This is a genomic window from Enterobacter sp. MGH 37 (genome assembly GCF_000534515.1).
GTDB classification, from domain to species: Bacteria; Pseudomonadota; Gammaproteobacteria; order Enterobacterales; family Enterobacteriaceae; genus Enterobacter; species Enterobacter kobei.
In genome coordinates, this window is record NZ_KI973206.1 from 1866496 (window position 1) to 1923003 (window position 56508).

A 56508-nucleotide genomic window follows, 5' to 3' on the forward strand; every position below is an offset into this window, starting at 1 on the left:
GTGCTTCCGGCGTCTCGGCCTCAATGAGGCTTTACGCGAGGTAGCATGTTAAACGTTCCTCTATTCATTGAAGGCATGCTGGGTATGGGTGACAACATCTACCAGCGCGCTTTCGTTAAGCAGTTGCCCGCCGGTAGTTATATCCGGACTGCCTGGCCTGAACTGTATGAAGATTTACCCGTTCTGCCCGTTCGCAGTTTTACAACGCTCCGGACGCAGCGCAAAAACGAATACCGGACGCAGGCCGCTTTTCACCTGCCGCCAGATATGCGCCAGACAAAACGAATTTTCTACGGTCCGGATCATCTACGGCGCGGTTCAATATTTGACGCGATGCGCCAGCAGTTTGGCACCGAGCCGTCAGAACTTGATTTGCCGTCTTACGGACCCGCTGAATTTACGTCGGAAAAGCCGATCGCGGTAATTCGTCCGGCAACTGTTCGCAGCGAGTGGCGCAGTGACTCCCGTAATCCTGATCCGGATTACCTGCTGCAGGCATCCCGGCTACTGAGAAAGCATTTCTGCGTAATCAGTGTGGCTGACCTGCAGGAGGGGGAGGAGTGGGCCGTCGGTGAACTTCCCGAAGCAGATCTGCGCATGCACTCCGGCCAGCTCAACTTCAAATCGCTGATGCGCCTGATTGAGCATGCCGCCGTGGTGGTTACGCCGGTGGGCTGGGCACTTCCTGCTGCAATTGCCTATAAAACGCCGGTGTACGTTGTCGCTGGTGGGCGAGGTGGTCACAACGCCCCAGAAATCGTAACCGATCGGGCGATGGACCTTTCTCGTGTTGGCTGGGCAATTCCCGACAATTACTGCCGCTGTGAAGCATGGGATCACCACTGCGACAAGCGGATTTCAAATTTCTCCGATAAATTCGAGGCCTGGCTCCATGAAGTCGTTTTATCAGGAACTGGAAAACGGGCTGGTATTTTTACCGGAGCTGGGGATCGGACGTTACCCGGTTCCGTTATCACGCCCGTATGACGAGCAGTATTTCGAGAAGTATCAGCAGCTGGCCGACACCGAAACGGGCAGAGCTTTAACGCAATCCCGTATTGAGCTGGTGGAGCGCCATTTTCACGGCCCTGTTCTCGACGTTGGTATCGGTGCCGGTCAGTTCGTCTCTACCCGACCGGGAACGCTTGGGTATGACGTTAATCCGGCTGGTATTGCCTGGCTGAACGAGCGGGGCGCATTCGCAGATCTCTACGCCAATAAGTGGCGAGCACTGACGATGTGGGATGTACTGGAACACATCGACGAGCCGGAGCTGGCGGTACAGCAGGCCAGTGAATACGTGTTCGTGTCGATCCCGATTTTCACTGATGCCGGAGACATTCTCCGATCCCATCATTTCAGAAAGAACGAGCACATCTGGTATTTCACTGATGAAGGTATCAGGCGCTGGTTTGCAGAGCAGGGCTTCACCTGCGCAGAGCAAAACACAATCGAATGTCAGTTAGGGCGTAAAGGCGTAGCCTCGTACGCTTTCCGTAGAATTTAACTTTTTCCCTTCACACACAGCACCCCGAGTCCGGAGGTGTGGAATGCACAGAACTATGCCTGACAAAATCGCATCGATAGCGGGGTACTGTACATCCGGCGGCCTCATTTGCTGGGGTGGCATAGCAAAATGGATACATGACCTTGACTGGAACCTTGTCGCAGTCGTCGGCGGCTTCGTTATTGGCTTGCTGACTTTCTTTGTTAACTTTTACTTCAAACGCCGTCAGACAAAAGCCTATGAGGCAGCGCTGGCGCGTGGCTATGTTACCCCTCCACCGCAGGACAACTAATCATGGCATCAATGAAAAGCAAGCTCAGCGCGGCCATGCTTGGGCTATTGGCTGCTGGTGCCACTGCGCCGGTGCTCATGAGTCAGTTTCAGGATGAAAAAGAAGGCACCAGCCTGGTTGCTTATCCTGATGCTGGTGGCATGTGGACGATTTGCGGCGGTGTGACTCGCGTTGACGGCAAACCCGTGGTTAAGGGTATGCAGCTGACGCGCCAGCAATGCGACAAAATCGACAAGGCAGAACAGGCAAAAGCTTTGGCCTGGGTGGAAAAAAACGTTCGAGTTCCGCTGACCGAGCCACAAAAAGTCGGTATAGCGTCCTTCTGCCCCTGGAACATCGGCCCCGGAAAATGCCTGCCGTCAACGTTCTGGAAAAAGCTCAATGCTGGTGATCGGTCCGGTGCATGCGCAGAGATAAAACGATGGACCTATGACGGAGGTCGCGATTGTCGTATCCGCTCGAACAATTGTTACGGGCAGGTTCTACGCCGTGACCAGGAGTCCGAACTGGCGTGCTGGGGGCTTGATAAATGACCCTGAAAACTTGGTTGCTTCTTGGCGTTGAGTTGCTGCTGTCAGGAATCATTATTTTTGTGCTGCTGGGGCAGGTTAGCGAACAGCGTGGCAGGGCAGAAAAAGCAGAGCAAGAGGTCGATGGTCAGCGGCAGGTGATAGCCACTCAGGCTTTTAACATCAATCGTTTCAATCAGATTGCCGACTATACCAACCGGAACAATTCACTGATTGATGCCAGCTCCGATAACACGGTTATCGAATACCGGGAGATCCTCCGCCGTGAAAAAACTTGTGATCTGCCTGTTCCTGCTAATGTCGCTGGTGGGCTGCTCGAATACACGCACCGTCTACGTGCCAGCGCAATGCACACCGATTCCGGGGACGCTGACGCAGCCGGTGATAGCGCCACTACCCCCAGCACGCTGACGTATTGCCAGGCTGTTCTCTGGATCAAGCCGCTGCTGGCCGCTATCGAAAAAGCGAATAACCAGCTGGCGGGCATTCGCCAAATCGAGCATGACCGGCAGTGATGTTTATTCCCTTATGCGGATAAGTAACCATATATCCCTTTAAGGGGATAAAGAGATTAATATGATGAAAAAAATAACTGTCACGGTATCGGGTATTTCTCCATTTGTAATGGAAGTGGACTATCGCCCGGAAAAAAGTGAACTAGGTAATATTCTACGCGCTCTTTCATGCGCAACTGAAATTGTTTCAAGAGAGGCGGTGAAAATCGGCGAGGAAATACCAGTGGATATACTTCGTGAAACTGAATCATCCTTTCATTTAACAGATTGTGAACCTGCCGAAACCGGGAAAACCGTTTATGAGGCAGTTTTTGAACTGAATGATGGTAAAAAAATACTCGGCTATTCGGATCAAGACCAACCAGTGGCGAACGGAGATTATTATCACTGTGCAGCTACCAAAGACATGAAAGGGCGAGTTATCGTAGTGGCTAAATATGTCACTAATTTCCGTTTTACTCCTCTTTAAAGCTGATATTACAGAAGCCCTTCACTGAGGGGCTTCGATAATGTTTTTTGAGTGAGGATTGTTCAGCATGGCTTCGATAAAAGAATCCACTGATGCCAATGGACAATCAAAATATTACGTCCACTGGAAGGATGAAAAATCCGGTCATGGACGCCGCCGCATTTTTAAGAATATTGATGATGCCGCACATCTTTTCTGGCAAAAACAGAATATCGAGCTGGATTGTCGAACTGCCAGCTGGACCGGAATAGACCATTCCTGGACTTTCCGAAAGTTAATTCTGTTTTATCTGGGGTATCAGGCCGGCAAGTTGGAAAAAAATATCATACGGCTGTCGTCATATACGAAATGCCGTCATGATCTTCTCGCTGTAGACGGGCCGATACTGGAAAAAAATATTCTCCATATCAGCCATCGTGATATCGGTGATTCGGTTCGCACCGGCTGCCATCGCTGGATTCGTTCGGCTTTCTTCCTGCTGGTGGAAAAACGGCTCATCACTTTTAACCCTGTTGACCGTCCCGCGCGCCGGAAGCGTCGACCCATCACCATACCGCCATCATCATCGGTCAGGGAGCTACTGAATAACGCGCCAGTTCGTGAGCGTATCGCGTGCTGGCTCGGGATTTGTGGCCTGCGAATCGGTGAGGCTCTGGCGGTTACGTATAACGACGTGTCAGCCGACTGGATCGACATCCGGGGGCATGTTGTTGACGGCGTTATACATGAGGGGCTGAAAAGAGGAGTGGAGCGCCGGGTACGGATGCCGCGTGAGCTTTTCGCGTTGCTGGATAAAAGTAAACTCGGTACCTCTGAGCCTCTTATCTGCAACCAGTTTACCGGCGCATGCCTCGCTACCAGCTACGGCACTCAGGGGGTTCTCGTCAGAACCCTGAACGACTATGGCATTAAGCGATTCCATCATCTTCGCCACTTTGCTGTATCTCGCCTGGCAAACAAAGGCGTCGATATTCTGAAGGTTTCCCGACTGATTGGGCATTCGAACATCAAAACCACAATGGACGTTTACGGCCACCTGTTCGGTGAAGTGGTGGAGATGGATTTGGATTGAGTTATCCACATAGTGGAAATATTAGGGCGATCCACTATCTCCCCATTCTGCGCGGCCTCCGGGCATCAAATCGCAGTTTTTACGGAAAATGGATAACTCCGCATTTTTTGACGTTTTTAATTCCGCACTTAAACCCAGCAGGCTTGCGGCCCCGGAGCAGATTTTTTCTCAGAATTATTCCGCACGCAAAATGCGGAAAAATAATTTTGAACAAAATATAAACAGCACTCGATTTCAGGTAAGCGTATGGCCCGTAAAAATAGCTTTAAGAAGGCCTACGTCGGTATCGTTATTGATATGGCTCTGGCCCGTAACAAGATCTCAAACCGTATGGTTGCCCAGCGACTGCAAATTGACGAGGCGACTATCCGCAACTGGCGCAAGGAACATGCCGACTTTAATCGTGCCTTTACCGAGGCTCGCGAAGTTCTTATGGAAAAGATCAACAGCGTTGCAGGTAAAAGCCTGGACGTTCGTAAGCGAAAGATTGTCACTAAATCCTCGGATGGGCTGAAAACAACCGTCGAGGATGTTTTGCCCACCCACAATGATGTTGCGGTGTTTGCCAAAGCTCTTGGCCTCGGCCGCAGTGTTTATGGGGAAGAAGACCGTCAGCGTGATGTGCTTCGTGAGGTGATGAAGCATAAGGTAGACGGTAAATACACCGCACTGCAGGCGGCGCAGCTGCTTGAGGCTGAGGGGATAAAAGTTCCGGCAACCCTGCTTATGGAGCTGGGAGCACCGAAAATTTTCGAATCGTTCAACAATATGGACGAGGCAGCCAAAGCCGACGCGGCGAACCTGACCCCGCAGGAAGCAGCAGATATCTACAAAAAATACCTGGGCTGAAAATTGCAAAAACAGGCGTTTTGAACCGTAAAAACGCTATGCATTTTTTGACCCGTTTTATGCACGTTTTATTCATCCCGATTTGACCACTTTTCTGTTCAAAACAGAGGCTTCACGCCGTTTGCGTGATGGGTGCTGTTGCGCCAGTGCGGGTAACGACCATTATGTTAAATCGGGGCGTTTTTGAGGAATTTTTCTGTGCCGATCCCGTTCCCCTTTGACTTCCGCAAACCGGACTATACCGCCGTGTTTGAGTGGAGAATGGAGAGGCTGGAGCGGATCAGGAAAGCGCCTGAAATGCTTCCGGCACTCCGTGAGTTTTACCGCACTAACCCGGCCCAGTTCATCATCGACTGGGGCATGACGACAGACCCGCGTAACCTCGATTATGGCCTGCCTGCGACCATCCCGTTTTTGCTGTTCCCCCGCCAGGAGGAATGGATTAACTGGATCATGGACAGGCGCGGAAATCGTGAAAACGGGCTCACAGAGAAAAGCCGTGAAATGGGGCTGAGCTGGACCTCTGTCGGCCTTGCATGCTCCCTGTGTCTGTTTAACAAAGATATGGTGATTGGTTTTGGTAGCCGTAAAGAGATGTACGTGGATTCCACGAGCGACCCAAAATCACTTTTCTGGAAAGCAAGAAAATTTATTGAACTGCTCCCGGTAGAGTTTCGCGGTGGCTGGAATGAAAAAAAACACTCCAGATTCATGGAGGTGGAATTTCCGGAATCAGGGGCGATCATCAAGGGAGAGGCTGGCGATAACATTGGTCGTGGTGACCGTACCACGCTTTATTTCGTGGATGAGTCGGCATTCCTCAAACGGCCATTACTCATCGATGCTGCGCTCTCTCAGACGACCCGCTGCCGTATAGACCTCTCATCCGTCAACGGCATGAATAACCCGTTTGCCCGTAAGCGCCACAGCGGAAATATCCCTGTGTTTACGTTCCACTGGCGCAGCGACCCGCGCAAGGATGATGAGTGGTACCGCAACGAATGTCTGAAAATTGATGATCCGATTATCGTTGCTCAGGAACTGGACCTGAACTACAGCGCTTCCACAGAGGGGATTCTCATTCCTTCTGAATGGGTGCAGGCTGCCGTCGACGCGCATATCAAACTGGGTATTCAGCCCAGCGGCCAGCGCCTCGGTGCAATGGATATCGCAGACGAGGGGAAAGACAAAAACGGCTTTTCTTGCCGCTATGGCTTCCTTCTGCAGAACGTTCACGAATGGTCTGGCATTGGCAGCGACATATACGCTTCTGTCGTTAAATCGTTTGGGTACTGTGACGATTACGGTCTGGATGAGTTCCGTTTCGATGAGGACGGTCTGGGTGCTGGTGCACGTGGCGATGCTCGCGTGATAAACGAGCTCAGGCAGGCTGAAGGCCGGGGAACAATCACAGCTACGCCTTTCCGTGGTAGCGGTAGCGTATTCGATCCAGAAGATGAAGCCGTTCCTGGTGATAACGGTAAAGCGGCGCGCCTGAATAAAGACTTCTTCGCGAACGCGAAAGCACAGAGCTGGTGGCATCTTCGCAAGCTGTTTCGTAACACCTTCCGCGCGCTGAACGGGATGGACTACAACCCCGACGAAATAATTTCGATAAGCAGCGAGATAGAAAATATTGACCGCCTGCTGATGGAGCTTTCACAGCCTACGTGGTCGAAAAACGCCGTCGGTAAAATCCTCGTGGATAAACAGCCGGAAGGTACAAAATCGCCGAACCTCGCCGACGCCGTGATGATTAACTACGCGCCGATGGATTCCTCTCTTGATAATTGGGCCAAACTGGCCGGAGCGTGACATGTCCCGTAAGAAACGCCAGAACGGCGCACAAAAGCCCGTTGCGACAGCTGACGGGTACAACAATTTCACGGCCAAACTTGGCAGCGACACCAGAAACATACAGACGGGCGGAATGTACATGCCCGGGTACATCAGCCGTAACAGGGTGATGCTGGAGTTTGCGTATCGTTCATCGTTCCTCGTTGGTGCCGGTGTGGATGCGATGGCCGATGATATGACCCGCAAGGGGATTAACATCAGCTCAAAGCTGAAACCCGGACAAAAGGGCAAGCTCGAAACCTTCTGGGATGAGCTCGCTATATGGGATGGGCTTAACGATAACCTCAAATGGTCACGGTTGTACGGTGGCGCAGTGCTGGTGGTCCTGCTTGAAGGGCAGGATATGTCCTCCCCGCTGAAACTTGATCGCATCAAAGAGGGGCAGTTTAAGGGCGTGATGAGCCTTGACCGCTGGATGGTTAACCCGAGTTATTACGATCTCGTTACCGATTACGGTCCCGATTTTGGGAAACCGAAATATTACAAGGTAATCACGAACCAGCAGGGGATTCCCCCCTGGAAGATCCACCATAGCCGCGTTATCCGCATGGAGGGCGATACGCTACCTTTCCAGCAGGCCCAGACGGAAAACGGCTGGGGGATGTCTGTTGTGGAGCGTATTTTCGAGCGTATCGAGGCGTTTGATACTGCGACGGTCGGCACCACACAGCTGATCCACAAAGCGCATCTGCGAACATACAGCATTGACGACCTGCGCAAGATTCTTGCTGCAGGAGGCGACCTTGAAAAGGCGCTGATGAAGCACCTGGACATGATACGTCAGTTCCAGACCATCGAAGGCATGACCATCATGGATGGTAAGGATAAGTTCGAAACCCACAGCTATACATTTGCGGGTATCGCTGATGTCCTTCTGCGCTTTGCTGAGCAGGTTTCCGGCGCGACGGGAATTCCTCTCGTCCGTCTGTTCGGGCAGTCCCCTGCAGGTTTCAACACCGGCGACGGCGATCTGGAAAACTACTACAGCCGGGTTAACTCGCTGCAGGAGAGACGCTTACGCCGACATATCCGCTGGCTGCTCGATATCTCCTGGCGCTCTCTGTTCGGTGAACCACTGCCTGACGATTTTACATTCGAGTTTAACAAGCTCTGGGAGATGTCAGACGTGGACCGCGCAACGATGGCGAACAATGTGGTTACTGCACTCGGTACCGCCGTTCGTGACCTCGGAATGCCTCCGGCAGCCGCGCTTAACGACCTCAGGAACATTTCTGATGTGATTGGGATCGGTGGTTCTATCACTGACGAGGACATAGAAGATGCGAAGGCCCAGTGGGAGGAGGATGAACCTAAAACCATCCCTCCGCCGTCGTTCGGAGATCCAGTATCGAAAAAGCCTGTTGGCGATAGCAAACCAGATAGGGCAGATCGTCGATGGTACCTACGATGGTTCACAGGCTAGCGCTGACAGCATTTCGAAAACGCTGGTGGACTATTCCGAGGTAATCAGCGACTGGGCAGAGCAGGTCGGGAGAAGGATGTTTGCCCAGGTCGAGCAGGAGGAATGGAATCAGTGGAAATCGGTATCAGAGGAAATCGGCGCTGGCCTGCGCGATGTGGTGGGTAATACCCCCGTTGGGCAGGTGGCGCAGGATATCGTGTACCGCCAGATTCAGCTGATGAAGTCCCTGCCGCTGGAAGCAGCCGATCGCGTGATGGACATACAACAGCGCGCAATGCAGGCGGTTATCACTGGTGAACGTCCGGACGAGCTCTACGAGATGATCATGGCCTCCGGTGACGTGGCCGCCAGCAGGGCGCAGCTGATTGCCCGTACAGAGATTGGACGAGCTACCGGCGCGCTGACGCAGGCCAGAGCCCTTTCGGTTGGATCAGAGGGCTACTGGTGGCGTATCGAGGGGGCCGGAACGCGCGATTCTCACCGCAAGATGAAAGATAAATTTGTACGCTGGGATAACCCGCCGACGCTGGACGGTATGACCGGACACGCCGGATGTTTGCCGAACTGCAAATGCTGGCCTGAAGTACAGATTCCTGCACCGAGAAAATGAAAAATACGGCTTTGAGCATTCATTTCATGCGAACTGCAATACCCGCGAAATGTTATGAAAATGTTGTATTCGAAAAGGCCGATTTTCAGCCCAGTTAATCGCTACTTTTACGGCTTAAAGGGGACATTTTAATCGAGTCCATTTTCGTCGGTGCGGGTAAGAACCCTTATGTTAAATAGCCCGTTATATTGAACATTTATCCCACTCCACAAGGTCGCTCATGAGCGGCCTTTTTTGTTGCCCGAAGAGGTGAAAATGAAAAAGGTTTGTATCGATGCTAAGCGAGCTGGCGACCGCCGGGTTATCGAAATGTCTATAGGCAGCGTCACCGCTGTTTATCGTTGTGTCGGTGAACTGTCTCAACTGAAGGCTACCGGTCGGGGAAATGTCCGTCAGATAAAGGCGCTTCTCCGCGAGTTCGTACGTAACTCAGACCCCGCGATTATTTAGCGAGGCACCATGAAATATTTCTTCACCACACGCCTGGGCGAAACGCGCTATCTGCAGGCGGACGGCTCGCTGCTGTGTAAAGACGTGCCGATCGCACGCACAGGGACGCAGGTCTATTTGCCCGAGGAAATCGACCTCGAACCGGACGGCACCGGCACGGTGACCGTCTGGCGAACTGAAGACGAGGTGTTTTCCCCGGAGACGATGGCGAGCTTTGAGGGCGTAGCCGTCACGCTGGGGCATCCTGAGGACAGCCTGGGCAACATCGTTTTCGTGAACCCTTCTAACTTTGCAGAGCTGGCGCACGGACACATTCAGAACGTCCGGCGCGGCACCGGCGATAAATCGGATCTGCTCATTGCTGACGTGCTGATTAAACGGCAGGAAGCAATCGACGCGGTTAATTCTGGCCTGACCGATGTCAGCTGTGGCTATGACGCGCAGTACAAGCAGCTGGCACCCGGAAAAGGCAAGCAATACCAAATCACAGGTAACCACCTCGCAGTCGGCATTGACCGGGGGCGTGCTGGTGGCCGCTGTGCAATCGGGGATTCCATCCCATCAACAACAAAGGAGAAGCCTGTAATGTCATGGCTTAAAAAACTGGCTCAGGCCATTAAGACGAAAGATGAGGATGCGCTGGCAAAACTCATCGACGAAGCGCCGGATATGCCGTCTGATGGCATGCCTTCAATCCCCGGTTCCTCTATCACCATCAACATTCCTTCACAGGCCACCGCCTTGCCTGAAGGCAATCGCACCACTACGGACGAAGGCGATCCGAACAAAGACAAAACCGGCACGGGCGATGAAGAAATTCCGGCCTGGGCGAAAGCGTTGCTGGTTCGTCTGGAAAAGCTGGAGGGTAAAACCACCGACGGCGAGCCGGACCCGGGCAACATGACCACCGACGAAGACGAAGAAGAAAACCGCAAAGTGACGGGTGATGCAGCCTTTAAGCGCAACCTGATTGCCGATGCGGAAATTATCTGCCCTGGCTTCCAGCCTGCAGGTGATAAAAGCCTGAAACGTCAGGTGCTGAATCACGCAATGCGCACCGGTGACAGCCTGAAATCGTTCGGCGTGGATGATTTCTACAAAGCGCCAAAGGCTACGGTTGACGCGGTGTTTACTGCCGCTGTGGCGTTGCATAAGGCAAAAAACCAGCTGATCCCGCTGAACAACTTTTCACGCACCACAGACAGCGCAATCAGCACTAAGCACCTTTCCCCGGCAGAACTGAACAAGGTCAACGCCGAATTCTGGGCAAAAAACAAATAAGGTAAATCATCATGGCAGGTACTGCATATTTAACGCGCATGCCCCTGGGCATTGCCGGGGGCGTTACCCGTCCTCGTGATCTCACCATCGAGCCGGTAAACCTGGACCATTCAAAGCTGTTCGCGTCCTACGGTCTGGCGGGTAAATACGTGAACGATAAATTCGTTCCGCTGGAGTCTGGCGACACCATCAGCAAAGTGAAAGGGATTCTGGTTCGTCCGTTCCCGATTACCTCCGCTCTTGATCTGGCTTATATCGGTGTGACCGCCAATCAGGTCGGCGACAACCTTAAACGCGGTTATATCTGCGTGTTGGCGACCGCCGGCAATGCGACGACCGCCAAGAAAGGCGATCCGGTTTACGTTCGCGTGGCTGGTGGCACCACCCAAAGCCCGATTGGCTCCTTTGTGCTGTCTCCGGACTCCACCGCATCAAATACACCTCAGCTGCCAAATGCAGAGGTCATGGGGCCGGGTGAAGCCGACGGCCGTATTGAAATCGCGTATAACATCTGAGGGAATAATTAATGTTTACATTTGACAGAGCGACCATCGACTCCACCGGCGCGTTTCTCATCGGCGAACTGGAGCGTATGGATCAGTCGCTGAACATGCCTCTGGTTTCTTACAAATGGTCACGCGACATGCCGCTGCGCAGCGACGTTTCTATCGCTGATGAAGTGTCATCCTTCACGAATACCAATTTCGTCGGTGTTGGCGGTCCGAACCCTAACGGTAAAAATTGGATCGGTAAAAAGGCCACCGCCATACCTGGTATCGAACTCGACATTCAGCCTACCCGTAACAATCTCACCCTGTGGGGACAGGAAATCAGCTGGACGGTACCGGAGCTTATTTCTGCCCAGAAACTGGGCCGCCCGGTTGATGTCCAGAAATACGAAGGCATGAAGCTTAAATGGAACATGGACACCGACGAACAGGTTTATATCGGTGATAGCGAGCTCGGCGTTGCTGGCCTGCTGAACCTGCCGGATGTAACTCCTGTTGCTGCAGCTGCAGCGTGGACCGCAACTACCGATCCGGATGTGATTGTTCAGGATATCAACCTGGTGCTGTCTGATGGCTGGGTTCGTTCTGGTTATGCGGTCTGCCCGGCGAAAATCGGCCTGGCTCCGGAGTTGTTCGGCCTGCTGGCGAGCAAAAAGGTTTCCTCTGCAGGGAATATCTCTGTGCTGGAATACGTGAAGATTAACACTATCGCGTTCCAGGAAAACGGCACGCCACTGGAGATCGTATCCATCAAGTGGGCCTCCAAGCGTGGCGCTGGTGGCGCGCATCGTATCGTTGCTTACACCCAGGACGAAAAATACGTTCGCTTCCCAATGGTTCCTCTGCTGAACACGCCACTGGAGTATCGCGGCCTGCAGCAGTTGACCACTTACTACGGCAAGCTGGGCCAGGTGGAAACCCCGTATTCCAATACGATCTCTTATCTGGACGTTCCGGCGTCTTAACCTGAAACAGGCGGGGAAACCCGCCTTTTTTATGGAGCAAAAACATGAAATACGTTGTTTCCGGTGGCGCGACTCTCAGCTTTGCCGACGGTTCTAAATTTGAGCTGTCTCAGGGCATCCACGACAGTTCTTCTTTCCCGAAAGAAGTTAAGGACCACTGGGCCTTTAAAGCCTATGCGCGCCCGATTGACGAAGCCGACCTGGCGAACGAGCAGAGCACTGAAGACCTTACCGCGAGCCTTGTTCTCCTGGCCGAGGAAAATAACACCCTGAAAGCGCAGCTGGCTGAGCATGAAAAAACCATCACCACGCTGGGGAATGAAAACACAGACCTGAAAGCGCAGCTGGCAGCCGCTCAGGCACCAGCAGGCGGTAAACCTGCCGACAGCACGGACAAAACCGATAACACCGGCGGGGACGCGAAAAATGCCAAAAAACAGCAGGCTTCCGACTAACGAGCAGTTCCGCACCGACTTTCCCGAGTTCGCCGATAAAACCCGCTACCCTGACCCCTCAGTGAATTTCTATCTGGGGCAGGCCGATTCGCTTCTGAATCAGGACGTACAGGGCGATCAGTTCGTCTACCTGGCCGAACTATTCACGGCTCACTATACGGAGCTGCGCGGCCGCACGCTGGCCGCCGCTGCCGCTGGTGGTGTGAACAGCAACGGCGCGGCAGGTGTCGTGTCCTCTAAGTCAGTGGATAAGGTTTCAGTGAGCTATGACGTGTCCGGGGTAATCAATCCGGATGCCGGTTTCTGGAACAGCACCGCCTACGGGCGCGAGTTCTACTGGTGGTGGTCGATGTTCGGCGCTGGTGGCAGGCAGCTGCTATGAAAAGCGGGTTAACGGTTCGTGCTGATAACGCCGTGGCTGTTCTGGAATCCCTCCGCCAGCTATCCGGAATGGATGTGCTGGTGGGAATACCTGAGGACAAGGCGGGGCGTGAGGATGGCTCTCCGATTAATAACGCGGAACTGGGCTACCTCCACTCGACGGGCGCAACGGTGGAAATCGACGGTACAACGGTCACGCTCCCCCCGCGTCCTTTTCTGGATATGGGGATCGAGGATTCAAAACCCAGAACCACTGCACACCTCAAGGCAGCGGCAACCGCCGCGCTGGAGGGGCAAGCTGAAGCGGCAATGCGTGAGCTGGAAAGCGCCGGGCAGATTGCCCGTGACGCTGCAAAAGCCGTTATCGGTGCTGGCGACCGGCTGCACCCGCTTTCTGAGAAAACCCTCGAACGCAGAAGGGCCGAGGGCATTCCCGGCGATAAGCCGCTGTATGCACATGGTTACCTGCTGCGCTCAATTAACTACGTCGTGAGGAAAAAATAATGCCTCTTCTCGATGTGAGCGATGTTCTTCTCGATCCCGACTTCATGGACACCAGCCTGGTGTGTCACCGTCAGGTTCAGACGGCGGATGAGGACAATTTCACGAAAAACACCGCTCAGGATATCCCGTTCTCTGGCGTGGTGACGGTTGACCGCTCTCTGGAAGCCAGGCGAATGGAGGCAGGCCAGAACATCAGCGGCGCGATCCTCATCGTGACACAGTTCAGATTAACCCAGGGCCAGCCCGGTTCAGACAGATCCCCGCGTCTGGATGCCGATATCGTCACCTACAGCGGCCGCGACTACCGCGTGACGTTCGTTGACCCGTACACCCGTTACGGTGCTGGATTCGTCCAGGCACATTGTGAGCTGGTGGACTTTAACGGAGGGACGCCAGTTGAGTAACGACAGCACCGCGCGCGGTTATCTTACGCCTGTCGGGGCTCTCCCCCAGTATGACGAGGCGCTGGAGCGTGAAATCAGTCGGTGGATTCGTGGTGTTTCTGGCTTGCCGGCTGCGCTTGTTTTTCCCCGATGGACTGACCCGCAGCCGCAGATCCCCAACAACGGGGTGACGTGGTGCGGCTTCGGTATTACTACCGTTCCCCAGCCGTTAAGCCAGTCCGATGTTCAGGTTTCGGAAGAACAGTCCGAGCAATGGACATGGGAACAAGTGACGGTAATTTGCTGCTTCTATGGCCCTCAGGGGGCCAACACGGCATCAACTTTCCGCGCGGGGATATTCGTCGAGCAAAACAACGCTGAGCTGAACCGCTCGGGGCTTTCGCTGGTGGATGCCGGGACTATCTACAACCTGCCAGAGCTCATTAACAAACAGTGGGTGAGGCGATACGACCTCACCATTACTCTTTCCCGCAAGAACATTCGTACCTACAACGTCCGGACGCTGCAAGATGCGCCCGTCTCATTTTTCGGAGACTAAATTATGCCGCAGGGATTACCTGTATCAAACGTCGTCAATGTCGACGTGATCATTGGGCCGCGTGCGGCTACTGGTCGAAACTTCGGTTCGCTGCTCATTCTCGGGAGCTCAACGGTTATCCCGGTCACTGAGCGCCTTCGCCTTTATTCTTCTGTAGAGGATATCGGCTCTGATTTCGGCGTGGATAGCCCGGAATATGAAGCTGCTACCGTGTATTTCTCGCAATCACCGAAACCTCAGCAGGTCTATGTCGGCCGCTGGGCGAAAACGCTGGCATCGGCTGAAAGCGGTTCGACGGAAACGCTGCTGCAGGCCGTGAACGCCGTACTGAATTACACGAGCTGGTACGGTCTGGCCGTAGCCGATGATGAAGGCATCGACGATGCCGACTGGCTGAGCGTGGCCGCCGCGATCGAGGCTTCCAGCCTCAGTCGTATTCTGGCGATTACCATCCAGGACCCGGAAGCGGTTAACACGACCTCCACAACCGATCTGGCCTATAAGCTGAAGACGGCAAAATATAGCCGCACCTTCGTGCAGTATTCCACCAGCAGCAAGTACGCCGCGCTGTCTGCGTTTTGCCGCGCGTTTACGGTGAATTTCAACGGCAGCAATACCACCATTACCCTGAAATTCAAGCAGGAGCCGGGGATCACGTATGAAACCCTGACCACCAATCAGGCGGCGGCGCTGGATGCCAAAAACTGTAACGTCTACGTGTATTACGAGAACGATACGGCAATCCTTCAGCAGGGCGTCATGTCCAGCGGCGATTTCTTCGATGAGCGCCACGGGCTCGACTGGCTGCAGAACTACGTACAGACCAACCTGTATAACCTGCTCTACACCAGCACAACCAAAGTCCCACAGACTGATGCGGGTGTGACGCGCCTCCTTTCCAATGTTGAGAAATCAATGGATCAGTCGGTAACGAACGGGCTGGTGGCGGCTGGTGTCTGGAACGGTGGCCCTATCGGACAGCTGGATTCCGGCGATACGCTGACAAAAGGCTATTACGTCTACGCGCAGCCGATTTCCGAGCAGGCGCAGGCAGATCGTGAAGCACGTAAGGCACCGGTTATTCAGGTGGCCTGTAAGCTGGCTGGCGCGGTTCATTTCGCTGATGTTCAGATCAACGTCGTTCGCTAAGGAGAACATGAATGGCTACTTATTCTTTTATGGACGTCACGGCGTCCCTCTCCGGTCCTACCGGCGAGATTGATCTGGGCTACGGTTCCGCCAGTTCAGAGGAAGGGATCACCGTTGCAATGGGCGGCCCCAAAAACACCATGACCATCGGTGCTGACGGCGAAGTGATGCACAGCCTGCACGCGGACAAAAGCGGCACGGTGACCATCAACCTGCTGAAAACCTCACCGACGAACAAAAAGCTGTCGCTGGCGTACAACGCCCAGAGTCAGTCCTCAGGCACCTGGGGGAACAACGTCATTGTGATCCGTAACAAGGTGAGCGGTGACATCATCACGGCGCGCAGCGTGGCGTTCCAGAAACAGCCGGATAACGCCAACGCTAAAACCGGTAATACGATGCCCTGGGTGTTTGACTGCGGCAAAATCGACCAGGTTCTCGGAGAGTTTTAACAGATGGAATGCTCAATCAAAGGCCACGATTACCGCGTGGCAAAACTCAGCGTTTTTGACCAGCTGAAAGTGACCCGCAAACTGCTGCCGGTGCTGGCGGGCATGATGTCAGATTTCGGGAGCATTCGCTCCCTTCTGCCTGCTGATGGCAAAATCGACAACGTGAAATTCGATAAACTACAACCGGTGTTTGAAACCCTGCTGCCGTGTATCGCTGAAAAACTGTCTTCCCTGACCGAAGAAGACACCAACGCGATTATTCATCCGTGCCTGGCCGTGGTATCACGCAAGCACATGGACGGATGGACGCCGGTATTCAACAGCGGTCAGCTGATGTTCGATGATATCGACCTGCTGACCATGCTGCAGCTGGTGGCGCGGGTGGTCGCCGATTCACTGGGAAATTTTTTGCCCGTGAGCCCTACCAGCGCGACGCCGGGCCAGCCTCAGGGTTAACCCTCAACAGCCTGCCTGACGGGCTGTCTTATCTCCTTGACCCGGTTGACGCCGGGTTAATCCCTTATTACGCGCTGAAGGATGGATCAGTTGATCTGTGCGATATCGCGCTGATGAATGACCACCTGGCCGTTAAGGCTGACAACCAGCGCCGTATAGAGAAATGGAGAGAGGATAATGAACGCTGAGACTATTAAAGATTTCCTCGTCTCGCTCGGTTTCGATATCGACGAAGCAGGCGCGGAAAAGTTCGATTCAGTCCTCGCCGGCACGACCGCAAACGCCATCAAAATGGGGTTGGCCGTCGAAGGTGCCGCGCTTACCGTGGTGGCCTTTACGGCTAAGATCGCCTCCGGTCTGGATAATCTCTACTGGGCGTCACAGCGCACCGGCGCGACGGTTCAGGGGATTCAGTCTATTGGCTATGCGGTTTCGCAGGTGGGCGGCAGCGTGGACGCGGCGCGCTCCTCTCTGGAAAGCCTCTCCCGGTTTGTTCGTAACAATCCCGGTGCGGAAGGCTTCCTGAATCGCCTGGGCGTTCAGACCCGTGACGCCAGCGGTAACATGCGCGACATGGCCGCTATCTTTACGGGCGTCGGCCAGAAGCTCAGCAGCATGCCGTACTACCGGGCTAACCAGTATGCGCAGATGCTGGGCATTGACGAAAATACCCTCATGGCGATGCGCCGGGGTGTTGGCGGTTTCTCCGGGCAGTACAGCGCAATGGCGAAGGCTATCGGCTTCAATGCTGACGAGGCCGCCAGAAGCTCCAACAAATTCATGACCTCCCTGCGCGAGTTCGGCGCGATGGCAGGCATGGCCCGTGACAAAATCGGCTCTAATCTTGCTGGTGGTCTGGCGGGTTCGCTGGACACGCTGCGCCGCCACATCCTCGATAACTTCCCGCGCATCGAGCAGACCCTGACTAAAGCCATAAAGGGCATTCTGGCGCTCGGTGACATCATCGGGCGGCTTTTCTTCAGGCTTATTGAGGGAACATCCAGCCTTATCACCTGGTGGCAATCGCTGGATAAGCAAACTCGGGAGCTGATCTCGCTGTTTGGCGCGCTGACGATTGCGCTGCGTATTCTGAACAGTACGTTCTGGATGTCGCCGATTGGCCTCATTACCGCGCTGGCAGCGGGGATTGCCCTTCTGTGGGAGGACTATCAGACCTGGAAGGAGGGCGGCGACAGCCTTATCGACTGGGGCAAGTGGAAACCGGAAGTCGACGCCGCGCTGAAGATGGTTCGTGACCTTAAAACGACCGTTAACGACCTTGCGAAAGCGCTGGCGAAACTGCTCAATATTGACCCCAAATCATGGTCCCTGAAGTGGGATTTCAGCAACTTCATCGACCAGATGGGCGAGTTCAGCAAAATGCTGAATATGATCGCCGACCTGCTCAACGCCATTAAAGATGGCCGCTGGGCTGATGCCGCCAGCATCGGCAAACAGATGCTCAATCAGGGCAGTGAAAATCCGCCAGCGATGCCGATGGTAACAGACAGCGCCAACGGTACCGCCGACTGGATTAAAGAGCACTGGGGATTCGATCCTCGCAGTGTGGGCCGAACGGTGCGCGGCTGGTTTGGTTATGGTGAGCCTGAACAGCTCGGCCAGTCAGTCAAGCGGCCACAGCCAACCGAAGCGGGCTCTGAGCTGCTGGGATGGATGCAGCCCATGCTAACCAACCTGGAGCAGCTCTATCGGCTTCCGGAAGGTTTGCTGCGCAGTGTGGCCATAACGGAATCGGGCGGTAATCAGTTTGCTGTTTCAGGTGCTGGCGCTAAAGGGCTGTTTCAGTTTATGGACGGTACCGCGCGTGATATGGGACTGCGCGGGAACGACGTATTCAATCCTGAAAAGGCCGCTCAGGCAGCCGCTAAATATCTCTCACAGCTGCTGAAAGCTAACGGTGGTGACCTGAGCAAGGCGCTGGCCTCATACAACTGGGGGATCGGGAACGTGCAGAAGCACGGAATGGCCCTGATGCCGCAGGAAACCCGCAACTACATTCCTAAGGTCTTGAGTAACATGCCCGGGAAGGGGGCGCAGGTACAGCAGCAGAACACCTATCACATTTACGGTGGTGGTGATCCGCACTCAGTGGGGAATCAGGTAGAACGCCGACAGCAGTCTGCAAATGCTCAGCTCATGCGCAGCAATCAAACGAAGGTGGGCTAATGGATTTTCTCTCAACGCTCTTTCAACAGCAGACCCGAAAAATCGGGATGATCGTCCCCAGCGTGGTGGTTTCTGAGAAGCATACCGATACGCTGGAGATAACTGAGCACCCTGTCGAGGTCGGGGCCGCCAGCGCCGACCATGCCTACAAAAAACCGTCTGAAGTGGTGATGGAGGTCGGTTTCGCTGGTGGCGGATCGTTGCTGGATTTTGCCAGTAACCTGACGGCCACCAGTCTGCTCGGGCTGAGTCCCCAGCAGACGTATCAGGAAATACTTGACCTGCAGGCGAGCCGTATTCCTTTCGATGTGGTGACCGGCAAACGGCTGTACAGCAACATGCTGATCCGCGCGCTGGAAGTGACGACAGATAAGACAACCGAAAACGTCCTGTCCGCCGTTCTCACCCTGAGGGAGGTTCTTATCTCGCAGACGCAGCAGATCACCGTCGCGGATAAAACCAACATGAAGGACGGGGCCAGCACGTCGGCGGTACTGAATACCGGCACCAAAACCACAAAGCCGCCAAATACCTCGCTGCTAAAAAGCATCAAGGGTAACGCGGCGTCATTACTGGGGCTCGGCTAATGGCAATTCAGGAAATCCCGCTGACAGCGGATAACCAGCAATTCAGCATCATCCTGGCAGGCACCACCTGGCGGATTAGCATCACCTGGCGCGCTCTGTACTGGATTATGGACCTGCAGAATGACAGAGGGGAGCCGGTAATCTCCGGCATTCCTCTCGTCACGGGGGCTGACCTGCTGGCGCAGTACGGCTATATGGGGCTCGGCTTTAAGCTGGTGGTGGTCTGTGACGACAGCACACAGGATTATCCGACGAAAACCGACCTGGGCGGCCGCAGTCATTTACTGGTATCAACGGAGTAAGCATGTCGCAGAACTGGATGAGACATTTCGAGCTACAGCTCGTGGACGAGAACGGGCAGGGTATTGAGCTCAGCGATTTTAAAGTGACCTTCACGATCGACTGGTTCAACATCAGCAGCGCGTCCCGGGTAGGGACCATCAAAATTTATAACCTGTCTGCTGATACCTCCAACCGGATCACCGGTAAAGAGTTTTCGAAAGTGCGGCTGATTGCCGGTTACGACGGAATCGCGCCGGAGGTGTCGGCAAGCGACGTCGGGACCGTGCGGGAAGTTGACGCGGCGGACGTGGGCCAGAGTGATGGCCGCAACTACGGTCTGATTTTTAGCGGCGAAATTCGCTACTCGGTCACAGGAAAAGACAGCCCCATTGATTCCTACGTCCTGATTCAGGCAGCCGATACAGATCTGGCCTTTGCCACCAGCATAACCTCGCAGACGCTGGCAGCCGGTTACACGGTCGCAGACGTGAACCGCGCGCTGATGAAAGACTTCGAGGCCAAAGGCGCGACCGAAGGACTGACGCCTGAAATGCCTGCTACAGTATTCCCCCGGGGCCGGGTGCTGTTCGGCATGACACGGCATCTTATGGATAACGTGGCCGGACAATGTGGCGCAACATGGCAGTTCGTGGACGGCCAGCGGCAGATGGTGGCGAATAACGAGTATGTTCACGACGCGATTGTGCTCAACAGCGCCACCGGACTTATTGGTATGCCGCAGCAGACCATCGGCAACGGCGTAAACGTCCGCGCGCTGATAAACCCGAATATCCGGGTTAACGGGCTCATTCAACTGGATCAGGCTTCCGTTTATCGCACCGCGCTGTCGAACAACGATATCGCGATGGCTGGTGGCCGCATCACCGACCAGAATACAGACGGCAATATCACGCTCAGCGGTACCACCGCGCAGCCTGCCAGCATCGCAACGGATGGCGTTTATATTGTGCGCGGGATTATGTACACTGGCGACACAAGGGGCCAGGCGTGGTACATGGATATGATGTGCGAAGCGCGTGGCGCGGCGGATCTTGTTTCCTCATCAGCGAGGGAAAGAGGGCTTTAATGAAACGGTTCTGTTTGGCGTTAGTTATGATGGTTACTGCTCCGGCGATGGCTGCAATTCAGTGCGGTAATTACACAATGACCGGTGACGGAATGACTGTTATTAACGGTGAAACGGTCACATCACAGAAGATAAAATTTCTGGGAAAAGATGGTGACTACTCAAACATGAAAATGGACATGGGCCTGATGCCTTCCCGAGATGGTAACAATTACGGCTTTGAGTTTGTGAAGCGTAACGGAAAAGCTTTCCTGAATGTCCAACTGCTGCAGAACAGCATGGACGCGCCGAGAATCATCGGATCTTTCCCGTGTAAAAAAGTAGCCGGCTAAACCTAAAGCCATTCATATAGACCCGCCGCCCGGCGGGTTTTTGCTTTCTGGAGCCTACAAAATGGCAGTATCTGACCAGACCCGCAGCGGCGACCTTGCCGAAACATTCAAATCTGAGCGGGAAACCACAAAGAACCAGATCCGCGTCGCTTTGCCTGGCATCGTTCAGTCGTTCGATCCCGGCGCGGTGACGGCGGTTGTGCAGCCTGCTATCCGTTCGGTTGAAACGGATAACGACGGGAACCGCATTACCAAAAATTACCCGCTGCTGGTGGATGTGCCGGTGATATTTCCGCGCGGCGGCGGCTGCACGTTAACTTTCCCGGTGAAAGCCGGCGATGAATGCCTGGTGATTTTTGCCGATCGCTGCATCGATTTCTGGTGGCAGAACGGCGGGGTACAGGAGCCTGTCGACGACCGGGTGCATGATTTATCGGATGCGTTCTGTATCGTCGGACCGCAGTCGCAGGCGCAGAAAATCAGCGGTATCAGCACTAGCGCGGTTGAGTTGCGTAGCGACGATGGCGGAACCAAACTGAGCATTAATCCTTCAAGTGGGGCGATAGCCGGTACCGCGCCGGGAGGTTTCAACCTCAACGGCCTGAAAATTCTACCTGACGGCCGCCTGCAGCTGGTGGATGGATCCATCGTTGATAAGCATACGCATGGCGGCGTTGAAAGCGGCGGCAGCGATACAAAACCTCTGGGAGGGTAATTATGCGATACCGACGTGAGGACGACGACGGCGATTACACTTTTGGCAGCGGCGATGATACCTGGCTGATTAACTCACCGGAGGCCGTCGCGCAGGCTGTGAAAACGCGATTCGAATTGTGGTATGGGCAGTGGTTTCTCGACACCACAGAGGGGACACCGTGGATTCAGTCCGTACTCGGTAAGCAGAAGCCGGAAACCTACAACCTGGCGATCCGTAAGCGCATCCTCGAAACGCGGGGCGTTAAATCCATTCTCTCTTTCAATACGACAGTGAACACGACGACGCGCCGCGTCCAGTTCTTCGCTGAGATCGACACTATCTACGGAACAACGACAGTAACCAGCGAGGCATAAATGGCCCTCAATTTGGACACACTCGGCTTATCGGCAACGGTAACCGCTGAGGGGATCAGCGCGCCTGATTACCAGACGATACTCGATACCCTGACGAGCTATTTTCAGCAGATTTATGGCAGTGACGCTTATCTGGAGCCGGACAGCAAAGACGGCCAGATGGTGGCTCTGGTGGCGCTGGCTATTCACGATGCCAATAACACGGCCATTACTGTTTACAACTGTTTCTCACCTGCTACGGGTTACGGCGCAGCGCTGACCAGTAACGTGAAAATTAACGGTATCGCGCGCAAAGGGGCGACGAACTCCACCGTGGATTTGCTGCTCACCGGCACCGCAGGGACAACTATCACGAACGGTACCGTGAAAGACACCAATAACGTGATCTGGCGTCTTCCTGCCTCGGTGGTTATTGGTGTCGACGGTACGGTGACGGTAACGGCCACCTGTTCCAACAGTGGGGCAGTTGCCGCGCTGGCTGGAACTATAACAACTATCAACACCCCGACCCGTGGCTGGACATCTGTGACCAATCCAGCGGCGGCCACCGTTGGCGCACCGACTGAAACCGACGCAGAGCTGCGCATCAGGCAGGGGCAGAGCGTAGCGCTACCCTCTATCACTCCGTTTGAAGGCGTCGATGGTGCGATCGCCAACGTTGCAGGCGTGACACGTCACAAGCTCTACGAAAACGATACAGGAGCGACTGATAGCAACGGCTTACCGGACCACTCTATTTCCGCCATCGTCGATGGCGGTGATCTGACTGAAATCGCCCAGGCCATCCGGGGTAATAAGGGGCAGGGAGTATCAACGTATGGGACAACAGCCGTCACGGTACCCGACAAATACGGGAATCCCCATGTGATTCGCTTCTCACGGTCAACGGATGTTCCGATTTACGGGCATATCACACTCAAAGCCTTTACGGGCTACACGTCGCAAATTGGCGTGCAGATTCAGCAGGCCGTCGCGGATTACATCAACGGGCTGACGATCGGTGATTCTGTTCTGCTGAGCCGCATTTACTCCCCGGCGAACCTCGGCGTGGTGAGTGGTGGCAGTGCACGCTATTACGACATTCAGGAGCTGCTGATTGGAAAATCTGCGGGAACTGTAGCGGCGGCGAATATCAATATTGCCTACAACGAATCAGCGTCATGTAAGCCCGAAAACATTGTTCTAACGGTGACGTCATGAGCAAGTACACAGACTTAATCACTAACTACCACGCCACCAGACCGAAATACTTTGATCACATCGACCTGAGCACCCGGCCGCTGATTGACATCACATCAGCCACTCGGGGGCTGGTTAGCGCGTTTGACATCGACACAGCTGTAGGCGTCCAGCTTGATACCCTCGGGCTCTGGATCGGACGTAGCCGCATAATCAGCCAGCCGATTACAGGTGTTTATTTCAGTTGGGACACCGACGGGCTTGGATATGACCAAGGTGTGTGGCAAGGGCCGTATGACCCTGATTCCGGTTATACCTCGCTGAGTGATGACACCTACCGAATCATTCTGAAAGCAAAAATCGCTATCAACAACTGGGACGGCCGCAACGATTCCCTGCCGCCCATTCTTGACGCTGCGACTGCAGGCTCTGGCCTGAAGATGCAGATCGTCGACAACCAGGACATGACGATTTCGGTCTGGGTTTTTCCCGAGACTGATATTTCTGATGTGTCTCTCGAACTGATCGCCGCTATCAAACAGGGCTACCTGACTGTAAAAGCTGCTGGCGTCTGGGCCGGTGATGTTGAAACGCCTTCGATAGAAACACCATCCGAGGGCTCTAAATTCTTTGGGTTTGATTTGGACAATGAATACATCGGCGGGTTCGATGTAGGAGCATGGGGGAAACTACTTTAATGGCAACAAATAACTTCAAACCTTTCGCTACAGGCGCGGGCGCAAACGTCATGTCGCAAGCAGACTGGGAAGCCTTAACCGCACTACTTACAGGATTTCAGTCCGGTAAAGCTGCGAGTGCGCAGGTGAATAAAGCCCTTCGCCAGGGAACGGTGATGGCAAGCGTTATCGGACAATTCATCGCAGACAGTACCGGCCAGGACGTTCTTGATAACGGAAACACATCCGTAGTTCTGACCAATTTTCTCAATGCCCTGAAAGCCAATACAAATGGTCGTCTGCTGAACGTTCGTACTTTCACTGCGAGTGGAACGTATACACCAACAGCGGGCACGAAGAAAATCAGGGTTCGCATCGTTGGTGGAGGCGGGGCTGGTGGTGGTGCTGCCGCCTCTACCTCATCCGGGACATTAGCCGCGGGTCATGGCGGCTCTGCGGGAACTTATGGTGAAACGGGCCTGATTGATGTCAGTTCTTTATCTTCAGTTGCGGTTACCGTTGGATCAGCTGGCACCAGTTCAGCTGGCGGGAACGGTACATCCGGTGGAGCATCATCATTCGGTACATTTATATCCGCGCCTGGTGGAGATGGGGGAAAATATGGCGCATCGGGAACAGCCACTTTCAGTCTGGTGCCTGATTTAAATCAAACAGGTGACTGTAGCGGCTCCAGCGTCCTGCTGAATGTTCCTGGAGAGGGTGGTTGGGGGCAAATGTCCTTTGCAACGGGTACGGCTGGTGGAACGACAACATCCTCATCCGCAAAAGGCGGTCGCGGAGGTAATTCTGTGCTCGGTGGAGGTGGACACGCTCTCGTAATCAATTCCGTGCCGGGTGCCGGAACAGGGTATGGTGCCGGGGGCGCAGGCGCGGCAACCACATACGTGAATGGCACCACGGCAGTGGCTGGTGGAGCGGGTTCTTCGGGTATTGTCATTATTGAGGAGTATGCATGATGTCTATTTATGCACTGATTAAGGACGGGCAGGTCGTAAATACTGTCGTGTGGGATGGCGAGGGAAATATTTTTGAAGGGTATGAGACTGTAAACATTGATGGGCTCGGCGTTGGTATCGGCTGGAGTTATGACGGCAAAGAGTTTAAAGCTCCGCCTGAGCCAGAACCTACGCATGAAGAGCTTGTTGAGCAGGCAGAAAACCAAAAGCAGTCATTAATCAATGATGCCAATAGCTATATCGATAGCAACCAGTGGCCTTCGAAATTGGCACTTGGACGCCTGTCTGATGAGGATAAGCAGTCATTTAATGAATGGCTGGACTATATGGATGCACTGGAGGCTGTTGATACATCAACTGCGCCAGATATTACATGGCCCGAAATTCCTGCCACTTAATATATTTATCAAAAAATGAAAGAGGGGCTCCCCCCCTCTTTTTATGGTTTTTCTATTTGGTTAGCATTTTTATCTGTAAGTGCGGGTGCGTTAAATTTAACCCCTCGACCAAGGGTCATGAATCTTTTCTCAATTAAATGGTATGTTATTAATGAAATATACAGTACGGAAATACTTAGAGATAGCATTATTGTAATTGGATTGTTTTTTAAGATACCTAGCGAGTTGAATAGCTTGAACGCACACATTATAACGAAAGCATGCATTACATATATGCTATAACTTGCGACACCCAACCGCCTGAATCCTCTTATGCTAAGCAATCCAAATAAATCTGCCCCTTTAGCTACGCTAAGTATGATTAAAAACAAAAGAACATTCGAGAAAGAGTCAACTCGGTAAATCCTGTCATCGCAAAATAACAAAGCAATCAGAGAGGAAATGAATATGAAATTAAAGTGTTTTTGTTGTAAATTAATTTTTTCCGCAACGTCTGACGCAAGCATTCCTATAGCAAAAAACAAAAAAAAGTTAAAAGGAATTTTTAATGTTATGTAAGGAGAAGCGTAAACGAGAACGAACACAAAGAACATGCTGAATTCAAAAGATCTTTTTACAATCAACGATAAGGCAGGAAGAGCTATGTAAAAACCCCACTCAAAAGCAAGAGTCCAAAATACACCAGCCGTGAACATAAATGTTTCTTTATATGATGTAAAATCAGGGCGGTGATTATTTATAAAGTCAAACCAGTGTAATGCATTCATGCTTGGCATTTCTCTAGAGAGAAAGCAAACAACTAAAATAATAAGTAATGAATTAAACCATACTAAAGGAACTATTCTAAAGAATCTCCCTTTATACAAAGAAATCCAATTTACACTGCCTCGCTTAATTTTACCCCAGAATAGATACCCTGTAATAGAGAAAAATAAAGCCACACCAACATGCGAAAGCATACTAATGCCAACAAATGGATGTGTGAATTTACCATCAGTAAAATAATAAAAGAAACCTATCTCATGACTGATGAATACAAAAGACGCAAGAAAAAATCTTAATGCATCCATTGGGGTGTTATGATTTGTATTGGAAATTTCTTTGTCATCCACAAAACCAAACTTAGGTAAGGAAAATATTAATCCGCACCCTATTAAGAAAGTAAACAAAATCGCATATTCAATAAAAACATTCATTTGTGAACAACCTTAAAAATAGTAACTGTCTTAAAAAATATAGTTAAAAACCAGAAACCTACTTTTTCTTCAAAAATCTATATTCAGTTTCTGCCCACATGATAATTGCTAAGACCTCGATGGTAGCAAGTGACATATCACCCCATGACTTTCCTGTCAAAAGGAATAATGTGCTTAAACTTCCAGCTAATCTAACGGCCCACTTTGACAAAGATGATATGGAAATTTTCATTTATCGCTCACCTCGATCCTAAGATAGAACCGCATAATCTATACGTCAGTTTTCAAAGGTACATAGGCTACCACCATCACGACATAAGATCGACGCCTCAGCATCATCTTGCTGAATCCTACGAGATATTACAGTCCAACTTGGCGGACTGATGGGAATTCAGAAACCAGCCACATGTCGGACTCTTCAAACATTTCCTCCAGCATGCGGTTCAGCTTTTCCCGATCGCTTTTGCTGGCGTCGCTATTTAAAGCGTTCGCCTGCATCGGCTTCACCTTCACTTCGGCATTAGGGAAGATCTGGTGCACTCGCTTCGTCAGCTCAGCCAGGATGATCTCTCTGGCCCCCGCCAGCCCATCAACATTACGCTTGTCATAGACGAGTTCAACGAACATCACTGCCTCCAATAATACTGGTTGAATATACAGTTAACATTTATCTGGTTATTTATACAGTGTCAAGTTGTGTCCGTCTTGCGTGAGGTTCTGCTATGCTCAGGCAGCGGCAAAATGTACAATCACGGGCATAAAATTTTCTTTGTACATGCGTTTGTACATAACGGAATTGAATAACATGACAATGAGCTCCTATCTCGCAGAGGTAGCCAAACGAAGAACCTTTGCCATTATCTCGCACCCGGATGCCGGTAAAACGACCATCACCGAGAAGGTGTTGCTGTTCGGACAGGCGATCCAGACTGCGGGTACCGTTAAAGGCCGTGGCTCCAGCCAGCATGCGAAATCAGACTGGATGGAGATGGAAAAGCAGCGTGGTATTTCGATTACCACCTCCGTGATGCAGTTCCCGTATCACGACTGCCTGGTGAACCTGCTGGACACCCCGGGCCACGAAGACTTCTCCGAAGATACCTACCGTACACTGACGGCAGTGGACTGCTGCCTGATGGTGATCGACGCCGCGAAAGGGGTAGAAGATCGTACCCGTAAGCTGATGGAAGTTACCCGTCTGCGCGATACGCCGATCCTCACCTTTATGAACAAACTCGACCGTGACATCCGTGACCCGATGGAGTTAATGGATGAAGTGGAAAACGAGCTGAAGATCGCCTGTGCGCCAATCACCTGGCCTATTGGCTGCGGTAAGCTGTTTAAAGGGGTGTATCACCTCTATAAAGACGAAACTTACCTGTATCAAACCGGTAAAGGGCACACCATTCAGGAAGTGCGCATTGTGAAAGGTCTGGACAACCCGGATTTGGACGCTGCGGTCGGTGAAGAGCTTGCCGCGCAGCTGCGCGATGAGCTGGAGCTGGTGAAAGGTGCCTCGCATGAGTTCGACAAAGAACTGTTCCTGAGCGGTGAAATTACCCCGGTGTTCTTTGGTACCGCGCTCGGTAACTTTGGCGTAGACCATATGCTCGACGGTCTGGTGGAGTGGGCGCCACAGCCGATGCCACGCAAAACCGACACCCGTGAAGTGGAAGCGAAAGAAGAGAAATTCACCGGCTTCGTCTTCAAGATTCAGGCTAACATGGACCCGAAACACCGTGACCGCGTCGCCTTTATGCGCGTAGTGTCCGGTAAGTATGAAAAGGGCATGAAGCTGCGCCAGGTGCGTATTGGTAAAGATGTGGTGATCTCCGACGCGCTGACCTTTATGGCGGGTGACCGCTCGCACGTTGAAGAAGCGTATCCGGGTGACATCATCGGTCTGCACAACCACGGTACGATCCAGATCGGCGATACGTTCACTCAGGGTGAAATGATGAAGTTCACGGGTATCCCGAACTTCGCCCCTGAGCTGTTCCGTCGTATTCGCCTGCGCGATCCACTGAAGCAGAAACAGCTGCTGAAAGGTCTGGTTCAGCTCTCTGAAGAGGGGGCGGTGCAGGTCTTCCGTCCTATCGCCAACAACGATCTGATCGTCGGTGCGGTCGGCGTACTGCAGTTCGACGTTGTCGTTGCGCGTCTGAAAAGCGAATACAACGTGGAAGCGATTTACGAATCGGTGAACGTGGCGACGGCGCGCTGGGTTGAGTGTTCTGACGTGAAGAAATTCGAAGAATTTAAGCGTAAGAACGAAGTACAACTGGCGCTGGATGGCGGCGATAACCTGACCTATATTGCCCCAACCATGGTGAACCTGAACCTGACGCAGGAGCGTTATCCTGACGTTCAGTTCCGCAAAACGCGCGAACACTAATTCCCTCTCAGAGCACGGCACTCGCCGTGCTCTTCTTGTGCCCAGAAAACCCCCAGCTAGGCTGGGGGTTCCGGAAAGCTTTCAGCTTTAAGCCAGTTATTAAAACCCCTTTTGATTTGTTAAAACACCTTGCGGTCTGGCAACTGCAAATGTTCAACAAGAAATCAAAAGGGGGTCCCAATGGGGGACGAAAAGAGCTTAGCGCACACCCGATGGAACTGTAAATATCACATAGTTTTTGCGCCGAAGTACCGCAGAAAGGCGCTCTACGGTGAAAAACGCAGGGCGGTAGGCAGCATATTGAGAAAACTGTGTGAATGGAAAGGCGTGAACATCCTGGAAGCAGAATGCTGTGTAGATCATATCCATATGCTTGTGGAAATCCCGCCCAAAATGAGCGTATCCGGCTTTATGGGATATCTGAAAGGGAAAAGCAGTCTGATGCTTTACGAGCAGTTTGGGGATTTGAAATTCAAATACAGGAACAGGGAGTTCTGGTGCAGAGGGTACTACGTCGATACGGTGGGTAAGAACACGGCGAAGATACAGGACTACATAAAGCACCAGCTTGAAGAGGATAAAATGGGAGAGCAGTTATCGATTCCATATCCGGGCAGCCCGTTTACGGGCCGTAAGTAACGAAGTCTGATGCAAATGTCAGATCGTATGCGCCTGTTAGGGCGCGGCTGGTAAGAGAGCCTTATAGGCGCATCAGAAAAACCTCCGGCTATGCCGGAGGATATTTATTTTATTTCCTGTCTTATTAGTCCCTTGCGGAATGTTCTTAATTCACTGCGTTTTCACGCCTTTTGCCTATTTTTTGCCCAAATCTGAAAGCGGCATTGTGAGAGTGATCTATATTTAACTCAGTGTTTAGCACCGGGCGTGGATAAATTAACTGTTCAATGCATGGCTTTAGGTTATCCATTTCGCCCGCGTGTTTATTCGCAATATATAAAACTACTAAGGAAGTATGTAGCCCGAATAACGGGTCAACACAGGAATACATCGATGAATATGACAAGACTGAAGATTTCTAAAACTCTGCTGGCTGTAACACTGGGTAGCGTTCTGGTTAGCGGTTCCGCTCTGGCGGAAAGCAGCACCATGGATAAAGCACAGTCCACGGCCGATAGCGCAGGGCAAAAAATCGATAGCTCTATGAATAAAGTCGGTAATTTCATGGACGACAGCTCTATCACAGCAAAAGTGAAAGCCGCACTGGTGGATGACGAAGCGATCAAGAGCACCGATATTTCCGTTAAAACCGACAAGAAAGTCGTGACCCTGAGTGGCTTTGTGGAAAGCCAGGCCCAGGCCGAACAGGCTGTCAAAGTGGCGAAGGGTGTTGAGGGTGTCACCTCCGTGAGCGATAAACTGCACGTTCGCGACAGCAAAGACGCTTCAGTGAAAGGTTATGCCGGGGATGCGGCAACCACCAGCGAAATCAAAGCTAAACTGTTAGCAGATGACATCGTACCGTCCCGTAAGGTGAAAGTTGAAACCACCGATGGCGTGGTTCAGCTTTCCGGTACGGTTGATTCCCAGGCGCAAAGTGAACGCGCCGAGTCAATTGCGAAAGCGATTGATGGTGTGAAAAGCGTTAAAAACGATCTGAAAACGAAGTAAATCTGGACCAGTCGCCCGCCAGGCTCAACCCTGCGGGCGAAATAAGAACGACTCTGGAAAAACGCCGGTGAGTGACCTGAGCGCTCACGTTTAGCGGCCGACATTAACTATGGTAAAGGAGAAGCTTATGTTTCGTTGGGGCATTATATTTCTGGTTATCGCGTTAATTGCCGCCGCATTGGGCTTTGGTGGACTGGCAGGTACAGCGGCATGGGCAGCTAAAATTGTCTTTGTTGTGGGTATTATTCTGTTCCTGGTCAGCCTGTTTACAGGGCGTCGACGTCCATAGCAAACGCAATATTCCATCAACAAAATAAAGCCAGTCACTGCGACTGGCTTTTTCTTATTTGCGTTACAGGTCGGGTGCGTTACTGTGGTGTTATAAAATAATCAAAACAGGAAAGCAGAGGTGGGGCAACGAATTCCCGTTACGCTCGGCAATATTGCGCCGCTGACGTTAAAACCGTTTCGCGCGGGTCAACTCGCACTGGTCTGTGAGGGCGGTGGGCAGCGCGGCATTTTCACCGCTGGCGTGCTGGATGAGTTTATGCGCGCACAGTTCAACCCGTTTGATCTCTACTTTGGCACGTCTGCCGGGGCGCAGAATCTCTCAGCCTATGTCTGCAACCAGCCTGGCTACGCGCGAAAAGTGATTATGCGCTATACCACGGCGAAAGAATTTTTTAACCCGGTGCGCTTTGTGCGCGGCGGCAACCTGATCGATCTCGACTGGCTGCTGGAGTCGACCTCCAGCCAGATGCCGCTGGCAATGGACACGGCGGCCCGTCTGTTTGATAGCGGAAAAGAGTTTTGGATGTGCGCCAGTCGGGGGGATGACTATTCCCCGGGCTATTTCTCTCCGCAGAAGGAGAACTGGCTGGACATCATTCGCGCCTCCAGCGCCATTCCCGGTTTTTATCGTACCGGCGCCCTGCTGGACGGCATCAGCTATCTGGACGGCGGGATCAGTGACGCGGTACCGGTGCAGGAAGCCGCCCGTCGCGGTGCGAAAACGATCGTGGTGATCCGTACCGTGCCGTCGCAAATGTACTATACACCGCAGTGGTTTAAGCGGATGGAGCGCTGGTTGGGTGACAGCAGCCTGCAACCGCTGGTGAACATCGCGAAGCAGCATGAAACCACCTACGGCGCGATGCAGCGTTTCATTGAAAAACCGCCGGGTAAGCTGCGAATTTTCGAAATCTATCCCCCTAAACCGTTGCTCAGCATGGCGCTGGGCAGCCGCGTCCCTGCGCTGCGCATGGACTACAAAACGGGGCGGCTGTGCGGACGCTACTTCCTGGCGACGGTCGGTAAGATGCTGGCGGAGCAACCGCCTCTGCATCGGCACAAACCCATCATTACGCCCCCTGCAATTGTCGCCAACGACGCCCTGACGATGCCGCTGGTGGACATTCCACAGGCGAATGACGCTTTATTAGATAACGAGGATCTGGCGTGACGCACCGCTTTGTTGATACCCACTGCCACTTTGATTTTCCGCCGTTTACGGGAAATGAGGCGCAAAGTATTGCGAAAGCCGCTGAGGCAGGCGTTCAGGCGATCGTTGTACCGTCGGTAGAAGCGGCTGATTTTTCGCGTGTGCTGACGCTCTCCACGCGTTACCCCGCTCTCTATGCTGCGCTCGGCCTGCATCCGATAGTGATTGAGCGCCACCTTGATGAGCATATTGAGGCACTTGATGAAGCCCTGCAGACCGCAGGAGACAAACTTGTCGCTATCGGCGAGATCGGGCTCGATCTCTATCGTGAGGATCCTCAGTTTGAACGCCAGCAGACGATCCTCGACGCGCAGCTTCGGCTGGCTAAGCGTCACGACCTGCCGGTGATCCTCCATTCAAGACGCACGCACGATAAGCTGGCGATGCACCTGAAACGCATCGATCTACCGCGTAGCGGCGTGGTGCACGGTTTTTCCGGCAGCCTGCAGCAGGCGCAGCGTTTTATCGAGCTGGGCTATAAAATTGGCGTGGGGGGCACCATTACCTATCCGCGTGCCAGTAAAACCCGCGATGTGATGGCTCAGTTGCCACTCTCTGCGCTGCTACTGGAAACGGATGCCCCGGATATGCCGCTGAGTGGTTTTCAGGGCCAGCCGAATCGTCCGGAGCAGGCGGCGCGCGTGTTTACCACCCTGTGTGAGCTGCGAATGGAGCCTGAAGAGGTGATTGCCGATGCGTTACTGGAAAATACGCGTGCGGTATTTGGCATCACGCTATAGGTAAAGTGCCGGACGAATCACCGTTATCTTCTGTTTTTCCAGTGCCTGCGCCAGCGGTTCAATGTCCTCCGGCGTGGCGCTGCGCCATGACGCCGCCTCACCGTAAACCCCATGCGCATGAAACGCGTTAATACGCACCGGAACATTCCCAAGCCCGCGGATAAACGTGGTCAGAGGCTTAAGATGTTCCAGATAATCGCACTGCTCAGGGATAACCAGCAAGCGCAGTTCCGTCAAACGGTGGCGATCGGCAAGCCAGCGAATGCTCTGTTTAATCAGCGGGTTTTCGCGCCCGGTCAGGAAACGGTGATGCGCGTTTCCCCATGCCTTGAGATCCAGCATCGCCCCATCCAGTACCGGCAGCAGTTTCTCCCAGCCGGTTTCGCTTAGCAGCCCGTTGCTATCCACCAGGCAGGTTAAATGCTGCAGTTCAGGATCGGTTTTGATTGCGCTAAAAAGGGCGATTAAAAACGGCAGCTGTATTGTGGCCTCGCCGCCGCTCACGGTAACGCCCTCAATAAAGGGGGCAGCTTTTCGGATCTGCGTGAGGATCTCCTCCACGCTCAGGCGGTGCGCCATGGGCGTGGACTGCTGCGGGCAAAGATGAAGGCAGGTATCACACTGCTGGCAATGACTCTCCTGCCACCATACGCGTCCGGCCTGAATGTTGAGTGCATCATGAGGGCAGTGGGGCACGCAGTCGCCGCAGTCGTTGCAGCGCCCGATGGTCCATGGGTTGTGGCAGGTTTTACAGCGCAGGTTGCAGCCCTGCAGGAACAGGGCCAGGCGACTGCCCGGCCCGTCCACGCAGGAAAAAGGAATGACCTGACTAACTAAAGCGCATCTGTTGTTCATGGCTTATCACGCGCGGCTGACGTTCCAGGATGCGGGTATTGCGTGCGGCTTCTTCGCCAAGCCAGGTCGTATTGGTGCGCGAACCGGCTTCGCGGAATTTTTCCAGGTCCGACAGGCGCACCATGTAGCCCGTCACGCGGACCAGATCGTTACCCGCAACGTTGGCGGTGAACTCCCGCATACCGGCCCTGAACGCGCCCAGACAAAGCTGCACTATCGCCTGTGGGTTGCGTTTTACCGTCTCATCGAGCGTTAAAATATCGCTGATACCGGAGTGATAGTGTCTGTGGTGTGGCGCAACGGCCAGCAGATGGCTGATGGGATCCGGTTCGTCACCATAAGGCAGACGCGCGCCTGGCGTGGTGCCTGAATCAGAGCTGATGCCCGACTGCGCATGGAGCATGGCGCGCTGTTTCCAGCCGTGCTTCACAGGTGTGTTTTCTACAAACGCCGCAAGCTGTTCGCTGATGCGATAGCCCAGCGCGTTAGCCTGCTCGTCTTTGCCATAGCGACCGTTGATTCCGTCCTTCTCACAGAGCGTGTTTACCGCTTCCGCCAGGCCGTACATGCCAAACATCGGCACAAAACGCCCGGCATCAATCAGCCCCTCTTTTACCAGGAAGCTATTCTCAAAGAAGCCTGATTGTTGATAGAGAAAATCACAGCGGGCATCAATGATGGCGATTTGCTGCTGACAGTAGTGCGGAAGCGTACGGTTGAAGAAGTCGTCAACGGAGGTGCTGTGCTCCGCAATGGCTTTGAGGTTAAGGCGCACCAGGGTGCTGCCACCGCCAGCCAGCGGCAGGGAGTTGTAACAGCTCACCACGCCAAAACGGCCTTTTGTGAAAATTTTATCATTCACGGGGCCGTTTGAAATATGCGGTTTACTGCATTCGCAAATGTTTTTTGCCACCTCAAGCAGCAAATCGTCCGGGGTGATTTCAGGATCGTAAATAAAGGTCAGGTTCGGCGCAACCTGCTTCAGTTCTGCATCTGCACGTAGAATGGCGCGGATGATGGGGCCGTCAGCGGGCCCGATGTTTGCGTGCATAAACGCATCAGGGAGCGTTCTGTCGAGATAGCGCCAGAAACGTTTTATTCGGCTATCGATTTCTTCTTGTGTTAGAATTCTAACATATGGATTCAGTATCGCATCAAGCTGCCCCAGATAGACCGGCATAGATGTCACTGAAGGAACATGATGGTAGAGAATGGTTAATAGCGAGAGGGCATCATCCAGATCCTTTGCCCCTTCCAGCTCCAGCCATTCAGAACCGTTAGCCAGGAATTTTTCATAATCCGGCAGGACGTAGCGCGGTTTGTAAGGCGCATGGCCTTCGAACATGTCGCAGATAAATCCCTCGTCCAGCGCGGCGCGGGCGGCTTCAGGAAGTGCCGGATAAGGCAGGTTGTTTTCCGCTTCCAGCGCCAGAAAATGACGTTTTTGTTCCGGGGTTAACACCGGACTTGTCACAATGTGCTGGCAACGTTGTTGCAGGGTATCTGGCATATTCGCTTCCTTGAGTGTTCTGCTGATGATGAACGAATTGTAGAAAGCCAGCCTGTTGGGGCTTTTGATCCCACAGGGGGTATCGCGGCTTTAGTCAGCAATGAGTGCGCTAAAGTTTGAAGAAGATCTCATTACAGTAATGCAAATTTGTACGCAGTTTTCATTAACTGTGATGAATGTCGAAGTGTGGATGCGGGTGGATGTTAAAATACTCACAGACCCGCAAGGTAAAATTGATACGGCACTGCCGTTGGAGAATGTTATGACCGATTTAACTGCAAGCAGCCTGCGCGCGTTGAAACTGATGGACCTGACTACCCTGAACGATGACGACACCAATGAGAAAGTCATCGCCCTGTGCCATCAGGCGAAAACGCCAGTGGGTAACACCGCAGCCATCTGTATCTACCCGCGCTTTATTCCGATTGCCCGCAAAACGCTGAAAGAGCAGGGTACGCCGGATGTGCGCATTGCAACCGTAACTAACTTCCCGCACGGCAACGACGATATCGAGATTGCGCTGGCAGAAACCCGCGCGGCCATTGCTTACGGTGCAGACGAAGTTGACGTGGTATTCCCGTACCGCGCGCTGATCGCCGGTAACGAGCAGGTTGGCTTCGACCTGGTGAAAGCCTGTAAAGACGCGTGCGCGGCGGCAAACGTGCTGCTGAAAGTGATCATCGAAACCGGCGAACTGAAAGAAGAAGCGCTTATTCGTAAAGCGTCTGAAATCTCCATCAAAGCCGGTGCGGATTTCATTAAAACCTCTACCGGTAAAGTACCGGTGAATGCGACCCCGGAAAGCGCGCGCATCATGATGGAAGTCATTCGCGATATGGGCGTGTCCAAAACCGTTGGTTTCAAACCCGCGGGCGGCGTGCGTACTGCCGAAGACGCGCAGCAGTTCCTGGCGATTGCCGACGAGCTGTTCGGCGCCGACTGGGCCGATTCCCGTCACTACCGCTTCGGTGCGTCCAGCCTGCTGGCAAGCCTGCTGAAAGCGCTGGGTCATGGCGACGGTAAGAGCGCAAGCAGCTACTGATTGCCAGACAATGCCGGATGACGCTTTGCTTATCCGGCCTACAGGGTCGTAGGGCGGGTAAGCGTAGCGCCACCCGCCACAATTCCCCCGATTCCGCATGGAGGTTACCGTGTTTCTCGCACAAGAAATTATTCGTAAAAAACGTGATGGTCATGCATTAAGCGACGAAGAGATCCGCTTCTTTATCAATGGCATTCGTGATAACACCGTCTCTGAAGGGCAGATTGCGGCTCTGGCGATGACCATTTTCTTCCACGATATGTCGATGCCCGAGCGCGTGTCGCTGACCATGGCGATGCGAGATTCAGGAACCGTTCTGGACTGGAAAAGCCTTAACCTTAACGGCCCGATTGTGGACAAACACTCCACCGGCGGTGTGGGTGACGTGACCTCCCTGATGCTGGGCCCTATGGTGGCCGCCTGTGGCGGTTACATCCCGATGATTTCCGGGCGCGGTCTGGGCCACACCGGCGGTACGCTCGACAAACTGGAAGCCATTCCGGGCTTCGATATCTTCCCGGATGACAACCGCTTCCGCGACATTATTAAAGACGTGGGTGTGGCAATTATCGGCCAGACCAGCTCTCTTGCCCCGGCAGACAAGCGTTTCTACGCGACCCGCGACATCACCGCCACCGTTGACTCCATTCCGTTGATCACCGCCTCTATTCTGGCGAAAAAGCTGGCAGAAGGGCTGGACGCGCTGGTGATGGACGTGAAGGTGGGCAGCGGTGCCTTTATGCCGACCTATGAGCTTTCTGCCCAGCTCGCCGAAGCGATCGTTGGCGTCTCCAACGGCGCAGGCGTGCGCACCACCGCGCTGCTCACTGACATGAACCAGGTACTGGCCTCCAGCGCCGGTAACGCGGTCGAAGTGCGTGAAGCCGTCCAGTTCCTGACGGGGGAATACCGCAACCCGCGCCTGTTCGACGTGACCATGGCGCTGTGTGTAGAGATGCTGATCTCCGGCAAGCTGGCGAAAGACGAGGCGGAAGCCCGCGCGAAACTGCAGGCCGTGCTGGACAACGGCAAAGCGGCAGAGATCTTTGGCCGTATGGTCGCCGCACAAAAAGGCCCGACCGACTTCGTTGAGAATTACGCCAAATACCTGCCAACCGCGACGCTCAGCAAAGCCGTATATGCCGACAGCGAGGGCTTTGTCTCAGCAATGGACACCCGTGCGCTGGGTATGGCGGTGGTCTCGATGGGCGGCGGTCGTCGTCAGGCGTCAGACACCATTGATTACAGCGTCGGCTTTACCGATATGGCCCGTCTGGGCGACAGCGTTGATGGCCAACGTCCGCTGGCGGTGATCCACGCCAAAGACGAAGCCAGCTGGCAGGACGCGGCGAAGGCGGTGAAAGCGGCCATTACGCTTGCTGATAAAGCGCCAGAAAGCTCACCTTCGGTCTATCGCCGTATCACCGAATAGCGGTATACTGATCTGATCGAATTTTTATGAAGCACTACGTACGGAGAACAATTATGAAACGTGCATTTATTATGGTGCTGGACTCATTCGGCATCGGCGCAACCGAAGATGCAGAACGTTTTGGTGACGTGGGTTCCGATACCATGGGTCACATCGCGGAAGCCTGTGCGAAAGGCGAAGCGGACAACGGTCGTAAAGGCCCTCTGACCCTGCCAAACCTGACCCGCCTCGGTCTGGTGAAAGCGCATGAAGGTTCTACCGGTAAAATCGCAGCCGGTATGGACGGCAACGCGGAAGTGGTGGGCGCCTACGCCTGGGCTCACGAGCTCTCTTCCGGTAAAGATACCCCGTCTGGCCACTGGGAAATCGCCGGTGTGCCGGTCCTGTTCGACTGGGGTTATTTCTCCGATCACGAGAACAGCTTCCCGCAGGAGCTGCTCGATAAGCTGGTGAAGCGTGCCAACCTGCCGGGCTACCTCGGTAACTGCCACTCTTCCGGCACCGTGATTCTGGACCAGCTTGGCGAAGAGCACATGAAAACCGGCAAGCCGATTTTCTACACCTCTGCTGACTCCGTTTTCCAGATTGCCTGCCACGAAGAGACGTTTGGCCTGGATAAACTCTACGAGCTGTGTGAAATCGCCCGCGAAGAGCTGACCGAAGGCGGCTACAACATTGGTCGCGTTATCGCCCGTCCGTTTATCGGCGATAAAGCAGGTAACTTCCAGCGTACCGGTAACCGTCACGACCTGGCCGTTGAGCCACCGGCCCCTACCGTGCTGCAGAAACTGGTCGACGAGAAAGACGGTCACGTGGTGTCCGTGGGTAAAATCGCAGACATCTACGCTAACTGCGGCATCACCAAAAAAGTGAAAGCCACCGGTCTGGATGCGCTGTTCGATGCCACCATCAAAGAGATGAAAGAAGCGGGCGATAAGACCATTGTCTTCACCAACTTCGTGGACTTCGACTCTTCCTGGGGGCACCGTCGTGACGTCGCGGGCTATGCTGCCGGTCTGGAACTGTTCGACCGCCGTCTGCCAGAGCTGATGGAGCTGGTGGGTGAAGATGACATTCTGATCCTGACTGCCGACCACGGCTGTGACCCAACCTGGACCGGTACCGACCACACCCGTGAGCACATTCCGGTGCTGGTGTACGGACCGAAAGTCAAACCAGGTTCACTGGGACACCGTGAAACCTTCGCAGACATCGGCCAGACCCTCGCGAAGTACTTTGGTACGTCAGACATGGAATATGGCAAGGCTATGTTCTGAGGTCATTGCCCGGTGGCGCTTCGCTTACCGGGCCTACGGCTTTGTAGGCCGGGTAAGGCGTAGCCGCCACCCGGCAAAAACAACAATGTAAAAGGAACTGAAGATGGCAACTCCTCACATTAACGCAGAAATGGGTGATTTCGCTGACGTCGTATTGATGCCGGGCGACCCGCTGCGTGCGAAGCACATTGCAGAAACTTTCCTCGAAGACGTGCGTGAAGTGAACAACGTGCGCGGCATGCTGGGTTTCACCGGTACCTATAAAGGCCGCAAAATCTCTGTGATGGGCCACGGTATGGGTATCCCATCCTGCTCTATCTACACCAAAGAGCTGATCACTGATTTCGGCGTGAAGAAAATCATCCGCGTGGGATCCTGCGGTGCGGTGCGCATGGATGTTAAGCTGCGTGATGTGGTTATCGGCATGGGCGCATGCACAGATTCTAAAGTGAACCGTATTCGCTTTAAGGATCATGACTTCGCGGCGATTGCTGACTTCGACATGGTGCGTAACGCGGTGGACGCGGCCAAAGCGCTGGGCGTTGATGCGCGCGTAGGCAACCTCTTCTCTGCCGATCTGTTCTACTCCCCGGACGGTGAAATGTTCGACGTGATGGAGAAGTACGGCATCCTCGGCGTGGAGATGGAAGCGGCGGGTATCTACGGCGTAGCGGCAGAATTCGGTGCGAAAGCACTCACCATCTGCACCGTCTCTGACCACATCCGTACCCACGAGCAGACGACCGCTGCTGAACGTCAGACCACCTTCAACGACATGATCAAAATCGCGCTGGAATCCGTTCTGCTGGGCGATAAAGAGTAATGTTGTGCTGCCGGGCGGCGAAAGCCGCCCGGTTTCTGTGACTTACAGGTACACCACGCTGATGGTGGCCTGACCATCAAACTCGGTATCTTCTGTCAGAGACAGTTTCTTCAGGTTTTCCACTGCCAGCGAGATGTTCAGCGGGAAAGAGACGCTGGTCACCGCCATCGGGGCCGTTTTGCCCGCAGAGGCGACGCTCATTAAGCCCAGATCCTTATTGGCGATAGTGCCACCATTGGCTTTTTGCCAGCGACTCATGCCCACACCAGCAGTGACTGCCGTACGAATCGGTTCAACCGTCGCCCCGTTTGCCGTCACTTCACCCGTGCTGGTATAGATGGAATAGGCACCGATATTCTTGCCATCGTGCGTTTTGCCAAGGCCAAAGGTCGTCATGCTGCCGCGCAGTTCGCCGCCGTTTGACGTGGCGTTCTGCACCTTCAGGTTTGAGTCGGTTCCGGTGCTGGCGTTCGAATCCGTACGGTTGTCGGCAATACTCCAGCCCACTTTGGTAGGGGTAGGGCAGGTGATAGTCAGCGTCAGACCCTTTTCACCTAGCTGCGTGGTCTGAGTTTGCGAGAGATCGCCAACCTGAACGGTACCGAAGTCAATCACGCCATCGTTGCTGAGTTCCGGCGTACAGGAGTTGCTGGTCAGTGAGGCTTTCACTTTCAGCACTGCCGTATCTCCCGCATGAGCACAGGTCGCTGTCAGCGCCAGCGCAGCGGCAAGGAGACTCTTTTTCATGGTTATTCCTTAACATAGATATATCGTTAAAATAAATGGACGAATCCACGTGTTTTGCCTTTATTTTTCTTCTTTTCTCTTCACCCGAATAATCTATTCGGCGGTGAATGCGTTACTCTGTCGTTAATAGCTCCCAGGCGAGTGCGCTTTCCAGCTCGGTATTATCGGAAATGCCGCGCAGCTGATCGTCATTAATGACAGGTATAATTTTTATCGTCACACTCATTTGTTTGCCACGTACCGGCAGGCCATTTTGATATGCAAGGATGCCGTCATTATTCCTCAGAAAGACTTTTTCCTTGGGGGTTTCCGCAGAGGTGAACGAGACCCGGTCAGAGGTCCTGACCAGATTATAGTGATGACCATCGACCAGAATATTGCTGGCAACCAGCGCCAGTCGGCTCTTCTGACCAAACAGAACGCCCCCGTTGCTGCCGGACGTAGATTGCAGAAAAAGCGCCATCACCCTTGGCTGCGGGCAAAAAACCGCGGCGGTGACCTCTTTGCCCGGCATGCGGTTCCAGTTTTTACGCGAGGCGATAATGTCATCCTGTTTGAATCTGCCAAAGGAGATGTTCGGTTGCGACAGCGTAATTTGACACGCTTCGGCCACGACATAGGACGAAAAAAGTGATGTTGCACCGATGAGCACTGCGTTAACTATTTTCACTGGCAAACTCCTTCTGCTTTTTCGTAATAGGCGTCTTTATCTTTTTCGTCTTTCAGGGTGTAAGCGATCTGGCAGAGTTTGGTTAAATTGTCGTCCACCACATAAAGCGCAGGCGTATCCGACGCATCGGGAATAAATACGCTGCCGTTATCCATTACGCTGACAATATAGTTACCGTCCTGATCCACCACGCTCAGCCCTTTTTCCAGCCATGACCCGTTGACTCGCTTGACGTCCAGCATGACGCGACGCGTATTCAGCACGTTGAAATCGATCAGCGCAAAAGAGCCATACGCGGCGGAGACGGTCTGAATACCGTTTGATAAATCCATCCCCTGAGGTAACGAGCTGGCATTAATCACTATTTGCGATTTTTGCCATTCCCGAAGTCCGGGAACCACGGCCTGTCCCCAGCGATCTGTCCAGACGGTTCCATCGGGGGTGGTGATTTCAATACCGCTTTCCGGTTCGCTTAACCGGGCGATGCCGAATGTCTCTTTTACCGGATAGGGCGAAAACGTTATGCCATGACGATGCAGCGCTACGCCACCGTTTAAGGATGCGCTGTAGTTATGCTGATTGCCGTCATTCAGGCCAGCGGATAAACCGAGCTGCGTATAGTGAAGGTTGGTGGTGATATTGCCGTTAAAGGCGTTACTCTTATCCTGATTATCGCGGTCTGCAGAGACGTTGTAGTTAAGGTTTTGACCGATAGAGCCGCTTTCCTGAACGCCATAATTTTGTTTTTCCCCCTGAGCGCGCATGTAGGTACTGACGCGATCCTCGCCAAAAGGAACGATCAGGCTGACATAAAAGAGATCGTCATCGCGGCTGGTGCTGCTCTGGTTCTGGGTATCACTATTGCTCATGGCATGCTGCCAGTTTACGGACAGCGAGGTACGCCCGAGACTTTTACTCCAGGAAGCCATCAGATAGCGTGAATCACCGCTGTTTTCATCACCGGAATTCACGCTGTATTGCATTGAGATCGCGCCAATGTACTCATTGTTCCAGGTGAGGCTGGCGTTCCAGTTATTTTCGTAGGTCTGCGCCTCTTCATCCATGGCTTCCGTGAGTTCGCGGAAGCCGCCGCTGAACTGGGACGCACTTACCCCCATCGTCAGCTGGGCGGGCAGTAAGATATTGCTGCTAAGTTCAGCCTTGCTGCCTTTCAGTCGATCGTAAAAGTGGGACTGGCTCAGTAAAAAGCTCGGTGAGATCGCCCAGTTTTCGTTGATAGAAACGTCGAGTTTGGCACCGGTAGCCTGATATTTTTCTGCCAGTACGCCGGCGGCTACGGCGGACATGCGCGTGCTCAGCATCGTTCCGTCAGAGAGCGTAAATACCCAGGGCGTACTTGACTCATCCCCGCTGTCGCGAACCCGTCCGAGAGAGAGGTTTAGCCCTTCGGCACGATTACTTCCCTGTATATTGAGGGCGGAAGAGGGAACGGTAAATTGGGTTGTCGAACCGTCCGTTTCCACCACGCTGACGTCAAGATCGACATTTCCGCGCACCAGGGGCACGTCCGTCAGGGAGAAAGGGCCTGCGTTGACCAGGGAAGAGTAGATCAGCTGTCCCGACTGGCGAACCTCTACGCGGGCCTGATTCGTCCGGGCAATTCCCGACACCTCCGTGGCCTGGATATTAGGCTGAAGGCCGGTTTCAGGCATCAGCTGAACGCCGGTGATTTGCGCGCCGCTAAACAGGGCCGAATTGACGTTGATCTGCCCAACCTGAGCCCGCATTTTCCGCTCTTCAAAAACGTGTTCAGCGTAGGTGTACAGGTTCTCTGTGCTGCGAGTCCCGTTGTCATCCGTCAAAATGAAATTGCTGCGCAGCGTCCAGTTCGCAAGGTTAATGCCTGCCCCCAAATTTCCCTGGGCATAACGGCTGCTCCCGCCCGAGCCGTACTCGTTAATGTTACTGAAGGCGCTATAGTTAATTAAGCCCGCAACACCGCCGTGCGAGTAATATTTCGCGGCATAAAATCCAGTGTCCATTGCCTCTGCGGGAACGAAAATCTCCAGTGATTCGGTATTCGGTAGAAGCGTTACCGTCGCGGAAGGGTAATCTTTCAGCAGGTTATGACATTTCTCTTTTTCGCCGATATTCAATGGCAGAAGGCCAGCTGCACGGGTGAAGTCATCATCAATGCAAAGCTGCCCTTCTTCTCCAACCCGAATGGCCAGGCTCCCCTTCTCAACGCCGTTAATTTTGACCTGCACGGCATGCTGGCCGGGCAGGTAGCGTTGTGCATCAGAGAAGTAATGGGCGAGATTAGTACTGATTCCCCGCGAGGCCAGTATATCGGTATTGAAATCCAGATCGGATGCATACAGCGCCGACGACGGCAGAAAAGCGACCGCCACTGCTGTTCGACGCATCGTGTTTTGCAAAGCGCGCAGTATCACTAAAAATTCCCTGTGATATCAGCGTGTAAGCGCGGCAGTGTACTTGTCCACTTCAATCCCGTAGCGACTGGCAGGGTTGAACTCGACGGCATTATCGCCGCTACCGATCGGGGTATTTGTCTGCACCTTCATGGTCTCACCCGGCAGGATAAAGGTTTTATTAACCACTCCCTCGGTGTGGGAAGGCAGTAGCGTCACTGATGTGGAAAAACGTACAACGTACGGCGAGGTATTACGGACCTGAACCTCTTTCTCTTGTACGGACCAGGTCAGTAATTTCCATGCATCCGTGACAACAGGAAGATTTTTAGGATGGATCAACACCGGTAAATCCTGACGAAGATTGATACCGACTTTAACGTTTTTATCTTTGGTTTTAGGCGGAATGCCTTCAAAGATCACGCGTTTATAATGTTCAACGGTCAGCGGTTCTTTGGTTTCAAGAATAAAGCGCACCTGCTGTTCCTGGCCTGGCTCAAGGCGTACAACCGGCTGAGTGACGTTGAGCTTGACCCCATTCTCCCCCTCGATGTCGTTAATGGAGGTATAAAGCAGGGTGGGGATGGAGTCCGTGTTTTTCACACTCATGACACCGCCGTGGTTGGCTTCATCAATCATCAGCAGTGTGGTTTCTGGCACCATGCCTGCAGCATAGACTGTCGCTGGAAGGGTGAGAAAAAGAGCACAGACCAAAGGAGAAATTTTCACAATTCTTTCCATGAATATTGATATTGAACAATGGGTTAAAACTCCCCGCCTGAGCGGGGAGTTTAGCGTCGTGAATGCGGGTTACAGATAAACCAGCGTGATTGTGGACTGACCGTCCAGGTCGGTCCTGTCAGTCAGGGTCAGATTTTTGCTTGGCGCAATCGCCAGCGCGATCTTCAGAGGGAAGGCCGCCGTCGTGAAGGCCAGCGGAGCGCGTTCGCCGGTTTTGGCAACGGTCATGACGTCGGTACCATCGTTAGTGAGGATGCCGGTGGCCCACAGGTTGATCCAGCTTCTGCTGCTGATGGTACCGCCGGTATACATCGCTGCGGCGATAGGCTGAACGGTTGCACCGTCAGCAGTGACCGCGTTCATGTAAGTTGAAACTGAATAGGCACCGATACTTTCGCCAGCGCTGGTTTTTCCGACACCGTTGAGCTGGTAATCGCCGTATGCCTGTGCGCCGCTTGCGGTAGCGTTATCCACATGGAACTCGCTTGACGTTTTATGTGCGCCCGCGTTTGAGTCTTTGCGGTCATCTTTGATTGTCCAGCCGACGCGGGTCGCAGACTGACATGTGATGGTCAGAGTGACATCTTTATGCCCAGCCTGATAAGCCACACCGGAGGAGAGTGAGTCCAGACCCACTTCGCCAAAATCGGCCACGCCGCCGTTGCTAATTTCAGGAACGCAGCCTGCGCTGGTCAGCGTACCGTGAACTTTTAACATTGCAGTAGGTTCGGCATAAACTGCTGTCGCCGCCATCATCATAACGGTGGCGAGAAGGCACTTTTTCATTGTTATTCCTTAACCATAGAAAGAGATAATTCGGATATTTTTAATTTAAATGAATCTTGCCAAAAGATAATTTCTGGCATAAGAGTCGCGGCCGATTCTATTAACGAATCAACGCATTAAATAGTTAGATTTTCTTACGACAGTATTGAGATTTTATAATGTCGATTAAACATTTCTGAACGTATGTTTTATGCAGAAACGGCGGAAATATCCGCCGTTGAGTCACGCGTTTTTATCTGTTAGAGATAAACCAGAGTGATGGTGGTTTCGCCGCTCAGCTGCGCTTCGTCAGTAGTGGTCAGACGGTCAGTGTTAACAATGGCCAGAGAGACTTTGAACGGGTAGACAACGCTGGTGATGGCCAGCGGTGCGGTATAACCTGGTCTGGTAGCGGTCATGATCTCGGCGTTACCGTTGGCAATCACACCGGTGGCCAGGTTACGCCACATATATTCGCCTTTGCTGTTGAGGAAGTTTGGCGCAAATATCGCCTGAGCAGGCACACCGTTAGCGGTGATCTCATTGATACGGGTACTGATTGCATAGGCGCCAATTTTATCGCCAGCAGCGGTGGTACCTACGCCGTAGGTGGTACCTGAACCGTAAACGTCCCCACCATTGTCTGTGGCGTCACGAATGTAAAACTCGCTGGAGTTCAGGTAGGTCGCCGCATTGGAATCTTCTTTGTTATCAGCAATACTCCATGCCACTTTAGTCGCTGACGGGCAATTGATCGTCAGAGACATATCTTTATGACCCATCTGGTTGGTCTGGGTTGGAGAAAGCTGGTCCAGCGCGATTGTACCAAAATCAATCGATCCGCCGTTACTGAGTTCCGGCGTACAGGATGCATGGTTCATCTTGCCCTGAACCTTCATGACGATGCTGCCTTCGGCGAATGCAGCCGAAGAGGTCATCGCAATCAGCGTTGCGAGAAGAAGCTTTTTCATTGTTATTCCTTAACCATTAATAAAATAAATGTATAAATTTCCGTGAAGTCATTAACTTGCTGAAATGCAAGCGCAGGGATTCTATTAATGGTTATTGTTATTTCTGTAATAAGTATTTCTAATCTCTGAATTGAGTATTATTAAAATGTGTAAATACATTCACGGTTGTATTTACACATTCCGGCAGGATAAGAACGGAGGAAGCTATTTTCTCTTCTTAACCGGGGGCGAGAATTATTTTATCGCCTGAGCGATCCACGCCGACAATTCCCGAAGTTCCCGCTCTTGTTCCGGATAATGTTCAAGCAACCCGTCGCACACATGTTGCAGCATATCGGGACGGTATACACAGCCCTGCAGGCGTGACGCCAACGCTTCCAGCGGTGCCGGGTTAAGACTATCCGTAAAAATTTGTGTGCGGGTAATATGACCTTTCTCCACGTCAAAGTGAAGCTCCACGCCGCCCCAGGTAAAACGCTCATCCAGCAGATGTGAAAACGCCGGTGCCTGGCCGAAGTTCCACTCCCAGCTGCTCTGGCGGGCAAAGGTTTCAACGAAGTTGGGCAGGTCAGGCGTTTTATCAGGGGAAATCACTTCCGCCTCCACACGCTCGCCGTAGTGCGCAAAGAAGGCCTCACGGATCGCGTCGCAAATCTGCTCGTGAGTAATACCCGGCAGAAGCTCCACCAGATTCGCCACGCGGCCGCGTACGGAGGTAATGCCCTTAGCCTGTAACTTTTTCTTGTCAGGATTGAGGTAGTTAGCCAGCCGGCTGAGATCGGCATTCAGCAGCAGAGTGCCGTGGTGGAACCCGCGATCCATTGTTTCGCGATAGGCTGAGCCGGAGACCTTCCGGTCGCCCTCGGGGGTCTTGACGACCAGATCGTTCCGGCCTGACGCCTCCGCGGTTACGCCGAGCGCATTCAGCGCGTTCAGCACAATCGACGTAGAGATGCTTTTGTCGTATTCCGGCTTGCCTGCCATAAAGGTAAAGCAAGTGTTGCCCAGATCGTGAAACACGGCTCCACCGCCGCTGCTGCGGCGCGCCAGGCGGACGTGGTCCTCTTCCATGCGGCGGGTGTTGCACTCTTTCCACGGGTTTTGCGCGCGGCCAATCACCACCGTGTCGGCATTGCGCCAGAGAAACAGTACGCGCTGGGTGGCGGGCATCTGGCGGAAGATGCACTCTTCCACCGCGAGATTAAACCAGGGATCGTAAGAGTCAGAGATAAGCAGGCGTAACGTCGTCATGGCAGAGTTCCTTTTCCATATCCTCCGCCTACTTTATCACTATTCTTTCTTCTCGCTCTCTTCGTCTTCCGGAACCGACTTGCTGGCGGTCAGCAGGAACGGCGACTGTTGCCATCGGGTGCGCTTACCCTGCAGCAGCGTGCGCGCCAGCACCACGCCAATCGCCAGTGAGAGTAATAACATCAGGCGCAGAATATTGGTGGTGTTATCCACCTGCTTGGCTTCGGTCGGCAGGGTGTGAGTGTCGAGCGTCAGGCGCAGATAGCCCAGCGGGCCATTTTTTCCCTGAACAGGTTCGACGAGCTGCTGGTTGAAATAGCCTCCGGCTTTTTTGCCGTCCAGCGCCAGCCTGTCGCGCACGTCGACGTGCTCACCGGCGCGGGCAATCAGGTCGCCTTTTTCATCGTACACGCCCGCATCGAGAATGCGGCTGTTTTCCGTAAGCTGACGCAGGATCTGGCCGATGCGCTTATCGTCCGGCGTCTCGGTGCGCATATAGGGGGCGACGTTAAGGGTCACCTGACGCGCCAGCGTGCGGGCCAGCTCTTCAAACTGCGGGTTACGCTGCCGCTGATGATTCTGGCTAAACCACGATGCCCCTTGCATCAATGCCACTAACAGTGCGAGACAGGAAAGGACAATCACGGCGCGATGAAGCCGGAATTTCAGTTTTGCGCGAGCCATATTCCACCTGCTTAAAATTTAGGGCTTAATGTTGCCAGAAGTGATGGTTACAGGGTAGCCTCATGCGTTATTTTCCCTCTGGAACCTTCCGGCGCGAACGAAATTACAGGAGCTTTGATGCCGAACATTACCTGGTGTGACCTGCCAACGGATGTCTCTTTATGGCCAGGATTGCCGCTCTCGTTAAGTGGCGATGAGGTGATGCCTCTGGATTACCACGCTGGCCGTAGCGGCTGGCTGCTGTATGGACGCGGCCTGGATAAGCAACGCCTGACCCAGTATCAAACCAAACTGGGTGCGGCAATGGTCATCGTCGCCGCCTGGTGCGTAGAAGATTACCAGGTTATCCGCCTGGCGGGTTCTCTGACGCAGCGTGCCACGCGTCTGGCGCATGACGCAGGGCTGGACGTTGCCCCGCTCGGTAAAATTCCGCACCTGAAAACGCCGGGTCTGCTGGTCATGGACATGGACTCCACCGCTATTCAGATCGAGTGTATTGACGAGATTGCTAAACTGGCCGGCAGCGGTGAGCTGGTGGCGGAAGTCACTGAACGTGCGATGCGCGGCGAGCTGGATTTCACCGCCAGCCTGAGACAGCGCGTGGCGACCCTGAAAGGGGCCGATGCTAACATCCTGCGCCAGGTGCGTGATGTGCTGCCGCTGATGCCAGGACTGACGCAACTGGTGCTGAAGCTGCAGTCCCTTGGCTGGAAGGTGGCGATTGCCTCCGGTGGCTTCACCTTCTTCGCGGATTATCTGCGCGAGAAACTGCATTTGACCACCGTGGTGGCCAACGAACTGGAAATTATGGACGGCAAGCTGACCGGACAGGTGATTGGCGACATCGTGGATGCGCAGTACAAAGCTAACACCCTGACCCGTCTGGCCGAAAAATATGAAATCCCGGTGGTCCAGACCGTCGCCATCGGGGACGGCGCGAACGACCTGCCGATGATCAAAGCTGCTGGTCTTGGCATTGCCTACCATGCCAAGCCAAAAGTGAACGAAAAGACGGAAGTGACTATCCGTCATGCTGACCTGATGGGGGTGTTCTGCATCCTTTCTGGCAGCCTTAATCAGAAATAACGGTCTGCTTTGTAGGCCGGGTAAGCGTAAGCGCTACCCGGCACGCAGTCCGCACAGAAATAACGAGGTACACCGTGGCGAAAGCTCCAAAACGCGCATTTGTCTGTAATGAATGTGGTGCGGATTATCCGCGCTGGCAGGGGCAATGCAGCGCCTGTCATGCCTGGAACACCATCACCGAAGTGCGTGGTGTGGCGGCTTCGCCGAGTGTGGCCCGCAATGAACGCCTGAGCGGCTATGCGGGCAATGCAGGCGTGTCGAAGGTGCAAAAGCTTTCAGACATCAGCCTCGAAGCGTTACCGCGCTTCTCCACCGGGTTCAAAGAGTTTGACCGCGTGCTCGGCGGCGGCGTGGTGCCGGGCAGTGCGATTCTGATCGGCGGTAACCCCGGGGCGGGTAAATCGACCCTGCTGCTGCAAACGCTTTGCAAGCTCGCCGAGCAGATGAAAACCCTGTACGTCACGGGGGAAGAATCACTCCAGCAGGTGGCGATGCGTGCGCACCGCCTGGGCCTGCCAACCGGCAACCTGAATATGCTGTCGGAAACCAGCATTGAGCAGATCTGCATGATCGCCGAAGAAGAGCAGCCGAAGCTGATGGTGATCGACTCCATTCAGGTGATGCACATGGCGGACATTCAGTCCTCGCCGGGCAGCGTGGCGCAGGTGCGCGAAACCGCGGCCTACCTGACACGCTTCGCCAAAACGCGCGGCGTGGCGATTGTGATGGTCGGCCATGTGACGAAAGACGGTTCCCTGGCCGGGCCAAAAGTGCTCGAACACTGTATCGACTGCTCGGTGATGCTCGACGGCGACGCGGATTCCCGCTTCCGCACCCTGCGCAGCCATAAAAACCGTTTTGGCGCGGTGAATGAATTAGGTGTTTTTGCCATGACGGAGCAGGGGCTGCGTGAAGTCAGCAACCCGTCGGCCATCTTCCTGAGCCGTGGCGACGAAGTCACCTCTGGCAGTTCGGTCATGGTGCTGTGGGAAGGAACGCGCCCGCTGCTGGTTGAAATCCAGGCGCTGGTGGATCACTCGATGATGGGCAACCCGCGTCGCGTGGCGGTGGGTCTGGAACAGAACCGTCTGGCGATCCTGCTGGCGGTGCTGCACCGTCACGGTGGTCTGCAGATGGCGGATCAGGACGTCTTCGTGAACGTGGTGGGCGGGGTGAAGGTCTCGGAAACCAGCGCGGACCTGGCGTTGCTGCTGGCGATGGTCTCCAGCCTGCGCGACAGACCGCTGCCGCAGGATCTGGTGGTGTTTGGCGAGGTTGGCCTGGCCGGAGAGATCCGTCCGGTGCCGAGCGGCCAGGAGCGTATCTCTGAAGCGGCAAAACACGGCTTCCGCCGCGCGATTGTGCCCGCCGCTAACGTGCCGAAAAAAATCCCCGAAGGGATGCAGGTTTTTGGCGTTAAGAAACTCGCAGATGCGTTAAATGTCTTTGACGACTTATAATTACGTATTCGATTTTGCAGGAGGCACCGTAATTTATGTCATCATTTGACTACATCAAAACCGCAATCCGCCAGAAAGGCTGCACGTTGCAGCAGGTGGCGGACGCCAGCGGTATGACCAAAGGCTATTTAAGCCAGCTGCTGAACGCCAAAATCAAAAGCCCCAGCGCGCAGAAGCTCGAAGCGCTGCACCGTTTCCTGGGACTTGAATTTCCCCGTATGCAAAAGAACATCGGCGTGGTGTTTGGCAAGTTTTACCCGCTGCATACTGGTCACATCTACCTGATTCAGCGCGCCTGTAGCCAGGTGGACGAGCTGCACATCATTATGGGGTACGATGAAACCCGTGACCGCCAGCTGTTCGAGGACAGCGCCATGTCGCAGCAGCCGACGGTGCCTGACCGCCTGCGCTGGCTGCTCCAGACCTTTAAGTACCAGAAAAACATTCGCATTCATGCTTTTAACGAAGAGGGCATGGAGCCCTATCCGCACGGCTGGGACGTGTGGAGCAACGGCATCAAAGCGTTTATGGAAGAGAAGGGCATTGCGCCTAACTGGATCTACACCTCTGAAGAGTTCGACGCGCCGCAGTTCCGCGAGCATCTGGGCATCGAGACGGTGCTGATCGATCCGAAACGGACCTTCATGAACATCAGCGGGGCGCAGATTCGCGAAAACCCGTTCCGCTACTGGGATTATATCCCGACCGAGGTAAAGCCCTTCTTTGTACGTACCGTTGCGATCCTGGGCGGTGAGTCGAGCGGAAAATCCACTCTCGTTAATAAGCTGGCGAATATCTTCAACACGACCAGTGCGTGGGAATATGGCCGCGATTACGTTTTCTCGCACCTCGGCGGTGACGAGATGGCGCTGCAGTATTCCGACTACGATAAAATCGCGCTCGGCCACGCCCAGTACATTGATTTTGCGGTCAAATATGCCAACAAAGTGGCGTTTATTGATACCGATTTCGTCACCACGCAGGCGTTCTGTAAAAAGTACGAAGGGCGCGAGCACCCGTTCGTGCAGGCGCTGATTGACGAATACCGCTTTGACCTGGTGATCCTGCTGGAAAACAACACGCCATGGGTCGCTGATGGCATGCGCAGTCTCGGCAGCTCCGTAGACAGGCGCGAGTTCCAGTCCATGCTGGTGGAGATGCTCAACGAAAACAACGTTGAGTTTGTGCATGTTGAAGAGTCGGACTACGACTCCCGTTTCCTGCGCTGCGTCGAGCTGGTGAAGGAGATGATGGGGGAGCAGGGTTAATCTTACCCCTCACCCTAACCCTCTCCCCAAAGGGGAGAGGGAACGATTACCCCTCAGAACGCAACCACCACTTTCCCTCGCATATGTCCCTCCAGCACTTTGCAGTGCGCCTCGGTAATGCTTTCCACGCTCAGTCCGTGAAGCGTTTCGCTGAGCGAGCTTTCCACCACGCCGTTGTCCACCAGCTTTGCAACCTCGTTTAAGATCTCGCCCTGACGCGCCATATCAGCGGTCTGGTACATGCTGCGGGTGTACATAAACTCCCAGTGCAGGGCGGCGGATTTCGATTTCAGCTTATCCTGGTTCAGCGGATGCGCGTTCTCAACGATGGAGCAGATGTGCCCCTGCGGGGCGATCAGTTCGCTGACGGCATCCCAGTGGCCGTCGGTGTCATTGAGGATGAAAATGTAATCCACATAAGTGATACCCTGTTTTGCCAGCTCACCTTTCAGGTCGCGGTAGTTCACGACCCGATCCGCACCGCGCTCGCGGCACCACCGGGCGGAATCTTCTCTTGATGCTGTCGCGATGATGTTCACCTTGCTGTTGTGCTTTGCAAACGGGATCGCCAGCGAGCCCACGCCGCCCGCGCCGCCAATAATCAACAGCGTTTTATCCGCGTCCGCATCCTGAATGTTCAGCCGTTCGAACAACCCTTCCCAGGCGGTCAGCGCGGTCAACGGCAATGCGGCTGCTGCTGCCCAGCCAAGGCTGGCAGGTTTGTGCCCGACAATACGCGCATCGATCAGCTGATGGGTGGTATTGCTGCCCGGACGAGTGATATCCCCTGCGTACCACACTTCGTCACCGGGTTTAAATCCCGTAACGGCCGCGCCCACGGCTTTAACGATACCGCTGGCATCCCACCCGAGAATGCGCGGCTCGTTCAGCCCGTTTTTGACAATGCCTGCATGCACCTTGGTGTCGACCGGGTTAACAGACACGGCTTTCACTTCGACAAGCAGATCGTGCTCGCCGGGCTGCGGCATCGGCGGGGCGATTTCAATGAACGTGCCGGGATTCGCAGGATTAACGGCAATGGCTTTAACTGACATGGATGGACTCCTCAATGGCATGCGTTTTGTTGAGGCTAGTCTATTAAGTGGTCAGCTGCATGATAAGATGGACAATCAAGAACGAAGTGTTCTCACAGGATGAACAATCATGTTTAAACAGCTTCAGGATATGGCGCTGTTTGCGCTGGTGGCCGAGATGGGCAGCTTTACTGCTGCGGCACAGAAGGCTGAACTGCCAAAATCCAGCGTCAGCCAGCGAATAAGCCAGCTGGAGCAGCAGATAGGAATACGCCTGCTCAACCGCACGACGCGCAGAATCAGCCTGACTTTTGCAGGCGAGCACTATCTGGTGCACTGTCGCGAAATGCTGGCGGCCAGCGAGCGGGCGGAGTATGCCATTCAGCGGCTACGCGAAAACCCGAGCGGGCGGCTGCGCATCACCTGCCCGGCGGGGATTGGTGCGACGCTGCTGGCGCATATGAATGCCGAATTCCAGCTTCGCTATCCTGACGTGTCGCTGGACGTGTCGATCTCTGATGATGTGGTGGATCTGGTCGAGTCCGGCTTTGACGTGGCGCTGCGTACCGGTAAGCCGCAGGACTCCTCCCTGATTGGCCGGATGATCGGACATTGTCCGCGCTATATGCTGGCTTCACCCGACTATCTGGCGCGTCGGGAGCCGTTAATCCATCCCCGCCAGCTGGTGGAGCACCGCTGCATTACCCACAAAGCCTGGTCTGAGTGGCTGCTGCGAAGCGAGAGTGAGGATTACCGCTACCTGCCGGATAACGCCCACATGACGGATAACCTGGTGTACGCCCGAGAATGTGCGATTGCTGGCGCCGGGATCACGCTATTACCCGCCTTTCTTCTGGAAGATAAGATTGAGACAGGGGCGCTGGTGAAGGTGCTGCCTGAATGGAACGTCGAGGGGAATGATTTGTGGCTGGCTTATCCGAGCCGCAAGCTGAACTCGCCTGCGCTGATGAGCTATATCGACTTTGCGATACAGTTTGACGAGGTGAAGCGGTATTACGTGGACAAATAAAAAAGCCGGGTGGCGCTGACGCTTACCCGGCCTACGAACTGTGCGGCCTGATGCCCTCACCTGGCCCTCTCCCACGGGGAGAGGGAACAAATACTAAAAACGGCAACCGAAGTTGCCGTTTTGCTTTTATTTCGCAATACGCTTGTACTTAATACGCTTCGGCTCCAGCGCGTCAGCGCCCAGCGTGCGTTTCTTGTACTCTTCGTATTCGGTGAAGTTACCTTCAAAGAACTCCACTTTCCCTTCATCCTGGTAGTCCAGAATGTGGGTCGCGATACGGTCAAGGAACCAACGGTCGTGCGAGATAACCATCGCGCAGCCCGGGAACTCCAGCAGGGCGTTTTCCAGCGCGCGCAGGGTTTCGATGTCCAGGTCGTTGGTCGGTTCATCGAGCAGCAGTACGTTACCGCCAACCTGCAGCAGCTTCGCCAGGTGCAGACGACCGCGCTCACCGCCGGACAGCTCGCCCACGCGTTTGCCCTGGTCGGTGCCTTTGAAGTTGAAGCGGCCAACGTAAGCGCGGCTTGGCATCTCGGTGTTGCCGATACGCATAATATCCAGACCGCCGGACACTTCTTCCCACACGGTTTTGCTGTTATCCATCGCGTCACGGAACTGGTCAACGGACGCCAGCTTCACGGTTTCACCCAGGGTGATAGAGCCGCTGTCAGGCTGCTCCTGACCGGACATCATGCGGAACAGCGTCGATTTACCCGCGCCGTTCGGACCGATGATCCCGACGATAGCCCCTTTTGGTACGGAGAAGGTCAGATCGTCAATCAGCAGGCGATCGCCGTATGACTTACGCAGATTGGTGACTTCAACCACTTTATCCCCCAGACGTGCTCCAGGCGGAATAAACAGTTCGTTGGTCTCGTTACGTTTCTGGTATTCGGTGTTGTTCAGCTCTTCAAAGCGTGCCAGACGGGCTTTGCCCTTAGACTGACGGCCTTTAGCGCCCTGACGAACCCACTCCAGCTCTTTCTCGATAGACTTACGACGCGCGGCTTCCTGAGAAGCTTCCTGCGCCAGACGCTGATCTTTCTGCTCCAGCCAGGAGGAGTAGTTACCTTCCCATGGAATACCTTCACCACGGTCCAGCTCCAGGATCCAGCCTGCGACGTTGTCGAGGAAGTAACGGTCGTGGGTAATTGCCACCACGGTGCCTTCGAAGTCGTGCAGGAAGCGTTCCAGCCACGCCACGGATTCCGCATCCAGGTGGTTGGTGGGTTCGTCAAGCAGCAGCATGTCTGGTTTTTCCAGCAGCAGGCGGCACAGCGCTACGCGGCGGCGTTCACCCCCGGAAAGATTGGCGATTTTCGCATCCCAGTCCGGCAGGCGCAGGGCATCGGCCGCGCGCTCCAGCTGCACGTTCAGGTTATGACCGTCGTGCGCCTGGATAATCTCTTCAAACTTGCCCTGCTGAGCGGCCAGCTTGTCGAAGTCTGCATCCGGCTCGGCGTATTTGGCATACACTTCATCCAGACCTTTCAGGGCGTTAACCACTTCGGAAACCGCTTCTTCAACGGATTCACGAACGGTGTGTTCCGGGTTCAGCTGAGGTTCCTGCGGCAGGTAGCCGATCTTGATGCCAGGCTGCGGACGGGCTTCACCTTCGATGTCTGTATCGATGCCGGCCATGATGCGCAGCAGGGTGGACTTACCGGCACCGTTGAGACCCAGAACACCAATTTTTGCGCCCGGGAAGAAGCTCAGCGAGATATTTTTAAGAATATGACGTTTCGGCGGGACAACTTTGCCGACACGATGCATGGTATAAACGAATTGAGCCACGTTGGACTTCGCCTCTTTTATCGTAATGAGAAGGAATTTCAGCCTCGAAGTGTAGCCTTTTTCACGCCCTAATCCCAGCCAGGAACGTCGGGAGTGTTAAAACGCGCAAGAAAGGTAAAAAAGTGTCCATAACGTGGCGCGTTGCAGGATGCCTGGTTAGCATAAGTTGGTGTGACTTTGACGTGGCAAGACGCTGCAATTGACGAAAAAACAATGAGGAAGAGCTTGTGGAAAAAGCCAAACAGGTGGTCTGGCGTCTGCTGGCTGCCAGCGTATGCGTAATGGCGGTAAGCCAGGCGGTGCATGCCGATTCACTGGATGAACAACGTAATCGCTACGCCCAGATTAAACAGGCGTGGGACAATAAGCAGATGGATACCGTGCAGGCGCTGATGCCGACGCTGAAGGATTATCCGCTGTATCCGTATCTGGAGTATCGCCAGATCACTGACGATCTCATGAACCAGCCGACCGTCACTGTGAATAATTTCATTCAGGCGAACCCGACCCTGCCGCCAGCGCGAACCCTGCAATCTCGTTTTGTGAATGAACTGGCGCGTCGCGAAGACTGGCGCGGGCTGCTGGCGTTTAGCCCCGATAAGCCGAATACCACCGAAGCGCAATGTAACTACTACTATGCGAAATGGGCGACCGGACAGCAGGAAGAGGCCTGGGCCGGGGCGAAGGATCTTTGGCTGACCGGCAAAAGCCAGCCGAATGCCTGTGATTCGCTGTTTGGCGCGTGGCGAGCCTCCGGTAAGCAGGATCC

General features: G+C 53.9%; 64 protein-coding genes (2 of these 64 cut by a window edge). 50 read left to right on the forward strand and 14 right to left on the reverse strand.

Translation table 11 applies throughout. The features are described from left to right. From L383_RS02445 to L383_RS02290, 35 genes are all read left to right on the forward strand, one after another. Positions 1–52: the 3' end of a motility associated factor glycosyltransferase family protein gene (locus L383_RS02445; RefSeq protein ID WP_023331996.1), read on the forward strand. It extends 500 nt beyond the left edge of the window; 52 of the gene's 552 nt are visible here — the last part of the coding sequence; the start codon falls outside the window, past its left edge; its stop codon occupies positions 50–52. After that, positions 46–987, forward strand: a complete 942-nt coding sequence (locus tag L383_RS0124340) for a hypothetical protein (RefSeq protein WP_032629700.1) — start codon at positions 46–48, stop codon at positions 985–987. Before L383_RS02445 ends, L383_RS0124340 begins: the two co-directional genes overlap by 7 nt. Then, positions 893–1507: a methyltransferase domain-containing protein gene (locus L383_RS02440; protein WP_023331997.1), complete on the forward strand. Its 615-nt coding sequence runs from the start codon at positions 893–895 to the stop codon at positions 1505–1507. Before L383_RS0124340 ends, L383_RS02440 begins: the two co-directional genes overlap by 95 nt. Before the next feature lie 55 nt (positions 1508–1562). Continuing rightward, complete coding sequence (locus L383_RS02435; RefSeq protein WP_369796247.1) at positions 1563–1799, forward strand: class II holin family protein; 237 nt, start codon at positions 1563–1565, stop codon at positions 1797–1799. A gap of 2 nt (positions 1800–1801) precedes the next feature. Next, positions 1802–2332, forward strand: coding sequence for a lysozyme (locus tag L383_RS02430; RefSeq protein WP_023331999.1), 531 nt, complete (start codon positions 1802–1804; stop codon positions 2330–2332). Next, entirely contained in the window at positions 2329–2844 is a 516-nt protein-coding gene (locus L383_RS02425) for a hypothetical protein (protein WP_023332000.1), read from the forward strand. Before L383_RS02430 ends, L383_RS02425 begins: the two co-directional genes overlap by 4 nt. Before the next feature lie 61 nt (positions 2845–2905). After that, entirely contained in the window at positions 2906–3313 is a 408-nt protein-coding gene (locus L383_RS02420; RefSeq protein ID WP_023332001.1) for a hypothetical protein, read from the forward strand. A gap of 67 nt (positions 3314–3380) precedes the next feature. Continuing rightward, positions 3381–4385, forward strand: coding sequence for a tyrosine-type recombinase/integrase (locus L383_RS02415; RefSeq protein ID WP_023332002.1), 1005 nt, complete (start codon positions 3381–3383; stop codon positions 4383–4385). 246 nt (positions 4386–4631) lie between these two features. Continuing rightward, positions 4632–5234 carry a hypothetical protein gene (locus L383_RS02410; protein ID WP_023332003.1) on the forward strand — a complete coding sequence of 201 codons (603 nt, stop codon included), beginning with the start codon at positions 4632–4634 and terminating at the stop codon, positions 5232–5234. Between the two features lie 198 nt (positions 5235–5432). After that, positions 5433–7049 carry a hypothetical protein gene (locus L383_RS02405; protein WP_023332004.1) on the forward strand — a complete coding sequence of 539 codons (1617 nt, stop codon included), beginning with the start codon at positions 5433–5435 and terminating at the stop codon, positions 7047–7049. Position 7050: 1 nt separating this feature from the next. After that, a complete protein-coding gene (locus L383_RS02400; protein WP_023332005.1) occupies positions 7051–8514 on the forward strand; it encodes a DUF1073 domain-containing protein in 1464 nt (487 codons plus the stop codon). A gap of 76 nt (positions 8515–8590) precedes the next feature. Beyond that, positions 8591–9124 (forward strand): phage head morphogenesis protein, encoded by a 534-nt coding sequence (locus L383_RS0124345; RefSeq protein ID WP_032629703.1) that lies wholly within the window; start codon positions 8591–8593, stop codon positions 9122–9124. 459 nt (positions 9125–9583) lie between these two features. Further along, complete coding sequence (locus tag L383_RS02395) at positions 9584–10855, forward strand: DUF2213 domain-containing protein (RefSeq protein WP_023332007.1); 1272 nt, start codon at positions 9584–9586, stop codon at positions 10853–10855. A gap of 11 nt (positions 10856–10866) precedes the next feature. Further along, the gene (locus tag L383_RS02390; RefSeq protein ID WP_023332008.1) at positions 10867–11370 is read left to right on the forward strand and encodes a structural cement protein Gp24; all 504 of its coding nucleotides are present in this window, start codon (positions 10867–10869) and stop codon (positions 11368–11370) included. An 11-nt stretch (positions 11371–11381) separates the two neighbouring features. Next, positions 11382–12329, forward strand: coding sequence for a DUF2184 domain-containing protein (locus L383_RS02385; protein ID WP_023332009.1), 948 nt, complete (start codon positions 11382–11384; stop codon positions 12327–12329). A 44-nt stretch (positions 12330–12373) separates the two neighbouring features. Next, a complete protein-coding gene (locus tag L383_RS02380) occupies positions 12374–12784 on the forward strand; it encodes an STY1053 family phage-associated protein (protein WP_023332010.1) in 411 nt (136 codons plus the stop codon). Then, positions 12756–13166, forward strand: coding sequence for a DUF4054 domain-containing protein (locus L383_RS02375; protein ID WP_023150225.1), 411 nt, complete (start codon positions 12756–12758; stop codon positions 13164–13166). Before L383_RS02380 ends, L383_RS02375 begins: the two co-directional genes overlap by 29 nt. Then, complete coding sequence (locus tag L383_RS02370) at positions 13163–13669, forward strand: hypothetical protein (RefSeq protein WP_023332011.1); 507 nt, start codon at positions 13163–13165, stop codon at positions 13667–13669. Before L383_RS02375 ends, L383_RS02370 begins: the two co-directional genes overlap by 4 nt. Next, complete coding sequence (locus tag L383_RS02365; protein WP_023332012.1) at positions 13669–14073, forward strand: hypothetical protein; 405 nt, start codon at positions 13669–13671, stop codon at positions 14071–14073. Before L383_RS02370 ends, L383_RS02365 begins: the two co-directional genes overlap by 1 nt. Next, positions 14066–14611, forward strand: coding sequence for a phage neck terminator protein (locus L383_RS02360; RefSeq protein WP_023332013.1), 546 nt, complete (start codon positions 14066–14068; stop codon positions 14609–14611). Before L383_RS02365 ends, L383_RS02360 begins: the two co-directional genes overlap by 8 nt. A 3-nt stretch (positions 14612–14614) precedes the next feature. Further along, a complete protein-coding gene (locus L383_RS02355) occupies positions 14615–15760 on the forward strand; it encodes a DUF3383 family protein (RefSeq protein ID WP_023332014.1) in 1146 nt (381 codons plus the stop codon). A gap of 11 nt (positions 15761–15771) precedes the next feature. Beyond that, on the forward strand, positions 15772–16212 hold the full coding sequence (locus L383_RS02350; protein ID WP_023332015.1) for a DUF3277 family protein: 441 nt from the start codon (positions 15772–15774) through the stop codon (positions 16210–16212). 3 nt (positions 16213–16215) lie between these two features. Further along, positions 16216–16668, forward strand: coding sequence for a phage tail assembly chaperone (locus L383_RS02345; protein WP_023332016.1), 453 nt, complete (start codon positions 16216–16218; stop codon positions 16666–16668). Between the two features lie 23 nt (positions 16669–16691). Next, positions 16692–16856 (forward strand): DUF6889 family protein, encoded by a 165-nt coding sequence (locus L383_RS26455; RefSeq protein ID WP_023229521.1) that lies wholly within the window; start codon positions 16692–16694, stop codon positions 16854–16856. Then, positions 16846–18855, forward strand: coding sequence for a transglycosylase SLT domain-containing protein (locus L383_RS02340; protein ID WP_023332017.1), 2010 nt, complete (start codon positions 16846–16848; stop codon positions 18853–18855). Before L383_RS26455 ends, L383_RS02340 begins: the two co-directional genes overlap by 11 nt. Further along, positions 18855–19442 carry a phage baseplate protein gene (locus L383_RS02335; RefSeq protein ID WP_023332018.1) on the forward strand — a complete coding sequence of 196 codons (588 nt, stop codon included), beginning with the start codon at positions 18855–18857 and terminating at the stop codon, positions 19440–19442. The genes L383_RS02340 and L383_RS02335 overlap by 1 nt, the downstream gene beginning before the upstream one ends. Continuing rightward, positions 19442–19744 carry a phage baseplate plug family protein gene (locus tag L383_RS02330; protein ID WP_023332019.1) on the forward strand — a complete coding sequence of 101 codons (303 nt, stop codon included), beginning with the start codon at positions 19442–19444 and terminating at the stop codon, positions 19742–19744. Before L383_RS02335 ends, L383_RS02330 begins: the two co-directional genes overlap by 1 nt. Before the next feature lie 2 nt (positions 19745–19746). Then, complete coding sequence (locus L383_RS02325) at positions 19747–20811, forward strand: hypothetical protein (protein WP_023332020.1); 1065 nt, start codon at positions 19747–19749, stop codon at positions 20809–20811. Continuing rightward, on the forward strand, positions 20811–21143 hold the full coding sequence (locus L383_RS02320) for a hypothetical protein (RefSeq protein WP_023332021.1): 333 nt from the start codon (positions 20811–20813) through the stop codon (positions 21141–21143). Before L383_RS02325 ends, L383_RS02320 begins: the two co-directional genes overlap by 1 nt. A 61-nt stretch (positions 21144–21204) precedes the next feature. Next, positions 21205–21858, forward strand: coding sequence for a Gp138 family membrane-puncturing spike protein (locus tag L383_RS02315; RefSeq protein ID WP_023332022.1), 654 nt, complete (start codon positions 21205–21207; stop codon positions 21856–21858). Between the two features lie 2 nt (positions 21859–21860). Next, positions 21861–22214, forward strand: coding sequence for a contractile injection system sheath initiator (locus L383_RS02310; protein ID WP_023332023.1), 354 nt, complete (start codon positions 21861–21863; stop codon positions 22212–22214). Next, entirely contained in the window at positions 22215–23414 is a 1200-nt protein-coding gene (locus L383_RS02305; RefSeq protein WP_023332024.1) for a baseplate J/gp47 family protein, read from the forward strand. Beyond that, the gene (locus tag L383_RS02300) at positions 23411–24091 is read left to right on the forward strand and encodes a baseplate wedge 1 family protein (RefSeq protein ID WP_023332025.1); all 681 of its coding nucleotides are present in this window, start codon (positions 23411–23413) and stop codon (positions 24089–24091) included. Before L383_RS02305 ends, L383_RS02300 begins: the two co-directional genes overlap by 4 nt. Next, positions 24073–25047 carry a glycine-rich domain-containing protein gene (locus tag L383_RS02295; protein WP_255344236.1) on the forward strand — a complete coding sequence of 325 codons (975 nt, stop codon included), beginning with the start codon at positions 24073–24075 and terminating at the stop codon, positions 25045–25047. The genes L383_RS02300 and L383_RS02295 overlap by 19 nt, the downstream gene beginning before the upstream one ends. Then, positions 25044–25445, forward strand: coding sequence for a tail fiber assembly protein (locus L383_RS02290; RefSeq protein ID WP_032629708.1), 402 nt, complete (start codon positions 25044–25046; stop codon positions 25443–25445). The genes L383_RS02295 and L383_RS02290 overlap by 4 nt, the downstream gene beginning before the upstream one ends. 41 nt (positions 25446–25486) lie before the next feature. On the opposite strand, the gene L383_RS02285 is transcribed toward L383_RS02290, so the two are convergent. Next, positions 25487–26641, reverse strand: coding sequence for an acyltransferase family protein (locus L383_RS02285; protein ID WP_023332028.1), 1155 nt, complete (start codon positions 26639–26641; stop codon positions 25487–25489). 360 nt (positions 26642–27001) lie between these two features. Then, the gene (locus L383_RS02280) at positions 27002–27268 is read right to left on the reverse strand and encodes a DinI family protein (RefSeq protein ID WP_023332029.1); all 267 of its coding nucleotides are present in this window, start codon (positions 27266–27268) and stop codon (positions 27002–27004) included. Positions 27269–27446: 178 nt separating this feature from the next. On the opposite strand from L383_RS02280, the gene prfC reads away from it, so the two are divergent. From prfC to L383_RS02250, 6 genes are all read left to right on the forward strand, one after another. Next, positions 27447–29036, forward strand: a complete 1590-nt coding sequence (gene prfC, locus L383_RS02275) for a peptide chain release factor 3 (protein ID WP_023332030.1) — start codon at positions 27447–27449, stop codon at positions 29034–29036. A 180-nt stretch (positions 29037–29216) separates the two neighbouring features. Then, positions 29217–29675, forward strand: coding sequence for an IS200/IS605 family transposase (gene tnpA / locus L383_RS02270; RefSeq protein WP_023331149.1), 459 nt, complete (start codon positions 29217–29219; stop codon positions 29673–29675). 372 nt (positions 29676–30047) lie between these two features. Beyond that, positions 30048–30665: a molecular chaperone OsmY gene (gene osmY / locus L383_RS02265; RefSeq protein WP_023332031.1), complete on the forward strand. Its 618-nt coding sequence runs from the start codon at positions 30048–30050 to the stop codon at positions 30663–30665. A 127-nt stretch (positions 30666–30792) separates the two neighbouring features. After that, entirely contained in the window at positions 30793–30954 is a 162-nt protein-coding gene (locus L383_RS02260; RefSeq protein ID WP_003856556.1) for a DUF1328 domain-containing protein, read from the forward strand. A 120-nt stretch (positions 30955–31074) separates the two neighbouring features. Continuing rightward, a complete protein-coding gene (locus L383_RS02255; RefSeq protein WP_014882451.1) occupies positions 31075–32127 on the forward strand; it encodes a patatin-like phospholipase family protein in 1053 nt (350 codons plus the stop codon). Further along, positions 32124–32906, forward strand: a complete 783-nt coding sequence (locus L383_RS02250; protein WP_023332032.1) for a TatD family hydrolase — start codon at positions 32124–32126, stop codon at positions 32904–32906. Before L383_RS02255 ends, L383_RS02250 begins: the two co-directional genes overlap by 4 nt. On the opposite strand, the gene L383_RS02245 is transcribed toward L383_RS02250, so the two are convergent. Beyond that, positions 32901–33761: a YjjW family glycine radical enzyme activase gene (locus tag L383_RS02245; protein WP_023332033.1), complete on the reverse strand. Its 861-nt coding sequence runs from the start codon at positions 33759–33761 to the stop codon at positions 32901–32903. The two genes, L383_RS02250 and L383_RS02245, sit on opposite strands and share 6 nt — an antisense overlap. Beyond that, on the reverse strand, positions 33736–35271 hold the full coding sequence (locus L383_RS02240) for a YjjI family glycine radical enzyme (RefSeq protein ID WP_023332034.1): 1536 nt from the start codon (positions 35269–35271) through the stop codon (positions 33736–33738). Before L383_RS02240 ends, L383_RS02245 begins: the two co-directional genes overlap by 26 nt. Before the next feature lie 262 nt (positions 35272–35533). Between L383_RS02240 and deoC the strand changes: the two genes are divergently transcribed. The 4 genes from deoC to deoD all read left to right on the forward strand — a co-directional run bounded on the left by deoC (position 35534) and on the right by deoD (position 39845). Continuing rightward, complete coding sequence (gene deoC, locus L383_RS02235) at positions 35534–36313, forward strand: deoxyribose-phosphate aldolase (protein ID WP_023310320.1); 780 nt, start codon at positions 35534–35536, stop codon at positions 36311–36313. 109 nt (positions 36314–36422) lie between these two features. Further along, positions 36423–37745: a thymidine phosphorylase gene (gene deoA, locus L383_RS02230; protein ID WP_023332036.1), complete on the forward strand. Its 1323-nt coding sequence runs from the start codon at positions 36423–36425 to the stop codon at positions 37743–37745. 53 nt (positions 37746–37798) lie between these two features. Continuing rightward, on the forward strand, positions 37799–39022 hold the full coding sequence (gene deoB, locus L383_RS02225) for a phosphopentomutase (protein WP_014882457.1): 1224 nt from the start codon (positions 37799–37801) through the stop codon (positions 39020–39022). A 103-nt stretch (positions 39023–39125) separates the two neighbouring features. Next, entirely contained in the window at positions 39126–39845 is a 720-nt protein-coding gene (gene deoD / locus L383_RS02220) for a purine-nucleoside phosphorylase (RefSeq protein WP_014882458.1), read from the forward strand. 42 nt (positions 39846–39887) lie between these two features. On the opposite strand, the gene L383_RS02215 is transcribed toward deoD, so the two are convergent. The 8 genes from L383_RS02215 to L383_RS02180 all read right to left on the reverse strand — a co-directional run bounded on the left by L383_RS02215 (position 39888) and on the right by L383_RS02180 (position 48067). Beyond that, on the reverse strand, positions 39888–40592 hold the full coding sequence (locus tag L383_RS02215; RefSeq protein ID WP_023332037.1) for a DUF1120 domain-containing protein: 705 nt from the start codon (positions 40590–40592) through the stop codon (positions 39888–39890). A gap of 112 nt (positions 40593–40704) precedes the next feature. Then, positions 40705–41262, reverse strand: a complete 558-nt coding sequence (locus L383_RS02210) for a DUF1120 domain-containing protein (RefSeq protein WP_023332038.1) — start codon at positions 41260–41262, stop codon at positions 40705–40707. After that, on the reverse strand, positions 41259–43649 hold the full coding sequence (locus L383_RS02205) for a fimbrial biogenesis usher protein (protein ID WP_047345007.1): 2391 nt from the start codon (positions 43647–43649) through the stop codon (positions 41259–41261). Before L383_RS02205 ends, L383_RS02210 begins: the two co-directional genes overlap by 4 nt. A gap of 45 nt (positions 43650–43694) precedes the next feature. Then, the gene (locus L383_RS02200) at positions 43695–44396 is read right to left on the reverse strand and encodes a fimbria/pilus chaperone family protein (RefSeq protein ID WP_023332040.1); all 702 of its coding nucleotides are present in this window, start codon (positions 44394–44396) and stop codon (positions 43695–43697) included. Between the two features lie 69 nt (positions 44397–44465). Beyond that, positions 44466–45182 carry a DUF1120 domain-containing protein gene (locus tag L383_RS02195; RefSeq protein WP_014882463.1) on the reverse strand — a complete coding sequence of 239 codons (717 nt, stop codon included), beginning with the start codon at positions 45180–45182 and terminating at the stop codon, positions 44466–44468. Positions 45183–45421: 239 nt separating this feature from the next. After that, on the reverse strand, positions 45422–46132 hold the full coding sequence (locus L383_RS02190) for a DUF1120 domain-containing protein (protein ID WP_014882464.1): 711 nt from the start codon (positions 46130–46132) through the stop codon (positions 45422–45424). Between the two features lie 234 nt (positions 46133–46366). Next, positions 46367–47383 (reverse strand): lipoate--protein ligase LplA, encoded by a 1017-nt coding sequence (gene lplA, locus L383_RS02185; RefSeq protein ID WP_014882465.1) that lies wholly within the window; start codon positions 47381–47383, stop codon positions 46367–46369. Positions 47384–47422: 39 nt separating this feature from the next. Next, entirely contained in the window at positions 47423–48067 is a 645-nt protein-coding gene (locus L383_RS02180; protein ID WP_014882466.1) for a YtjB family periplasmic protein, read from the reverse strand. Positions 48068–48184: 117 nt separating this feature from the next. Between L383_RS02180 and serB the strand changes: the two genes are divergently transcribed. From serB to nadR, 3 genes are all read left to right on the forward strand, one after another. After that, complete coding sequence (gene serB / locus L383_RS02175) at positions 48185–49153, forward strand: phosphoserine phosphatase (protein ID WP_008502066.1); 969 nt, start codon at positions 48185–48187, stop codon at positions 49151–49153. 74 nt (positions 49154–49227) lie between these two features. Continuing rightward, on the forward strand, positions 49228–50613 hold the full coding sequence (radA, locus tag L383_RS02170) for a DNA repair protein RadA (RefSeq protein ID WP_014882467.1): 1386 nt from the start codon (positions 49228–49230) through the stop codon (positions 50611–50613). A gap of 35 nt (positions 50614–50648) precedes the next feature. After that, positions 50649–51881 carry a multifunctional transcriptional regulator/nicotinamide-nucleotide adenylyltransferase/ribosylnicotinamide kinase NadR gene (gene nadR / locus L383_RS02165; RefSeq protein WP_023332041.1) on the forward strand — a complete coding sequence of 411 codons (1233 nt, stop codon included), beginning with the start codon at positions 50649–50651 and terminating at the stop codon, positions 51879–51881. A gap of 53 nt (positions 51882–51934) precedes the next feature. On the opposite strand, the gene L383_RS02160 is transcribed toward nadR, so the two are convergent. Next, positions 51935–52936, reverse strand: coding sequence for a zinc-binding alcohol dehydrogenase family protein (locus L383_RS02160; RefSeq protein WP_023332042.1), 1002 nt, complete (start codon positions 52934–52936; stop codon positions 51935–51937). Positions 52937–53045: 109 nt separating this feature from the next. Here L383_RS02160 and L383_RS02155 point away from each other — a divergent pair, with 109 nt between their 5' ends. Further along, positions 53046–53945 (forward strand): LysR family transcriptional regulator, encoded by a 900-nt coding sequence (locus L383_RS02155; protein ID WP_023332043.1) that lies wholly within the window; start codon positions 53046–53048, stop codon positions 53943–53945. 126 nt (positions 53946–54071) lie between these two features. Here the strand turns inward: L383_RS02155 and ettA are convergent, their stop codons facing one another. Continuing rightward, positions 54072–55739 (reverse strand): energy-dependent translational throttle protein EttA, encoded by a 1668-nt coding sequence (gene ettA / locus L383_RS02150; protein WP_014882470.1) that lies wholly within the window; start codon positions 55737–55739, stop codon positions 54072–54074. A 227-nt stretch (positions 55740–55966) separates the two neighbouring features. On the opposite strand from ettA, the gene sltY reads away from it, so the two are divergent. Further along, positions 55967–56508, forward strand: partial view of a murein transglycosylase gene (sltY, locus tag L383_RS02145; protein ID WP_023332044.1) — the start only. 1396 nt of this gene lie beyond the right edge of the window; the window shows 542 of its 1938 coding nt (coding positions 1–542); the start codon lies at positions 55967–55969; the stop codon falls past the right edge of the window.

Excerpts from the sequence above, each read along its gene's own strand:
- L383_RS02350 (WP_023332015.1), top strand. The coding sequence starts at position 15,772 with ATGGCTACTTATTCTTTTATGGACGTCACGGCGTCCCTCTCCGGTCCT.
- L383_RS02420 (WP_023332001.1), top strand. The coding sequence starts at position 2,906 with ATGATGAAAAAAATAACTGTCACGGTATCGGGTATTTCTCCATTTGTA.
- L383_RS02280 (WP_023332029.1), bottom strand. The coding sequence starts at position 27,268 with ATGTTCGTTGAACTCGTCTATGACAAGCGTAATGTTGATGGGCTGGCG.
- L383_RS02180 (WP_014882466.1), bottom strand. The coding sequence starts at position 48,067 with ATGGCTCGCGCAAAACTGAAATTCCGGCTTCATCGCGCCGTGATTGTC.
- L383_RS02240 (WP_023332034.1), bottom strand. The coding sequence starts at position 35,271 with ATGCCAGATACCCTGCAACAACGTTGCCAGCACATTGTGACAAGTCCG.
- L383_RS02440 (WP_023331997.1), top strand. The coding sequence starts at position 893 with ATGAAGTCGTTTTATCAGGAACTGGAAAACGGGCTGGTATTTTTACCG.
- osmY (WP_023332031.1), top strand. The coding sequence starts at position 30,048 with ATGAATATGACAAGACTGAAGATTTCTAAAACTCTGCTGGCTGTAACA.
- deoB (WP_014882457.1), top strand. The coding sequence starts at position 37,799 with ATGAAACGTGCATTTATTATGGTGCTGGACTCATTCGGCATCGGCGCA.
- L383_RS02375 (WP_023150225.1), top strand. The coding sequence starts at position 12,756 with ATGCCAAAAAACAGCAGGCTTCCGACTAACGAGCAGTTCCGCACCGAC.
- prfC (WP_023332030.1), top strand. The coding sequence starts at position 27,447 with ATGACAATGAGCTCCTATCTCGCAGAGGTAGCCAAACGAAGAACCTTT.
- deoC (WP_023310320.1), top strand. The coding sequence starts at position 35,534 with ATGACCGATTTAACTGCAAGCAGCCTGCGCGCGTTGAAACTGATGGAC.
- L383_RS02395 (WP_023332007.1), top strand. The coding sequence starts at position 9,584 with ATGAAATATTTCTTCACCACACGCCTGGGCGAAACGCGCTATCTGCAG.
- L383_RS02195 (WP_014882463.1), bottom strand. The coding sequence starts at position 45,182 with ATGAAAAAGTGCCTTCTCGCCACCGTTATGATGATGGCGGCGACAGCA.
- lplA (WP_014882465.1), bottom strand. The coding sequence starts at position 47,383 with ATGACGACGTTACGCCTGCTTATCTCTGACTCTTACGATCCCTGGTTT.
- serB (WP_008502066.1), top strand. The coding sequence starts at position 48,185 with ATGCCGAACATTACCTGGTGTGACCTGCCAACGGATGTCTCTTTATGG.
- L383_RS02160 (WP_023332042.1), bottom strand. The coding sequence starts at position 52,936 with ATGTCAGTTAAAGCCATTGCCGTTAATCCTGCGAATCCCGGCACGTTC.
- L383_RS02435 (WP_369796247.1), top strand. The coding sequence starts at position 1,563 with ATGCCTGACAAAATCGCATCGATAGCGGGGTACTGTACATCCGGCGGC.
- tnpA (WP_023331149.1), top strand. The coding sequence starts at position 29,217 with ATGGGGGACGAAAAGAGCTTAGCGCACACCCGATGGAACTGTAAATAT.
- L383_RS02365 (WP_023332012.1), top strand. The coding sequence starts at position 13,669 with ATGCCTCTTCTCGATGTGAGCGATGTTCTTCTCGATCCCGACTTCATG.
- L383_RS02300 (WP_023332025.1), top strand. The coding sequence starts at position 23,411 with ATGAGCAAGTACACAGACTTAATCACTAACTACCACGCCACCAGACCG.
- L383_RS02355 (WP_023332014.1), top strand. The coding sequence starts at position 14,615 with ATGCCGCAGGGATTACCTGTATCAAACGTCGTCAATGTCGACGTGATC.
- L383_RS02325 (WP_023332020.1), top strand. The coding sequence starts at position 19,747 with ATGTCGCAGAACTGGATGAGACATTTCGAGCTACAGCTCGTGGACGAG.
- L383_RS02200 (WP_023332040.1), bottom strand. The coding sequence starts at position 44,396 with ATGGAAAGAATTGTGAAAATTTCTCCTTTGGTCTGTGCTCTTTTTCTC.
- L383_RS02380 (WP_023332010.1), top strand. The coding sequence starts at position 12,374 with ATGAAATACGTTGTTTCCGGTGGCGCGACTCTCAGCTTTGCCGACGGT.
- L383_RS02295 (WP_255344236.1), top strand. The coding sequence starts at position 24,073 with ATGGGGGAAACTACTTTAATGGCAACAAATAACTTCAAACCTTTCGCT.
- L383_RS02320 (WP_023332021.1), top strand. The coding sequence starts at position 20,811 with ATGAAACGGTTCTGTTTGGCGTTAGTTATGATGGTTACTGCTCCGGCG.
- L383_RS02190 (WP_014882464.1), bottom strand. The coding sequence starts at position 46,132 with ATGAAAAAGCTTCTTCTCGCAACGCTGATTGCGATGACCTCTTCGGCT.
- L383_RS02330 (WP_023332019.1), top strand. The coding sequence starts at position 19,442 with ATGGCAATTCAGGAAATCCCGCTGACAGCGGATAACCAGCAATTCAGC.
- L383_RS02345 (WP_023332016.1), top strand. The coding sequence starts at position 16,216 with ATGGAATGCTCAATCAAAGGCCACGATTACCGCGTGGCAAAACTCAGC.
- L383_RS02430 (WP_023331999.1), top strand. The coding sequence starts at position 1,802 with ATGGCATCAATGAAAAGCAAGCTCAGCGCGGCCATGCTTGGGCTATTG.
- L383_RS02215 (WP_023332037.1), bottom strand. The coding sequence starts at position 40,592 with ATGAAAAAGAGTCTCCTTGCCGCTGCGCTGGCGCTGACAGCGACCTGT.
- L383_RS0124345 (WP_032629703.1), top strand. The coding sequence starts at position 8,591 with ATGTTTGCCCAGGTCGAGCAGGAGGAATGGAATCAGTGGAAATCGGTA.
- nadR (WP_023332041.1), top strand. The coding sequence starts at position 50,649 with ATGTCATCATTTGACTACATCAAAACCGCAATCCGCCAGAAAGGCTGC.
- L383_RS02290 (WP_032629708.1), top strand. The coding sequence starts at position 25,044 with ATGATGTCTATTTATGCACTGATTAAGGACGGGCAGGTCGTAAATACT.
- L383_RS02245 (WP_023332033.1), bottom strand. The coding sequence starts at position 33,761 with ATGAACAACAGATGCGCTTTAGTTAGTCAGGTCATTCCTTTTTCCTGC.
- L383_RS02400 (WP_023332005.1), top strand. The coding sequence starts at position 7,051 with ATGTCCCGTAAGAAACGCCAGAACGGCGCACAAAAGCCCGTTGCGACA.
- deoD (WP_014882458.1), top strand. The coding sequence starts at position 39,126 with ATGGCAACTCCTCACATTAACGCAGAAATGGGTGATTTCGCTGACGTC.
- L383_RS02385 (WP_023332009.1), top strand. The coding sequence starts at position 11,382 with ATGTTTACATTTGACAGAGCGACCATCGACTCCACCGGCGCGTTTCTC.
- L383_RS0124340 (WP_032629700.1), top strand. The coding sequence starts at position 46 with ATGTTAAACGTTCCTCTATTCATTGAAGGCATGCTGGGTATGGGTGAC.
- L383_RS02310 (WP_023332023.1), top strand. The coding sequence starts at position 21,861 with ATGCGATACCGACGTGAGGACGACGACGGCGATTACACTTTTGGCAGC.
- L383_RS02335 (WP_023332018.1), top strand. The coding sequence starts at position 18,855 with ATGGATTTTCTCTCAACGCTCTTTCAACAGCAGACCCGAAAAATCGGG.
- L383_RS02205 (WP_047345007.1), bottom strand. The coding sequence starts at position 43,649 with ATGCGTCGAACAGCAGTGGCGGTCGCTTTTCTGCCGTCGTCGGCGCTG.
- L383_RS02285 (WP_023332028.1), bottom strand. The coding sequence starts at position 26,641 with ATGAATGTTTTTATTGAATATGCGATTTTGTTTACTTTCTTAATAGGG.
- L383_RS02315 (WP_023332022.1), top strand. The coding sequence starts at position 21,205 with ATGGCAGTATCTGACCAGACCCGCAGCGGCGACCTTGCCGAAACATTC.
- L383_RS02305 (WP_023332024.1), top strand. The coding sequence starts at position 22,215 with ATGGCCCTCAATTTGGACACACTCGGCTTATCGGCAACGGTAACCGCT.
- L383_RS02370 (WP_023332011.1), top strand. The coding sequence starts at position 13,163 with ATGAAAAGCGGGTTAACGGTTCGTGCTGATAACGCCGTGGCTGTTCTG.
- L383_RS02425 (WP_023332000.1), top strand. The coding sequence starts at position 2,329 with ATGACCCTGAAAACTTGGTTGCTTCTTGGCGTTGAGTTGCTGCTGTCA.
- L383_RS02340 (WP_023332017.1), top strand. The coding sequence starts at position 16,846 with ATGAACGCTGAGACTATTAAAGATTTCCTCGTCTCGCTCGGTTTCGAT.
- L383_RS02415 (WP_023332002.1), top strand. The coding sequence starts at position 3,381 with ATGGCTTCGATAAAAGAATCCACTGATGCCAATGGACAATCAAAATAT.
- L383_RS02155 (WP_023332043.1), top strand. The coding sequence starts at position 53,046 with ATGTTTAAACAGCTTCAGGATATGGCGCTGTTTGCGCTGGTGGCCGAG.
- L383_RS02410 (WP_023332003.1), top strand. The coding sequence starts at position 4,632 with ATGGCCCGTAAAAATAGCTTTAAGAAGGCCTACGTCGGTATCGTTATT.
- L383_RS02390 (WP_023332008.1), top strand. The coding sequence starts at position 10,867 with ATGGCAGGTACTGCATATTTAACGCGCATGCCCCTGGGCATTGCCGGG.
- L383_RS02260 (WP_003856556.1), top strand. The coding sequence starts at position 30,793 with ATGTTTCGTTGGGGCATTATATTTCTGGTTATCGCGTTAATTGCCGCC.